The sequence below is a fragment of the Klebsiella sp. JN_Kp121 genome, assembly GCF_040062145.1.
GTDB lineage: Bacteria > Pseudomonadota > Gammaproteobacteria > Enterobacterales > Enterobacteriaceae > Klebsiella > Klebsiella aerogenes.
Genome location: NZ_JBEAHX010000008.1, coordinates 1 through 57,671, shown reverse-complemented (window position 1 = coordinate 57,671; position 57,671 = coordinate 1). Strand labels below are relative to the sequence as shown.

General features: G+C 54.4%; 53 protein-coding genes, 2 tRNA genes and 1 other annotated feature (1 of these 56 running past the window's edge). Of the genes, 14 read left to right on the top strand and 41 right to left on the bottom strand.

The window, feature by feature from the left end:
- From ABLU86_RS13375 to ABLU86_RS13350, 6 genes are all read right to left on the bottom strand, one after another.
- On the bottom strand, nt 1-944 hold the start of the coding sequence (locus ABLU86_RS13375; protein WP_164514947.1) for a fimbrial biogenesis usher protein. The gene continues 1,660 nt to the left of window position 1, outside the view; only the first 944 of its 2,604 coding nucleotides appear in the window; the start codon lies at nt 942-944; the stop codon falls past the left edge of the window.
- Nucleotides 945-951: 7 nt separating this feature from the next.
- A complete protein-coding gene (locus tag ABLU86_RS13370; protein ID WP_045379021.1) occupies nt 952-1,638 on the bottom strand; it encodes a fimbria/pilus periplasmic chaperone in 687 nt (228 codons plus the stop codon).
- 71 nt (nt 1,639-1,709) lie between these two features.
- The gene (locus ABLU86_RS13365; protein ID WP_063402422.1) at nt 1,710-2,252 is read right to left on the bottom strand and encodes a fimbrial protein BcfA; all 543 of its coding nucleotides are present in this window, start codon (nt 2,250-2,252) and stop codon (nt 1,710-1,712) included.
- A gap of 315 nt (nt 2,253-2,567) precedes the next feature.
- Complete coding sequence (locus tag ABLU86_RS13360) at nt 2,568-3,260, bottom strand: winged helix-turn-helix transcriptional regulator (RefSeq protein ID WP_015704343.1); 693 nt, start codon at nt 3,258-3,260, stop codon at nt 2,568-2,570.
- 318 nt (nt 3,261-3,578) lie between these two features.
- Entirely contained in the window at nt 3,579-6,650 is a 3,072-nt protein-coding gene (locus ABLU86_RS13355; RefSeq protein WP_348796310.1) for a chitinase, read from the bottom strand.
- A gap of 88 nt (nt 6,651-6,738) precedes the next feature.
- Complete coding sequence (locus ABLU86_RS13350; protein WP_045411727.1) at nt 6,739-8,856, bottom strand: glycosyl hydrolase family 18 protein; 2,118 nt, start codon at nt 8,854-8,856, stop codon at nt 6,739-6,741.
- Nucleotides 8,857-9,247: 391 nt separating this feature from the next.
- Here ABLU86_RS13350 and ABLU86_RS13345 point away from each other — a divergent pair, with 391 nt between their 5' ends.
- Nucleotides 9,248-9,691 carry a transcriptional regulator gene (locus ABLU86_RS13345; RefSeq protein WP_015368346.1) on the top strand — a complete coding sequence of 148 codons (444 nt, stop codon included), beginning with the start codon at nt 9,248-9,250 and terminating at the stop codon, nt 9,689-9,691.
- A 15-nt stretch (nt 9,692-9,706) separates the two neighbouring features.
- Entirely contained in the window at nt 9,707-10,240 is a 534-nt protein-coding gene (locus ABLU86_RS13340) for a glycoside hydrolase family 108 protein (RefSeq protein ID WP_045395844.1), read from the top strand.
- 60 nt (nt 10,241-10,300) lie between these two features.
- Here the strand turns inward: ABLU86_RS13340 and ABLU86_RS13335 are convergent, their stop codons facing one another.
- From ABLU86_RS13335 to dnaK, 4 genes are all read right to left on the bottom strand, one after another.
- A complete protein-coding gene (locus tag ABLU86_RS13335; RefSeq protein ID WP_046883353.1) occupies nt 10,301-10,645 on the bottom strand; it encodes a phage holin family protein in 345 nt (114 codons plus the stop codon).
- Between the two features lie 126 nt (nt 10,646-10,771).
- Nucleotides 10,772-11,716 (bottom strand): LysR family transcriptional regulator, encoded by a 945-nt coding sequence (locus ABLU86_RS13330; RefSeq protein WP_100279214.1) that lies wholly within the window; start codon nt 11,714-11,716, stop codon nt 10,772-10,774.
- A gap of 169 nt (nt 11,717-11,885) precedes the next feature.
- Entirely contained in the window at nt 11,886-13,028 is a 1,143-nt protein-coding gene (dnaJ, locus tag ABLU86_RS13325; protein ID WP_020079653.1) for a molecular chaperone DnaJ, read from the bottom strand.
- 87 nt (nt 13,029-13,115) lie between these two features.
- Nucleotides 13,116-15,032, bottom strand: coding sequence for a molecular chaperone DnaK (dnaK, locus tag ABLU86_RS13320; protein WP_020079654.1), 1,917 nt, complete (start codon nt 15,030-15,032; stop codon nt 13,116-13,118).
- 442 nt (nt 15,033-15,474) lie between these two features.
- On the opposite strand from dnaK, the gene satP reads away from it, so the two are divergent.
- Nucleotides 15,475-16,041, top strand: coding sequence for an acetate uptake transporter (satP, locus tag ABLU86_RS13315; protein ID WP_047041277.1), 567 nt, complete (start codon nt 15,475-15,477; stop codon nt 16,039-16,041).
- Nucleotides 16,042-16,081: 40 nt separating this feature from the next.
- On the opposite strand, the gene ABLU86_RS13310 is transcribed toward satP, so the two are convergent.
- From ABLU86_RS13310 to tal, 3 genes are all read right to left on the bottom strand, one after another.
- Nucleotides 16,082-17,386 (bottom strand): MFS transporter, encoded by a 1,305-nt coding sequence (locus ABLU86_RS13310; RefSeq protein WP_101739377.1) that lies wholly within the window; start codon nt 17,384-17,386, stop codon nt 16,082-16,084.
- A gap of 113 nt (nt 17,387-17,499) precedes the next feature.
- Nucleotides 17,500-18,087, bottom strand: a complete 588-nt coding sequence (gene mog, locus ABLU86_RS13305) for a molybdopterin adenylyltransferase (RefSeq protein WP_015368355.1) — start codon at nt 18,085-18,087, stop codon at nt 17,500-17,502.
- A 110-nt stretch (nt 18,088-18,197) separates the two neighbouring features.
- Nucleotides 18,198-19,151, bottom strand: coding sequence for a transaldolase (tal, locus tag ABLU86_RS13300; protein ID WP_015368356.1), 954 nt, complete (start codon nt 19,149-19,151; stop codon nt 18,198-18,200).
- A gap of 202 nt (nt 19,152-19,353) precedes the next feature.
- On the opposite strand from tal, the gene ABLU86_RS13295 reads away from it, so the two are divergent.
- Both ABLU86_RS13295 and yaaA read left to right on the top strand, forming a co-directional pair.
- Nucleotides 19,354-20,784, top strand: a complete 1,431-nt coding sequence (locus tag ABLU86_RS13295) for a sodium:alanine symporter family protein (RefSeq protein ID WP_015704336.1) — start codon at nt 19,354-19,356, stop codon at nt 20,782-20,784.
- A gap of 77 nt (nt 20,785-20,861) precedes the next feature.
- A complete protein-coding gene (gene yaaA, locus ABLU86_RS13290) occupies nt 20,862-21,635 on the top strand; it encodes a peroxide stress protein YaaA (protein WP_032713284.1) in 774 nt (257 codons plus the stop codon).
- Between the two features lie 50 nt (nt 21,636-21,685).
- On the opposite strand, the gene thrC is transcribed toward yaaA, so the two are convergent.
- The 6 genes from thrC to yjjY form a co-directional block, all read right to left on the bottom strand.
- Complete coding sequence (gene thrC, locus ABLU86_RS13285; protein WP_032715978.1) at nt 21,686-22,966, bottom strand: threonine synthase; 1,281 nt, start codon at nt 22,964-22,966, stop codon at nt 21,686-21,688.
- Between the two features lie 3 nt (nt 22,967-22,969).
- Entirely contained in the window at nt 22,970-23,899 is a 930-nt protein-coding gene (gene thrB, locus ABLU86_RS13280; protein ID WP_042892480.1) for a homoserine kinase, read from the bottom strand.
- A gap of 1 nt (nt 23,900) precedes the next feature.
- A complete protein-coding gene (thrA, locus tag ABLU86_RS13275; protein WP_042892484.1) occupies nt 23,901-26,363 on the bottom strand; it encodes a bifunctional aspartate kinase/homoserine dehydrogenase I in 2,463 nt (820 codons plus the stop codon).
- 25 nt (nt 26,364-26,388) lie between these two features.
- Nucleotides 26,389-26,507: a sequence feature (Thr leader region), on the bottom strand.
- The gene (gene thrL / locus ABLU86_RS13270) at nt 26,446-26,514 is read right to left on the bottom strand and encodes a thr operon leader peptide (protein ID WP_004222578.1); all 69 of its coding nucleotides are present in this window, start codon (nt 26,512-26,514) and stop codon (nt 26,446-26,448) included. (Overlaps the previous feature by 62 nt.)
- A 210-nt stretch (nt 26,515-26,724) precedes the next feature.
- Entirely contained in the window at nt 26,725-27,411 is a 687-nt protein-coding gene (locus tag ABLU86_RS13265) for a tRNA/rRNA methyltransferase (protein WP_032706622.1), read from the bottom strand.
- Nucleotides 27,412-27,807: 396 nt separating this feature from the next.
- Entirely contained in the window at nt 27,808-27,948 is a 141-nt protein-coding gene (gene yjjY / locus ABLU86_RS13260) for a protein YjjY (RefSeq protein WP_001541509.1), read from the bottom strand.
- A gap of 95 nt (nt 27,949-28,043) precedes the next feature.
- Between yjjY and arcA the strand changes: the two genes are divergently transcribed.
- Entirely contained in the window at nt 28,044-28,760 is a 717-nt protein-coding gene (gene arcA, locus ABLU86_RS13255; protein WP_002887843.1) for a two-component system response regulator ArcA, read from the top strand.
- Between the two features lie 65 nt (nt 28,761-28,825).
- Here arcA and creD read toward each other — a convergent pair whose 3' ends face one another.
- From creD to creA, 4 genes are read right to left on the bottom strand one after another with little or no spacing between them, the layout of a single operon-like run.
- On the bottom strand, nt 28,826-30,181 hold the full coding sequence (gene creD, locus ABLU86_RS13250; protein ID WP_164514945.1) for a cell envelope integrity protein CreD: 1,356 nt from the start codon (nt 30,179-30,181) through the stop codon (nt 28,826-28,828).
- Between the two features lie 59 nt (nt 30,182-30,240).
- Complete coding sequence (gene creC / locus ABLU86_RS13245; RefSeq protein ID WP_015704331.1) at nt 30,241-31,665, bottom strand: two-component system sensor histidine kinase CreC; 1,425 nt, start codon at nt 31,663-31,665, stop codon at nt 30,241-30,243.
- Entirely contained in the window at nt 31,665-32,354 is a 690-nt protein-coding gene (gene creB / locus ABLU86_RS13240; RefSeq protein WP_015368366.1) for a two-component system response regulator CreB, read from the bottom strand. The genes creC and creB overlap by 1 nt, the downstream gene beginning before the upstream one ends.
- A 12-nt stretch (nt 32,355-32,366) precedes the next feature.
- Nucleotides 32,367-32,840, bottom strand: coding sequence for a protein CreA (gene creA / locus ABLU86_RS13235; protein WP_020079661.1), 474 nt, complete (start codon nt 32,838-32,840; stop codon nt 32,367-32,369).
- 208 nt (nt 32,841-33,048) lie between these two features.
- On the opposite strand from creA, the gene robA reads away from it, so the two are divergent.
- Nucleotides 33,049-33,918: an MDR efflux pump AcrAB transcriptional activator RobA gene (gene robA, locus ABLU86_RS13230; RefSeq protein WP_015704329.1), complete on the top strand. Its 870-nt coding sequence runs from the start codon at nt 33,049-33,051 to the stop codon at nt 33,916-33,918.
- Here the strand turns inward: robA and gpmB are convergent.
- Nucleotides 33,915-34,562, bottom strand: a complete 648-nt coding sequence (gene gpmB, locus ABLU86_RS13225; RefSeq protein WP_015704328.1) for a 2,3-diphosphoglycerate-dependent phosphoglycerate mutase GpmB — start codon at nt 34,560-34,562, stop codon at nt 33,915-33,917. The two genes, robA and gpmB, sit on opposite strands and share 4 nt — an antisense overlap.
- 113 nt (nt 34,563-34,675) lie before the next feature.
- Here gpmB and yjjX point away from each other — a divergent pair, with 113 nt between their 5' ends.
- Complete coding sequence (gene yjjX, locus ABLU86_RS13220; RefSeq protein WP_015704327.1) at nt 34,676-35,191, top strand: inosine/xanthosine triphosphatase; 516 nt, start codon at nt 34,676-34,678, stop codon at nt 35,189-35,191.
- Here yjjX and trpR read toward each other — a convergent pair.
- Both trpR and sltY read right to left on the bottom strand, forming a co-directional pair.
- Nucleotides 35,178-35,504, bottom strand: coding sequence for a trp operon repressor (trpR, locus tag ABLU86_RS13215; protein ID WP_042892502.1), 327 nt, complete (start codon nt 35,502-35,504; stop codon nt 35,178-35,180). The genes yjjX and trpR overlap by 14 nt on opposite strands.
- An 87-nt stretch (nt 35,505-35,591) precedes the next feature.
- The gene (sltY, locus tag ABLU86_RS13210) at nt 35,592-37,529 is read right to left on the bottom strand and encodes a murein transglycosylase (RefSeq protein ID WP_045365402.1); all 1,938 of its coding nucleotides are present in this window, start codon (nt 37,527-37,529) and stop codon (nt 35,592-35,594) included.
- A 219-nt stretch (nt 37,530-37,748) separates the two neighbouring features.
- Between sltY and ettA the strand changes: the two genes are divergently transcribed.
- Nucleotides 37,749-39,416 carry an energy-dependent translational throttle protein EttA gene (gene ettA / locus ABLU86_RS13205; RefSeq protein WP_348796311.1) on the top strand — a complete coding sequence of 556 codons (1,668 nt, stop codon included), beginning with the start codon at nt 37,749-37,751 and terminating at the stop codon, nt 39,414-39,416.
- 97 nt (nt 39,417-39,513) lie between these two features.
- Here ettA and nadR read toward each other — a convergent pair whose 3' ends face one another.
- The 3 genes from nadR to serB all read right to left on the bottom strand — a co-directional run bounded on the left by nadR (nt 39,514) and on the right by serB (nt 43,177).
- Entirely contained in the window at nt 39,514-40,746 is a 1,233-nt protein-coding gene (nadR, locus tag ABLU86_RS13200) for a multifunctional transcriptional regulator/nicotinamide-nucleotide adenylyltransferase/ribosylnicotinamide kinase NadR (protein WP_020079664.1), read from the bottom strand.
- Between the two features lie 67 nt (nt 40,747-40,813).
- A complete protein-coding gene (radA, locus tag ABLU86_RS13195; RefSeq protein ID WP_015368375.1) occupies nt 40,814-42,196 on the bottom strand; it encodes a DNA repair protein RadA in 1,383 nt (460 codons plus the stop codon).
- A 9-nt stretch (nt 42,197-42,205) separates the two neighbouring features.
- Nucleotides 42,206-43,177: a phosphoserine phosphatase gene (gene serB, locus ABLU86_RS13190; RefSeq protein WP_015368376.1), complete on the bottom strand. Its 972-nt coding sequence runs from the start codon at nt 43,175-43,177 to the stop codon at nt 42,206-42,208.
- A 104-nt stretch (nt 43,178-43,281) separates the two neighbouring features.
- On the opposite strand from serB, the gene ABLU86_RS13185 reads away from it, so the two are divergent.
- Both ABLU86_RS13185 and lplA read left to right on the top strand, forming a co-directional pair.
- Nucleotides 43,282-43,914, top strand: a complete 633-nt coding sequence (locus ABLU86_RS13185; protein ID WP_015368377.1) for a YtjB family periplasmic protein — start codon at nt 43,282-43,284, stop codon at nt 43,912-43,914.
- Between the two features lie 17 nt (nt 43,915-43,931).
- A complete protein-coding gene (gene lplA, locus ABLU86_RS13180; protein ID WP_045365399.1) occupies nt 43,932-44,948 on the top strand; it encodes a lipoate--protein ligase LplA in 1,017 nt (338 codons plus the stop codon).
- Nucleotides 44,949-45,026: 78 nt separating this feature from the next.
- Here lplA and deoD read toward each other — a convergent pair whose 3' ends face one another.
- The 12 genes from deoD to ABLU86_RS13120 form a co-directional block, all read right to left on the bottom strand.
- Nucleotides 45,027-45,746: a purine-nucleoside phosphorylase gene (deoD, locus tag ABLU86_RS13175; RefSeq protein WP_002887789.1), complete on the bottom strand. Its 720-nt coding sequence runs from the start codon at nt 45,744-45,746 to the stop codon at nt 45,027-45,029.
- A gap of 197 nt (nt 45,747-45,943) precedes the next feature.
- Entirely contained in the window at nt 45,944-47,167 is a 1,224-nt protein-coding gene (gene deoB, locus ABLU86_RS13170; protein WP_015368379.1) for a phosphopentomutase, read from the bottom strand.
- 52 nt (nt 47,168-47,219) lie between these two features.
- Nucleotides 47,220-48,542, bottom strand: coding sequence for a thymidine phosphorylase (gene deoA, locus ABLU86_RS13165; protein WP_015368380.1), 1,323 nt, complete (start codon nt 48,540-48,542; stop codon nt 47,220-47,222).
- Nucleotides 48,543-48,655: 113 nt separating this feature from the next.
- Nucleotides 48,656-49,435, bottom strand: a complete 780-nt coding sequence (deoC, locus tag ABLU86_RS13160; protein ID WP_032715973.1) for a deoxyribose-phosphate aldolase — start codon at nt 49,433-49,435, stop codon at nt 48,656-48,658.
- A 408-nt stretch (nt 49,436-49,843) separates the two neighbouring features.
- Nucleotides 49,844-50,629 carry a metal-dependent hydrolase gene (locus ABLU86_RS13155; protein ID WP_047041260.1) on the bottom strand — a complete coding sequence of 262 codons (786 nt, stop codon included), beginning with the start codon at nt 50,627-50,629 and terminating at the stop codon, nt 49,844-49,846.
- Nucleotides 50,626-51,699: a patatin family protein gene (locus ABLU86_RS13150; protein ID WP_015368383.1), complete on the bottom strand. Its 1,074-nt coding sequence runs from the start codon at nt 51,697-51,699 to the stop codon at nt 50,626-50,628. The genes ABLU86_RS13155 and ABLU86_RS13150 overlap by 4 nt, the downstream gene beginning before the upstream one ends.
- A 151-nt stretch (nt 51,700-51,850) precedes the next feature.
- Nucleotides 51,851-52,012 carry a DUF1328 domain-containing protein gene (locus tag ABLU86_RS13145; protein ID WP_015368384.1) on the bottom strand — a complete coding sequence of 54 codons (162 nt, stop codon included), beginning with the start codon at nt 52,010-52,012 and terminating at the stop codon, nt 51,851-51,853.
- Between the two features lie 123 nt (nt 52,013-52,135).
- The gene (gene osmY / locus ABLU86_RS13140) at nt 52,136-52,747 is read right to left on the bottom strand and encodes a molecular chaperone OsmY (protein ID WP_020079668.1); all 612 of its coding nucleotides are present in this window, start codon (nt 52,745-52,747) and stop codon (nt 52,136-52,138) included.
- Between the two features lie 217 nt (nt 52,748-52,964).
- Nucleotides 52,965-54,554 carry a peptide chain release factor 3 gene (gene prfC / locus ABLU86_RS13135; RefSeq protein WP_015704321.1) on the bottom strand — a complete coding sequence of 530 codons (1,590 nt, stop codon included), beginning with the start codon at nt 54,552-54,554 and terminating at the stop codon, nt 52,965-52,967.
- 91 nt (nt 54,555-54,645) lie between these two features.
- Nucleotides 54,646-55,323, bottom strand: a complete 678-nt coding sequence (yjjG, locus tag ABLU86_RS13130) for a pyrimidine 5'-nucleotidase (RefSeq protein ID WP_015368388.1) — start codon at nt 55,321-55,323, stop codon at nt 54,646-54,648.
- 14 nt (nt 55,324-55,337) lie between these two features.
- Complete coding sequence (gene rimI, locus ABLU86_RS13125; protein ID WP_015368389.1) at nt 55,338-55,784, bottom strand: ribosomal protein S18-alanine N-acetyltransferase; 447 nt, start codon at nt 55,782-55,784, stop codon at nt 55,338-55,340.
- Nucleotides 55,753-56,166, bottom strand: a complete 414-nt coding sequence (locus ABLU86_RS13120; protein ID WP_032715969.1) for a DNA polymerase III subunit psi — start codon at nt 56,164-56,166, stop codon at nt 55,753-55,755. Before ABLU86_RS13120 ends, rimI begins: the two co-directional genes overlap by 32 nt.
- 102 nt (nt 56,167-56,268) lie before the next feature.
- On the opposite strand from ABLU86_RS13120, the gene rsmC reads away from it, so the two are divergent.
- The 3 genes from rsmC to ABLU86_RS13105 all read left to right on the top strand — a co-directional run bounded on the left by rsmC (nt 56,269) and on the right by ABLU86_RS13105 (nt 57,670).
- Entirely contained in the window at nt 56,269-57,297 is a 1,029-nt protein-coding gene (gene rsmC, locus ABLU86_RS13115) for a 16S rRNA (guanine(1207)-N(2))-methyltransferase RsmC (protein WP_032715968.1), read from the top strand.
- Between the two features lie 171 nt (nt 57,298-57,468).
- Nucleotides 57,469-57,555: transfer RNA gene (locus ABLU86_RS13110), tRNA-Leu, on the top strand.
- A gap of 28 nt (nt 57,556-57,583) precedes the next feature.
- Nucleotides 57,584-57,670, top strand: a tRNA-Leu gene (locus tag ABLU86_RS13105).
- Nucleotide 57,671: the final 1 nt, after the last annotated feature.

Below are 57,671 nucleotides of genomic sequence, written 5' to 3'. Positions count from 1 at the left end.
TGGTCGATGGTGTAGCCGTTCTGACGTATCGTCACCTGAGCGTTGCTTTTGGCGATGCCGTGGATAGTCGGCGCGAAGCCTTTCATGCTGTCCGGCAGCATATTGTCGTCAGACGCCAGCTGTAGCCCACGAAACGGCAGGCTGTCGAAAACGCCCGCGGGGGTGTAGCTATCGCCCGCCGTCAACTCGCCTTTCAGCGCCGCCACATCACGTTCAACGTAGGTGCTGATGTGCTGCCAGTCGCTTTTCTGTTGCTGATTATCGCTGTTGTAGTTCCATGTCGAGTAATCACGTAAACGCCAGGCGCCAAGATTTACTCCGCTATTGAGGCCGAGGAAATAACTATCGCTATTGCCGCCGCCAACGCTGCGGTCCCGGCTATTCGCGCCGGTAAACGTATAGTTGAGCAACAACGCATTGATACCTTCATCCCAGTTTTGTGGCGGAATATAGCCCCGCGCCTGGTTGTTTAGCGCCGCCTGCGGAATACTGATATTGAGACGCTGCTGGCTAAAGTCAAAAACGCTGGAAGCCGCAGGGATCGCAGCAGCAAGATCGACGCAGTCGCCCGCAGCGGCCTTCGCCAACTGCGGAAATGCGCTGATATTCACATTCATGCCGTTGAGCATCTCAGGTGTCAGGCACGCGCGAAGGCCTGATCCATCGGCAGACTGCTGGTTCGCACGAAAAGCAATATCGCGCGTCGTCAACAATGCGCCATTAAGGTAGACATCGACCCGATAAACCCCTGGTGCCTGGCCATTATCCTCAAAGTGGGAAAGATCGGCGATCTTCGACGGATCGTCAGATAAAAAAGCCGGGTTAAAATAGTTTTCGGCCCAGCTACGCGGCAGCGTGCATAGGCTTGCCGAGATCAGAGCCAGGCTGATAAGCGCCGGAAGTCTACCCACCGTCAACTGGCGAGCGGCGACATCGAGTTTCAACACAATATCAATGACTCAAACAGGTTTGCAGCGGCGTGGTAGCGCCGAAATCGTTAATCGACTGGAAAGTCACCTGCCCTACGCCGCCTTGCAATGTTATCTCGCTTTTCGGCGGGACCATTGAATTGGCTAACTTCTGCCCGCCGACATGAATATCAACCAGCGAGACATAATAGGGAGATGGATTGACGATGGTCAGGCGATCGTCGGCACGCTGACAGCGTAACATTGCCGGAGCATCTACCGAGGCAACCGGTAAGTGTTTGGGGCGAATAAACAGTTTAATGACGCTTTGGGTGGCGATTTGCAGCGAATTCGCCGCCAGCTTGCTTTTATTAACCGAGGGAATGGCTTTACTGTTGAGATAAAAAACGCTTTCGCGATCTGTCGGCAGGGAGGGGCCAACGTACATAATACGCAGCAGATTTTCTTTCCCCGGCTGAATGACGAACAGCGGCGGGGTAACGACAAAATCGGCGCTTCGGTCGCCATCGGCATTCGCCACCCACGATTGGATTAAAAATACATTATTGCTGGAGGAGTTTATTATCGGCAGAGAGACCTGCTTATCACCCTGCGGATAAATAACCCGGGTCGAACCCAGCGCAATACCTCCTGCATAGGCCAACTGAGTTACTCCCAGCGCCGCCAGCAGCAATAACGAAAATAAAATCGGGGTAATTCGCGTACTCATTTTTTTGATAACCACGGAGGAGATGAAATGCATCCCTCCGCTGCCAACAACGGAGGAGATGCGGATACCAATCAGGAATAGACCATGCTGAAGGTCGCGGTCGCTGCGACGTTACCTGCAGTCGCCGCGCCGGTAGCGACATAATCAACGCTCAGCGGTACGGTGTTTTCGCCATTAATCAGAGTGATCGCACCGGAGGTGTCGCCGATGTTCAGAACCTGTCCATCCGGGCCGTAGAGCTGCAGCGCAACGTTAGTCGCCGAGCCTGCGCCTGCGGTATTCGCCAGCGAACCGGCGAGTGAACTGTCCTGCTGACCATTAAAGATAACCGCCGCATTCTGGCTGACGGTGGTATCGCAATCTTCCAGTTTGATTGAGAAATCTTCTTTCTGATTAGCTACCATTCCGGCTGCCGTCAGTTTGCTGGTGCGAACCTGGCTCAGGGTAACGGTTTGATCGATAGAGTCAGCAGAAACGGAGCATGCGGCATTCACAACCTGTCCCGTAAAATTCACCGTACCACCGGAGACCGTCGCGGTATCCGCATTCGCCGCGCAGCTCATACCGCCCGCCGTCATGGCAGTCATGACCATCACTAAAAGATGTTTTTTCATAAATAACCTTTTAAATACACAAGTCGAAAATAGAATTAATAACGAATTTTAGTACCGAGCTCTCTTCACAGAGATCTCTTGCTGGTACCGGGCGCAAAAACGTTAAAGTTTGTAGCGTACAGAAATACTATATTCAATGAATAGCAAACCAGCGCTTATTTATAAGCGCCGATAGATAATTAATTTCTGCCGTTATTTAATTATTATAAATTGACCAGAGAGTTGCAATCGACAAAAACTGTTTTTATAGGACCACCATTAACTGACTGTTTTTACAGTAAATAAATCGTTATGGCTGTTATTTAGATACAGCAACTAGTAAGCCAGTGGCAGTTTTTTAATCCCTAACAGACGTCCACCATCAATATTGATATATCCGCCCTTTCGCAATTCAGAAAGAAGCTTCATGGTACGACTCCGCGATATTCCGGTACGACGTTGAATAAAGTTCAGAACATTAATGCTCTGGCGATATTCGTCGTTGTAGGCGGCAATTTCGATTAATAACGCACGAACCTTAAGATAAGAGTCAACGCCAACCAGCTCCCGGTCGCGAACGTTCATCACCATCAGACGATAAGCGAGAAAACGAGCTACGTCGTGCCAAAGATTGCACTCATCCGTCACCTTAATAAAATCCGCTAACGAGACTGCACGACCACGGCATTCTGTTTCAGCAATCAAAAAATGCTCCGGGCGGGTGGGAACATCGTATGTCACACCGTAGCTATCTATCAGTCCAGCAATTGACGGAGCGAAAACCGATAGCACGTTCAAGCCTCGATCACTGCGGCAAATTGAGAAGATACCGGACTCCAGCAACACAATGCGGCTGCTCTGCTCTGTGTATAGTGAAAATTCTTCACCCGACTGCACGACGAAAGATTTACCAAAGGGCAAGAGCGCTGAAAATAAGGCGTCAATCGCTGCATGCGGTTTAGCCTGCTGAGAGAAAATATATGAGTGCAAGGCATTCTCATTATCATTTTCGAAACCATTTAATTTCATTATATCTTCATTAAATATCCATAATCATATGAGAAATAAAGATATACATACATTAGTTAGCCTGCAATTAATAATAAATAAATATTAAATATAGAATAAATGTATGATGAAAGCACAAATAATCAATCATTTATCAAATAAGATAATCCTCAAACAAATAACCAACAAAGATCTCAAAATGTTATTAATCATTTTTAACATTACACACTATAACAAATGAAATTATTTCTTATGATATAACAAGAAAGAGAAAAGGCAGCGATCCAGTATAGTACCGCCACTGAATCACCGCCTTAACGCTACATGAAATACAGAGAATTAACTAAAGTAGCGGGGCGCCGCGTAGTACTCCACCATTTTCTCCGCCAACCAACCGCCATCTTCACCGTTGGAATGAATAGTGGTGATACTGACGGTCGAACCGCCGCCCCACAGCACGGCAAAAACGTTATAGTCCGGCAGATTTAACGCCTGCATCTGGCTCCAATCGTATCCGCCATCGCGGCGCAGAAAATCACCCACCGTCGCGACGCCATAGGTCGTGCTGTTCACCGCGGTATTTAACAGCGCCGGGGTAATGGTGTCGATATCGCTGCCAATCCGCGAATCCCCCATGAAGAAAGTACCGCCTGACGCAAAATGCGCCGCAGCGATTTTACTGGTCCCTTCCGCAACCGTCGGCATATGGCCGCCGGGGATCTGCCACAACATCGCCGGTTTCTGTAATGCTCTGGCGGTCTCCTTCACCATGCCCAGATAGTTCATCCAGCAGGTAGCGTTCCAGCCGTAGTGGGCTAAGGCATCCGGGCTGAAGCAGTCGCGTTCAAATTTATCAAATGCGATAAAGTCTGGCGCATAGTCGCCGCCGTACACGCCCAGTTCATTAATGAAGTCAGCGATCGCCGCCCCTTGTTCCCGCGGCGCGGCATTGGCGCGCAGCAGCCAATCTGCCGTGCCCGTCGCCCAAACGTTGGTCTGCCAGCCGAAAGCGATGTCCGGCGCGAACTGGCGAACGATATAGTTAATCGCCTGTACGTAGCCGTACAAATCGTTGCTGAAAGTCGGCAGCGTCGGCGCGCTGAACCCTGGCATCGAAGGAAGCGCATTAATCGCCGCCGCCAGTTGGACATTGACCTGTACGCTATTGGCCTTACGCAGCGCGGTATAGCCATAAGGCTCCTGCTGCATGGCGCCAAGGAAGTCTGGATTCAGGACAAAGGTTGCCGGAACCGGATGCTGGTCATCTTTCCAGGATTGCGCCGCCAGACACTGGGTAATGAAGCTACCAAAGTGATTGCGTAGACGCTGTTCGTCCTGCAGGTCCGATACCGCGCTGCCGCCGCTGGCATTGGCGGTATAGACCACCATCACCGGCATCACCGCACGGCCGGCGTCGGCCTCGATCTCGCGAACCAAAGGCACGGTTTTATGGATCGGTAGTGAGGCATAATCAAGGAAGCCATCGCCGTTAGTGTCCACTTCCGCCGCCGGAATCGGATCGCCGCCGCCATCAAAACCATCATATTTAAACAGCGCGCTGAACGGCACGCCACGATAAAGATCGACCGTCTCCGCCGCATTCACCGTCACGCCGCCGTGCGCCAGATAATTCGGCCAACCTTTTACCTGCAACGGAACGCCCTGGATAAACTCAAGCGTGACGTTATTAACGCTTTGCAGCAAACGCAACGGCGCGCTGACATCACAGCGCCACGGCGTACCGGCGATGTATACATCTGCTACCTGCACGCTATATTCCCCGGCAGATAAACGCAGCGGCAGCTTCTGCTGGCGAGTATCACTGGCCAGCACGAAACTGTACTGGTAGCTGCCGCAGCGGAAACGATAGCGTTGAGCTGCCGTACCCTGTGGTAAGCCTAATACCGTCACCGCAACTTCAACAAAGTTATCGCTCGCAACGGGCGTTTTTTGTAGCGCAACGTCTGCCTGAACCGTCGTGCCTACCGTCGGCACGAAGGTCGCAGGCTGCGCAGGCGTTGTCAGCAACTGGTTGTTCATCGTCGTCGGCTGCAGGCAAATAGCATATTGATGATTTGCTAATAGCCGAGTGACGCGCTGCGGTTGATTCGCCATCAGCGTCAGAGTACGTTCGCGCACGCCTGCTTCCGACCACAGCTCAACGACGACTTCCGCGCCTTCCAGTTCATCATCCGCCAGTAGCAGCTCGATCGCGGCAAAGAGCACCGCTGGCTGATAAGCAATCTGGCACCGTTCGACGGCGTTACCGGACGAGAGTGTCAACGCATAGTTTTCAGTAACAGGTGAAATCCTCATTTCATCGTTACACAACTCCAGTACCGTCATACCATAACGACCAGCGCTCAGATCGCCGATGGTTAGCGAAGCGCCCCATTCACCGGCAAAGCGCTGCTGGCGGCCATCCGGATACTGCAGTTCGATCTCCGGCTTCAGCGAGGTGCTCTGCGCCTGCGCTGGGAATTGCACAATGATTTGTCCCTGGCGTCCAGGATCATGGGCCAGCGTCGCCGTCAGATCGCTAAGCGCGACGGGCGTTTGCGTGGCCGAAAGATAAAACTCCAGCACCGCCGATTTACCGGAAGCCAACAGATACTCGCCGTCGTTATTGATTGTGATGGTATTTTTTTCAATCGGCCAACCGCCATCGCTGGCCAGCGTTACCGCCTGATTCCCCAGCATGGTGCCGCTAAATGGGCTGTACGGATCGGGATGCGCTGTCGCGGTGAAACCTAATTTCAACTGATTAATATCGACGGACTGCGAATAGTGATTCGTCAGCGTCAGGGCAATACGTTGGTACCAACTGGACGTTTTCACCTCCCCAGATACCAGGGTCAGTCCCGCGCCGGTAATCGCATCATCGATGGGCGCTTCAGGTTCTGGCTCAATATCATCAGCGGTATCATCCGCCGGTACTTCAGGTTCTGGTTCAACCTCATCAGCGGTGTCATCCGCCGGTACTTCAGGTTCTGGTTCAACCTCATCAGCGGTGTCATCCGCTGGTACTTCAGGTTCTGGCTCAACTTCATCAGCGGTATCGTCAGCCAGAGTTAACGTAAAGGTGGACATTTTTACCGGTACCTGGGTGGCAGCCAGGCTAAAAAACAGGGTACCGCTTTCCCCTGCCTGCAGCAGCAGTTCACTACTGTTGTTAATGATGATTTCATTGAATTCCAGGGTTCCCTGGGCGGTGTCACGCAAAGTTAACGAACGATCTCCTTTTAGCGTGCCTCCCGTATTGCCCCACGGATCCGGATGCCCGGAGGCGGTAAAGCTAATTGTCGCCAGGTTCAGATCTAGCGGGCGGTTACTTTCGTTTGTGAAGGTTAAAGTGACTTTCTGGTACCAGCTATTCACATCAATCTGGCTATTTTTAATTGCAATGGTCATCAACGCGATTCCTCATTCCCTGGTGGAAAAAAGCCCCGGAAAACCGGGGCTTTGTCATGGAGCCCATACCTCGTTAAGCGCAGAAGTATTAGTAAGCGCCTAAGTCAGTCCATGCGCCGCTCTGACCGCAGTTCAGGTCAGGCTGGTCGCCCTGGGACCACCATTTCACCTGGTAGTTGTGACCTTTCCAGCTCACGGTTTCGAAGGTACCCCAGCTTGCGCCGTATACGGTGTTAGCATCCCACAGCGCGTGTGGCGCATCCTGGTCTGCCGCATCATCGGCAGAGGCGTCATCTTCAGCCGGTGTAGTATCTTCGTCTGGAACCGGAATAATGTCGGTTTCATCTTCTTCTTCATCAGCCGGTTCAGGTTCGCCCTGAGATGCTAATGCTGGCACCGCCGTCAGCACAAAACGTTGCTGAGTGGAAGGTTCGTTGTAGCAGTCACGCACAAACAGAGTGAACTGGAAGGCCGTTTTCGCGCTCACTTCAGGCACCACAAACTCAATCACTTCCGCAGTTTTATCCGCGACGGTAATTTCAGACGGTACGCCCCAGCTATAGCTCAGTTCATCCTCATCTTCATCAGAAGAACCCGCGCCTGACAGCTGGACGGTAGAACCGCCGACAACCAGCAGCTCGATAGCGGCTTTTGGCGCATGATTGACATCAGTTGCCTTATCGTCTTCTTCAGATTCATCTTTTTCTACGTTGATGCCTTCGAAGTAGAACGGTTCCATATCGATGACTTCAGATTCAATTTCATAGCCCAGACCTTCACGAGCCGCGTTCAGCAACACGCCATTGTCCTGATCGATAGTCCAGGTAAACATACCACCCAGACCCAGGCTTGCTGCATATTCGCCCTTCGCTTTTACTGAACGTGGAGTATCCAGAGACATGAACAGCTTGGATTCCGGGTTATACAGGTAGTCAGCATTAGCGACCTGGTCGGTGTAGACGTTGAAACCGTTACGGCCTTTCTGGTTTTCCAGATCCAGGTAGTTGTAGATCACGTCATACCATTCATTAGTGCCGGATTCGAAAGTACCGGTGGTATCGCCGTTACCCGGGTTATAGGTGCCTTTCAGCGGAGACAGCGACTCCAGCTCAACGTTACGGCCATTACGGGTATAGCCGGCATAACCAATGTTGATATTTTCAGCAGGGAAACCTTCAGACAGCAGATGTTCCACGATAGTGTTGACGCCCCAACCGCCCTCTTCCAGCGCATTCAGGTTAGTGTGATGAGCAACGCTTTCCGCCCACGGGGTACCGAAGAAGTCATAGGTCATCAGGTTGATGCCGTACAGACCTGCTTTAATCAGCGCTTTCACGTTGGAGTAATCAAAGGTCTTCACGACCGCGGAGCTGGCGATGGAGATTTTCACATTGCTCAGGCTGGCGGAATCCAGTTGCTTACGCAGTTCGCCAATAAGCAACGCATAGTTTTCACCATCTTCCGGGCCGAATGGGTTGCCAGCGCCTTCGGCGTTCGGGTATTCCCAATCGATATCCACTTCGCTGAACATCGGGAACTGTTTGAACAGTTTCACCACGCCTTTGGCGAAGGTTTTACGTGCGGAATCAGACGCTGCGGTTTCATGGAAGCCGTTACTCATGGTCCAGCCGCCGATGCTCATGGACAGCACCAGGTTATGGCCCTGCTGTTTCGCTTTCGCCTGCAGATCGCGCAGACCGCCGAGCAGACCTTTACAATTTTCTTGAGTCACGGTCTTCGGATCAACATCCCAGCCGCTAACGCTATGTCCAACGTTGACGTAAGACTGGAAATCACCCCATGGATCAAGGAAAGTCGGTTCGTACTTAACTTTACCGCACTGTTCCGCGCCTTCAGCCACGACGTCACGATACTGGCCATCATTTTTATGGAAACCGGTCACGCCAACGAAGCCGAAAATAATTTTATCGTAAGCAGTCGGTGAGATATTGGTCAGGTCGTAGCCGCGACCGCGGTTATCTTTAGAATCGTCCCCTTGCAGGCGACCATCATACTGAGACCAGTCGGTATAATAGCCAAATACCTTCGGCTTAGTGGTTGCTGCTTTATATTTGTTATAGACCGGCTTTGCGACACGCGCTGAAGTATAGCTATAGTTGCTAACTTCAGTTGCTGGGTTAAAACCATCAGCGGCGTTGCTGGTTTCGGTAAGAGTATCGCCTTTAATCAGTTTGCTGGTAGCCATTTTAAATTTCCTTTTAAGTTTAAAATTTATCGCAGTTCGTTCTGCGAGACCAATAATCCATGACTCACAAAGAATCGGCTAATCACAAAATCTCATCAATTCATCAGCACTAAAAAATCATTTTAATGATGCCTACTCAGGAAACATCAGCGTGGAATCATTGGGCAAACGAGGTCCGTCTTTCAGCAGGAAAGATAAAAAATAGACAGCATATTAAATATAATTTAGGTAGTAATTAACCATCATTTAATTTGCATGAGATTATGTGACGAAGGTCTCCCCATCAAATGGCAATACAATAAAACCGATGACAAAAAAATGGATTAAGCCATTTCTTGTGCAATATATTCACCAACGACAATCAGGATGTGCAAATCTAAAGGAAGACGTTATGAAAACTTATCTCATCAATAACAACTGCATCTACAATGAACAGAAATATGAACTAAGAACGAGCTCAAACTCGCAAGTTATTAGAATGACAGCAATGCGTTCTAAATGTCTTAGCTTCATTATTGAAAACGCTCATCTGGAGATTATCGAACGCCAGAAAATCACTAATGAGCTATGGGGTAGCAGAAGTCATTTTGTGAATGATGCCAATCTAACGCAGATACTGTATTTAATCAGACGAGACCTGAAGGCGTTGGGCATAAACGATCTCTTCATTACCATCCCGCGCCAGGGATTACAGGTCAATAAGGATATCGCCATTGAGAAAGTCGAGCCAAAAAAACCAAAAGCCAGGAAGCAGTTTTTCCGTAAAACGCTGGCAGCCCTGACCACCGTCTTTTCCGTCACGCTAGGTACAATGATGTACATGCATATTCATTAATTCAGGGAGAAAAAAATGAATCCAATTATTGATGGAATTCTGGGACTGGAAGGCGGTTACAGCACCAACCCGAAAGATAAAGGCGGAGAGACTAACTGGGGTATCACAGAAGCAACGGCGCGAGCGCATGGTTACCAGGGGAAAATGAGTGAACTTTCTCACAATGAAGCCTATGCAATCCTGGAAACGGATTACTGGATCAAACCCGGCTTTGAACAAGTATCGCAACTTTCCTGGGCGGTAGCATTTGAACTCTGCGACGCCGCCGTGAATATTGGTCCCCATCACCCTTGCACGTGGCTACAGCGCTGGCTTAACGTGATGAACCGCGAGCAGCAGTATTATCCGGATATAAAAGCAGATGGCAGCATCGGCCCGCAAACCTTACATGCGCTAAATTCCTATTTATCGCAACGAGGTAAAGAAGGAGAAGCGGTGTTAGTGAAAGCGCTCAACTGTAGCCAGGGCGCTTATTATCTGGATATCTGCGAAAATCGCCGACAAAATGAAGAGTTCATTTACGGCTGGATTAAAAACCGAGTGACATAGTTGAGACAAACAAATCCGTAATAAAAGACTCAAGGATGAGCCTTTTATTACCTGATAATGCTATTTGAGTTTCGAACCGCCAACAGCATTTTTAACTTTTTCTCCGAGGATTTTTAAAATCGGGCCGGCAAATACACCGCCTAAACCAGCGGCTAACAGCACCATATTAAAGCTAAACCCTTTTTCGATAGCAATAGCGCTAAGGAGAAAACTGGTAAAACAAGATATGACTACCTGCGTCAGGCAGGTCATAATTCCCTGATGGGCTTCGCCAGCCTCTTCTTTATTCCTGCGAAGCAGGAAACTAACGAACCCGCCCCAGGCGCCGATAGAAATAATGATCAGAAGTATTTCTACTTCCAGTAATACAACTTCCGTTGTCTCTAAATGATTAGGAATAGACATAATCGCTCCTGAATAACTAAAGTTTAAAAAAGATTCATCAGGAGTGTAAGCGGCGGAATAGTGGAAAGGTAATCAAAGAACATCATGACTAACCACATCATATTAATGACGGTAAGATGAGGAAACTTACCGTCTGAATGAGGACAGCGTATGTAACATGGAAACCGTTTCATTTATCGCTGATATATTTCTACTGTTTTTGTTCCATGAAGCATAAACCTGCACGGATTTAAACATCAACTCAGGGGGCGGTTGGATAAAATTTATATCATATTTACGCTGATTTTTATAAAACAACGCCAGTTTCAAAGGTAACAGTGCAATCAATGCGGTTCTTTCTACCATGCTAACCAGCCCGGTGATAGAATCGCTACAATAGCCCATAGTACGTGAGCCGTTATAATAAACATCATCTTTAAATAATCCGTTATCAGTGATGATGGTGAGTGAAGTAATCCCCGGTTGATACATGGCATGGCGGGAAGAGTAGAATTGATGCAAAGAAAGCTGCGACAGCTCGCTGAATAAATGACCTTTGGCACAAATACAGACAAAGTTTCTGAAGCTATCAATAATTTGATTATCGAGTCCGGGCTCAACCAGCGGTTCAGAACCGATCGATAAATCACATTGAGCGGTCAATAAAAGCTCTTTAGCTTTATCGCAGCTAATGTTGCGGGATGAAAAATGGTTGATAACGCCCTGCTCGAAAAGCGCGCTACCGTACAGTTGGGAAAGGTAATAACTTTCGATGAAATCGCTTCCAAGGATCGTAATCCGGGTGTCATCATCCTTATTTTCCGGCAGAAAAGTATTGTCGACAAGCGACATGGCCTGACGGAAACTTTGGTGTATTTCGAGTGCTTTCGCCGTTGGCAGTAAACCATCTTTGCTTCTGACAAACAGCTCCTGCTGATAGAAGTTTTGCAGACGTCTTAATGCCAAAGAGACCGCGGCGGGAGTGATGGCCAATTTTTTCGCCGCCTTCGCGGCATTTCCTGCCGAAATGACAGCGTCAAGAACCTTGATTAAATTATAATCAAAGCCCTTATTGGCACCTTTCGATCCCATCCACTGTCAGCCTCTTTTATCGAAAAAAGCAATATAGATAATACTCAAAATAAATCAAATCCGGACATGCTAAACAAAGTATAGCGTTTCTATTCAAGGCTGAGGTTAGGGTAGAAAAAAGCCTGAACAGGGATGTTCAGGCTTGTGCTAATAAGGTGATTAAACGCAATTAACGCGTTAAATCATCAAAGAATTTTTTCACGCCATCGAAGAAGCTTTTGGAACGCGGGCTGTTTTTCTCACCCGTCGGACCGCCAAAAGTTTCCTGCAGCTCTTTAAGCAATTGTTTCTGCTTGTCGTTAAGACCCACTGGCGTTTCTACCACCACGCGACACAGCAGATCGCCCTGAGCACCGCCGCGAACGGATTTAACGCCCTTGCCGCGCATGCGGAACAGTTTGCCGGTTTGCGTTTCGCCAGGAACTTTCAGGTTAACGCGGCCATCCAGCGTCGGTACTTCAATCTCGCCGCCAAGCGCAGCCATGGTGAAGTTGATCGGTACTTCGCAGTACAGATTATTCCCCTCACGCTCGAAGATCGCGTGCTGTTTGACCTGAACCTGAACGTACAGATCGCCCGCCGGAGCACCATGCTCGCCCGCTTCGCCTTCGCCAGCCAGACGAATACGGTCGCCGGTATCGACGCCAGCCGGGATTTTCACCGACAAGGTTTTGGTTTTTTCAACGCGACCGTGACCGTGGCATTTATTGCACGGATCTTTAATCAGCGTACCGCGTCCCTGACAGTGTGGACAGGTTTGCTGAACGGCAAAAAAGCCCTGACGCATCTGGACCTGACCGGAACCGTGACAGGTTGGACAGGTCTGCGGCTGAGTTCCGGATTTGGCGCCGCTGCCGTGGCAGACATCGCACTCTTCCAGCGTCGGGATGCGGATTTCCTTGGTGACGCCACGGACCGCTTCTTCCAGCGTCAATTCCATGTTGTAACGCAGATCTGCGCCGCGCGCCGCGCGCTGACGACCACGGCCACCGCCGAAGATATCGCCGAACACATCGCCAAAGATATCGCTGAAATCCGCGCCGCCGCCAAAGCCGCCACCGAAACCGCCGCCGCCCATGCCGCCTTGTTCAAACGCGGCGTGGCCGTACTGATCGTAGGCTGCACGCTTCTGGGCATCAGTCAGGACTTCATACGCTTCTTTGATTTCTTTAAATTTGGCTTCGGCCTCTTTGTCACCCTGGTTACGGTCCGGATGGTATTTCATGGCCAGGCGCTTGTACGCCTTTTTGATTTCACGCTCTTCCGCTGTTTTGGAAACGCCTAAAATCTCGTAATAATCTTGCTTTGCCATTGGTGTTTTTCAGCCCCTTAACATGCGTGCACGGGCGGAGAGGAAACCTCTTCGCCCGTGCCAGTGTTTTACCCGTTCAAAGGGCGATTATTTTTTGTCTTTCACTTCTTCGAACTCAGCGTCGACAACATCGTCATCCTTCGCGCTGCTTTCTTGAGCGTCAGCGCCGCCAGCCTGCTGCTGAGCGTGCTGCTGCTGAGCGATTTCCATCAGCTTCTGGGAAGCCTGGGCCAGCGCCTGCATCTTCGCTTCGATGTCCGCTTTGTCTTCACCTTTCAGAGAAGTTTCCAGTGCGGTCAGCGCAGACTCGATTGCAGTTTTGTCGTCAGCCGGCAGTTTGTCGCCTGCTTCTTCAACCTGCTTACGGGTGCTGTGCAGCAGATGGTCGCCCTGGTTACGGGTCTGAACCAGCTCTTCGAACTTACGGTCAGATTCAGCGTTAGCTTCCGCTTCGCGAACCATTTTCTGAATTTCTTCTTCATTCAGACCGGAAGAAGCCTTGATGGTGATCTTCTGCTCTTTACCGCTGTTTTTATCTTTAGCGGAAACGTGCAGGATACCGTCAGCATCGATATCGAAGGTCACTTCGATCTGCGGCATACCGCGCGGTGCTGGGTTAATACCATCCAGGTTGAACTGACCCAGAGATTTGTTATCGGAAGCGCGTTTACGCTCACCCTGCAGCACATGGATGGTTACCGCGGACTGGTTGTCTTCCGCAGTAGAGAACACCTGGCTGTGCTTGGTCGGGATCGTGGTGTTTTTGCTGATGAGCGCGGTCATCACGCCGCCCATGGTTTCGATACCCAGCGACAGCGGGGTAACGTCCAGCAGCAGAACGTCTTTAACATCACCAGTCAGTACACCACCCTGAACGGCTGCGCCGATAGCTACAGCTTCATCCGGGTTAACGTCTTTACGCGGTTCTTTACCAAAGAACTCAGCAACTTTCTTCTGCACCATCGGCATACGAGTCTGACCACCAACGAGGATCACGTCGTTGATATCGGAAACGGACAGACCGGCATCCTGCAGGGCAACTTTCAGCGGCTCGATGGAACGGTTAACCAGATCTTCAACCAGGCTTTCCAGTTTCGCGCGAGTCACTTTGATGTTCATGTGTTTCGGACCGGTCGCGTCTGCGGTGATATACGGCAGGTTAACGTCGGTCTGTTGAGCGGAAGACAGCTCAATTTTCGCTTTTTCTGCGGCTTCTTTCAGACGCTGCATCGCCAGCGGGTCGTTGCGCAGGTCAATACCCTGCTCTTTCTTAAACTCGTCAACGAGGTAGTTGATCAGACGAGTATCGAAGTCTTCACCACCCAGGTGGGTATCACCGTTGGTTGCCAGAACTTCGAAGGTTTTTTCGCCGTCAACTTCGTCGATTTCGATAATAGAGATATCGAAGGTACCACCACCGAGGTCGTATACCGCGATAGTGCGGTTGCCGACTTCTTTATCCAGACCGTAAGCCAGCGCAGCGGCAGTCGGTTCGTTGATGATACGTTTAACTTCCAGACCTGCGATACGACCGGCATCTTTGGTTGCCTGACGCTGAGCATCGTTGAAGTACGCAGGTACGGTGATAACAGCTTCAGTTACCGGCTCACCCAGATAATCTTCAGCGGTTTTCTTCATTTTTTTCAGCACTTCAGCAGAAATCTGCGGCGGCGCGGTTTTGGTGCCTTTCACATCAAGCCAGGCGTCGCCATTATCTGCAGCAACGATTTTGTACGGCATGATGGAAACGTCACGCTGAACTTCTTCATCCTGGAAGCGGCGACCAATCAGGCGTTTAATCGCAAACAGGGTGTTTTGCGGGTTTGTCACTGCCTGACGTTTAGCCGGCTGACCAACCAGAGTTTCACCATCCTGGGTATAGGCAATAATAGAAGGCGTGGTGCGATCGCCTTCGGCGTTCTCCAGCACGCGAGCGGTAGTGCCATCCATAATCGCTACACAAGAGTTGGTAGTACCCAGGTCGATACCAATAATTTTACCCATCTAAACGTCTCCACTAAAAATTCGATCAACATGTGGTTGTGAACCTGTAATAAGGGCGAAACGTGCGGTTTCAACTGCCCTGACATCATTTTTTTTCAGGTTCTTCACTGCGGTTGACTACAAGATGGGGTCGCCCTGGTTTTCATCAAGGGGCAGGCCAAAAAAAAATTTTCTGGCAAAACGCAGACGCGAGAGCAAACGACACGCCAGACGATAAAAATAGCCGGTATAACCCATACAAAAAATAAATAGTAAATAAGAACATATTCATTGGATATCGCACTCGTTCGCCGAAGAGTTGGCCATTATCGCCGCGAAAGGTAAATTGCTGAAAAATACCCCGCCAGATCATAGACAGCCTCTGCACGCCTCATTATTATGCCGCGCCCCACCGCAAGTGGCGGGGTAATGCTTCCCTTTCTAATCATTATTTTGAGGAATTATGGGCAACACTAAGTTGGCTAATCCGGCACCGCTGGGCCTTATGGGCTTTGGCATGACCACTATTCTGCTTAACCTGGCAAATAGCGGCCTTTTCGCATTCGATGTAGCTATCCTGGCGATGGGCATTTTTTACGGCGGCATTGCGCAAATTTTTGCCGGCCTGCTCGAGTATAAAAAAGGCAACACCTTTGGTTTAACCGCTTTTACGTCCTACGGCTCCTTCTGGCTGACGTTGGTCGCGATCCTTATGATGCCGAAAATGGGCCTGGCTGATGCGCCGAACGCGCACTTCCTGGGCATGTATCTCGGCCTGTGGGGTATCTTTACGTTGTTCATGTTCTTCGGCACGCTGAAAGCCGCGCGCATGCTGCAGTTCGTCTTTCTTAGCCTGACGGTACTGTTCGCGCTGCTGGCGATTGGTCACCTGGTCGATAACGAAGGCATTGTTAAAATTGCCGGTTGGGTCGGTCTGGTATGCGGCGCGAGCGCTATTTACCTGGCGATGGGTGAAGTGTTGAACGAGCAGTTCGGCCGCACCGTTCTGCCGATTGGCGAACCACGCTAATGGCCTGCCGCCGCCCGCAAACCGGGCGGCGGCGTTAAATTTAACGCTGCAGTTCTCCTTGCGGTAAAACCGCCTGCGTCGTCAACCCCTGACGCAGCCAGATACCTAACCCCAGCCCCATCAGCGACAGCGCCAGTACGTACCAGGCCGGCGCCATCGGCGAAACCCCCATCAGCATCGTAACGGCGATCGGCGTCAGACCGCCGAAAATGGCGTACGACAGGTTGTAGGAAAATGAGATGCCGGTAAAACGCACTTCCGCCGGGAAAGCGCGCACCATCACGTAAGGTACCGCCCCCACCACGCCGACGCACAGCCCCACCGTCCCATACAGCAGAAACAGCCGCTGCGGGCTGGCGCCGGAAAGGTGGTAAAAGGCCCAACTGGCGGCCGCCAACAACAGGCTGCCGACGATAAAAGTGCGGCTGGCGCCGAAACGGTCTGCCGCCAGACCGGCGAGTAGACAGCCGATGCACAGCATAATCGTGGCGATGCTATTGGCCTGCAGGGTAATCGCCGGCGCAAAGCCATAATGTTTTTGCAGCCAGACCGGCGACATCAGAATCACCACCACCACGCCGGCGGACAGCAGCCAGGTGAGCAGCATCGAAACGATGACAGCCTTCTGGTGCTTAAGCGCCACCGCCTTCACCGGCAACTCCTGCGCCAGCGCTTTGCGCTTCTGCATCTCCAGAAATATCGGCGTCTCCTGCAGCCAGCGACGCAGATACATCGCCACCAGGCCAAAAACGCCGCCCAGCAGGAAAGGAATACGCCAGCCGCCGTCCTGGATATCTTGCGGCGTCATGCTGGTGTTGATAAGCGTCGCCACCACCGAACCCAACAGGATCCCGACGGTCAATCCCGCGGTCAGGGTGCCGCAGGCGATACCGATGCGTTTTTCCGGGACATGTTCGGCCACGAAGACCCAGGCGCCCGGCACTTCGCCGCCAATCGCCGCCCCTTGCAAAATACGCATGAGCAGTAATAGCAGCGGCGCAACGATGCCCATTGAGGCATAAGTCGGCAGCAGACCGATCGCCAGCGTCGGCAACGCCATGAGCAGAATGCTGAGGGTGAACATTTTTTTGCGACCGACCAGGTCGCCAAAGTGGGCCATGATAATGCCGCCAAGAGGGCGCGCCAGATAACCCGCGGCAAAAATACCGAAGGTCTGTACCTGACGTAGCCATTCCGGAATATCGGCCGGGAAGAACAGTTCGCCGACGACGGCGGCGAAGAAAACAAAGATAATAAAGTCATAAAACTCCAGCGCCCCGCCGAGGGCGGCCAGCGTCAGAGTTTTATAATCCTGTCGATTCAGTGCTCGGGTGTGTTGTGACATAACTGGCGCTTCGTCCGCAGTAATATTACGCAATGTGTAAAGTAAAAAACACTATACCGTAAATAAAACAGCACACCACCGGCGATGCAGGTTATATCAGCAATGCATTAAATTCAGGATAAAGTTTCACGCCGTGCGCTTTTCGGGCGAAAAGCTGCTACAACGCTCGCTTCCGTCTCCACATACGGTCCCTCAAGCAACTGTACACAATAAGGTACACTTGCGAAGACACCATGCACCAGCACCTTACCGTCCGCGTCTTTGACCCCTTCAAGGGTCTCCTGAATCGCTTTCGGCTGGCCAGGCAGGTTGAGGATCAGCGCCTGCTTGCGGATGACGCCAACCTGCCGGGAGAGGATAGCCGTCGGCACAAAGTGTAGGCTAACCTGGCGCATTTGCTCGCCGAAACCGGGCATGACGCGATCGGCAATCGCTAAAGTTGCGTCCGGAGTCACATCACGGCGCGCCGGGCCGGTGCCGCCGGTGGTCAACACCAGATGACAGCCCATCTCGTCAACCAGCTCGCACAGCGTTTGTTCAATGATGGGCTGTTCATCAGGGATCAGGCGAGTCTGCAGTTCAAAGGGCGTTGTCAGCGCACGCGCCAGCCACTCTTCCAACGCAGGAATACCTTTGTCCTGGTAAACGCCGCTGGAGGCGCGGTCAGAAATAGAAACTAAGCCGATGCGTAATTTATTCATATTCATTCCGTTCAAATAGTGCAATTAAGCGGAATGATACACGCTGGAGAGAATTACAGACAGGATTCAAAAGAAGTAGCGTGACCGGTAGCCCGGTCACGCTGGGATGATTACAGCAGGTCGCCGATCATTTTTTCCAGTTTTTCCTGGTCGATGGCAAACTTACGGATACCTTCCGCCAGTTTGTCTACCGCCATCGGATCCTGGTTGTGCTGCCACAGGAACTGGGATTCAGTAATGCGTTCCGGACGCGCTTTCACTTCGCCGCTGAACGCCAGTTTACGTTCGACAGCGCCTTCGCTTTCCGCCAACTCTTTCAGCAGCGCAGGGGCGATGGTCAGACGGTCGCAACCGGCCAGCTCAAGGATTTCGCCAACGTTACGGAAGCTTGCGCCCATCACGACGGTTTCATAGCCGTGCTGCTTGTAGTACTCGTAGATTTCGCTAACGGAAACCACGCCCGGATCTTCTGCCGGCGCGTACTCTTTCTTATCCGTGTTCGCTTTGTACCAGTCGAGGATACGGCCAACGAACGGAGAAATCAGGAAGACGCCCGCTTCGGCGCAAGCGCGAGCCTGAGCGAAGGAGAACAGCAGGGTCAGGTTACAGTTGATGCCTTCTTTTTCCAGCTGCTCGGCGGCGCGAATGCCCTGCCAGGTGGAAGCCAGTTTGATCAGGATACGATCGTTGCCGATACCGGCATCGTTATACAGTTTGATCAGGCGTTTCGCTTTCGCGATAGAGGCGTCGGTGTCGTAGGACAGACGGGCATCAACTTCGGTAGAAATACGGCCCGGGATCAGTTTAAGGATTTCGAGACCGATGTTCACCGCCAGTTTGTCGGAAGCATCGATAATCTGCTGCGCGCGATCGCTGCTCTGGCCGCGAGCCCAGGCAACAGCATCGTCAATCAGCTTACGGTACTCAGGGATCTGAGCCGCGCCGAGGATCAAAGAAGGGTTGGTGGTGGCATCCTGAGGCTGATACAGCTTCATTGCCGCGATATCTCCGGTGTCAGCTACGACAGTGGTGTACTGACGCAGAGAAGTCAATTTATCCGTCATGATAGTGTTTCTCTTAAACAGCAGTTAAGGGGATGTAACCGGTCTGCCAAGATGATAACACGCCATAGGGTCAGCGCAACCGCCGACAATGCAAGAGCGCAGAGTGTGATAAACTCGACATATTAATTATCTGAATGCTAAAGGATTGTCACCGGAGTGGTAGCGCTTACACCGCGCGCCGGCATGGACAAGAGGACGTTTAATGCCTGATTTTCTCTCGTTTATCAATGAAATACTCTGGGGCTCGGTAATGATTTACCTGTTACTGGGCGCCGGTATTTGGTTCACCTGGCGAACGGAGTTTATTCAGTTCCGTTATATTCGCCAATTTGGCAAAAGTCTTAAAAAAAGTCTTCGCCCGCAGCCTGGCGGATTAACGTCTTTTCAGGCGCTGTGCACCAGCCTGGCGGCGCGCGTCGGCAGCGGTAATCTGGCGGGGGTGGCATTAGCGATTGCCGCCGGCGGCCCCGGCGCCGTGTTCTGGATGTGGGTCTCCGCGCTACTCGGCATGGCCAGCAGCTTCGCCGAATGTTCTCTTGCCCAACTGTACAAAGAGCGCGATGGCGAAGGCCAGTTTCGCGGCGGCCCGGCGTGGTATATGGCCCGCGGCCTCGAGATGCGCTGGATGGGCGTGGTCTTCTCGATTCTGCTCCTGCTGGCCTACGGGGTGATTTTTAATACCGTGCAGGCCAACTCGGTGGCGCACGCCATGGCCTATGCCTTCGATTTGCCGATGGTCGCCGTCGGCGCCGCGCTGGCTGCCGCAACACTGTTGATTATCGTCCGCGGTCTACGCGGCGTGGCGCGATTGATGCAGTGGTTTGTGCCGCTTATGGCTCTGATATGGGTGGGCGCCAGTCTGTTGATTGGCCTCTGGCACTTCGCCGCCTTGCCAGCGGTTTTTGAAACCATCTTCCGCTGCGCTTTTGGCTGGCAGGAAGCGGCGGCGGGCGCGGTGGGTTATACCATCAGCCAGGCGCTTACCGGCGGTTTCCAGCGCGGGATGTTTTCCAACGAAGCAGGCATGGGTTCAACGCCAAATGCTGCCGCTGCCGCTGCATCATGGCCTCCGCATCCCGCGGCGCAGGGAATCGTACAGATGATTGGCGTGTTTATCGATACCATCGTTATCTGTACCGCCAGCGCGGTCATTATCATGCTGGCGCCGCGCGAAAACCGCGACAGTGCGGTCAGCGGTATTCAAACCATGCAGCACGCGATGGGCGATCTTATTGGCAGTTGGGGACCGGGATTGGTGGCTGCTGTGCTACTGTTCTTCGCTTTTAGTTCGATTGTCGCCAATTATATTTATGCCGAAAACAATCTGATCTTCCTGCGTCTCAATAAGCCGCTACATATCTGGACGCTCCGGGTTATCACCGTGTTGATGGTACTGACAGGCACCCTGGTGAGTCTTCCGGTGGTCTGGCAACTGGCGGATATTATTATGGCGCTAATGGCGATCACCAACTTAACGGCGATTTTGCTGCTGTCGCCAACGGTTCGGATCCTCGCCAGCGATTATCTGCGCCAGCGCAAACTCGGCGTGCAACCGGTCTTCGACCCCGCTCGCTATCCGGAAATTCAGCAACATCTGGCACCCGGCGCCTGGGATGAGATACCGCGTGAATAGCGCGGTAATCGCAGCAATCGATCCCATCGTACTCTTTTTTTGTTAAAATTCGTCGAAATTCCCTGCAAGGACTGGATATGCTGATTCTGATTTCACCTGCTAAAACGCTCGATTATCAAAGCCCGCTGGCAACGACGCGCTATACCCAGCCCGAACTCCTGGAGCATTCTCAACAGCTTATCGGTATCGCCCGTAAGCTGACAGCGCCGCAAATCGGTAAGCTGATGAGCATCAGCGATAAGCTGGCCGATCTCAACGCCACCCGTTTTCACGACTGGCATCCGGACTTTACCCCGCAGAATGCCCGTCAGGCGATACTGGCGTTCAAAGGCGACGTTTATACCGGTCTGCAGGCCGAAACCTTTAGCGAAGCGGATTTCGATTTTGCCCAGCAGCATCTGCGCATGCTTTCCGGCCTTTACGGCGTATTACGCCCGTTGGATCTGATGCAGCCCTACCGTCTGGAGATGGGTATTAAGCTTGAAAATCCGCAGGGCAAAGATTTGTATCATTTCTGGGGCGATATCATCACCGATAAGCTCAATCAGGCGCTGCAGGCCCAGGGCGACGATATCGTCATCAACCTGGCATCCGATGAGTATTTTAAATCGGTCAAACCGAAAAAATTGCAGGGACGGTTGATTAAGCCAGTATTCCTCGATGAGAAAAACGGTAAATTCAAGGTGATCAGCTTCTATGCCAAAAAAGCGCGCGGTCTGATGAGCCGCTACATCATTGAAAACCGTTTAACCCGTCCGGAACAGCTGCAGGCGTTTAATAGCGAAGGCTATTTCTTTGATGGGGAAGCTTCGGAGAAAGGCGAACTGGTGTTTAAGCGCCACGAGCAGTAAAAACGACGACACCCCTGTCCGGTAAGCGACAGGGGTGTTTTCAGTCTTAATTAGCCCATCATCAGCTTACGCAGCGCGGCGAAATCAGCCGGCAGATTATGCGACAGCAGCGGCAGGTCGGCGCGGTCAGCCAGTTCTTTCGGCAGCGGCAGCGTCTCCTGCAGAATCTCTTCTACGCTCTCTTTGAATTTCGCCGGATGCGCGGTACCGAGGAATAACCCGTACTCGCCCGGTTGCAATTGGTCGCGCAGCGCGCGATAAGCAATCGCCGCATGCGGTTCAGAGGTGTAGCCGATGGATTTCAGTTCACGCATGGTTGCTTTGGTGGTTTCATCATCAACCGCGGCGTATCCCAGCTCATTAAGACGCCAGATTTTGCGGCGGAACAGCTCTTCCACGCGCGGCCAGTTGTTCGGTTGGCTGACGTCCATGGCGTTAGACAGGGTCGCCTGCGTCGCCTTCGGCGCCCAGTTGCCATCCTGCAGGAAGCGCGGCACGGTATCGTTGGCGTTGGTAGCGGCAATAAAACGCTTAATCGGCAGCCCCAGCGATTTCGCCAGCAGGCCGGCGGTGAGATCGCCGAAGTTGCCGCTTGGCACCGACACCACCAGCTGGTTACGGGCCTCCTGCGGCAGCTGCGCGACCGCCTCGAAGTAGTAGCAGATCTGCGCCAGCAGACGACTGATATTAATAGAGTTGGCGGAGTTGAGGCCAATCGCGACCTTCAGCTCTTCATCGTCAAACGCCTGCTTAACCAGCGCCTGACAGGCGTCGAAATCACCGTCAATCGCCACGGTTTCGATGTTGCCGCCCAGGGTGCAGAACAGCTTCTCCTGCAGCGGGCTAATCTTACCGCGCGGATAGAGGATAACTACTTTGACGTTCGGCAGGCCGTAGAAGGCATGCGCCACGGCCGCGCCGGTGTCGCCGGAGGTCGCGGTCAGGATCGTCACCGGCTTATCGCCTGCGATATGCGTCAGCATCTGGGCCATAAAACGGCCGCCAAAATCTTTAAACGCCAGGGTCGGGCCGTGGAACAGCTCCAGGCAGCCGACATCATCCTGTACTTGAGTGACCGGCGCCGGGAAGGCGAACGCCGAAGCTACGCGGGCCTGCAGTTCATTCTGCGGGATCTCATCGCCAATAAAGGCCGACAGGATTTTCGCGCTGCGGGTCACGAAATCCTGCTCCAGCATTTCGTCGATTTCGGTCAGATTGAATTCCGGCAAATCGTGCGGAAAGAACAGCCCCTGTTGTTTGCCAAGCCCTTGCGTCACGGCCTGCGCAAAGCTGACCTGTTCGTTATGATCTTTTAAGTTATACAGTTTCATCACTTATCCCACTACTCGAGCGCCCGCCGTGTCCAGCCGGCAAATATGAACGAAGCCTTCCTGATTTTGCAGATAATGCGCGGCCAGCCAGTCGGCGACGCGCTGCGCGGTGTCCGGTTTATCGCACAACGCGAACAGCGTCGGGCCGGAGCCGGAAATACCACAAGCCTGCGCGCCGATTTCCATCGCCGCCTGACGCGCTTCGCTGAAGCCCGGCAGCAGTTTGGTGCGGTACGGTTCGGCAATAACATCTTTCATTAACTTTGCCGCCAACTGCGGCTGACGGCTATAGCAGGCGTGAATAAAACCTGCCAGATGGCGACCATGGGCGATGCAATCCTGACGGCGATACTGTGCCGGAAGAATCGCGCGCGCTTCGGCGGTAGAGACCTTAATGCCCGGATAGGCCAGCACCCACAACCATTCATCAAAACCCGGGATCTGCTGGCTGATGATGCCTTGCTCTTCAATCATCAACTGCATACCGCCAAGATAGCACGGCGCCACGTTATCATAGTGAACGCTGCCGGAGATGCGCCCTTCCATCTCGCCCATCAACGCCAGCATCCGGTTTTCATTCAGCGGCTTGCCGCAGTGTTCGTTCATCGCCACCAGCGCGGCGACCACCGAACAGGCGCTGGAGCCAAGGCCCGAGCCAATCGGCATATTCTTTTCCAGGGTCATCGCCACCGGAACCGTTTTACCGATCTCGCGGCAAAAGGCTTCCCAGCATTGATAGACGATATTTTCCTGCGGCGCCGACGGTAATTTGCCGGCGAAGCGGCCTACGTTAAGCAGGCTAAACTCCGCCGCCGCCTCTACCGAGACGTTATCCCCCAGCAACGTGCCGTCGACCGGCGTCACCGCGGCCCCCAGCACATCAAACCCGACGCTCATATTGGCACTGGAAGCCGGGGCGTATACTTTGACCATCTTAAACTCCTAACTTCCATGACAGGGTACGCAGCAGGTCGGCGAACACGCCAGCCGCGGTTACGTCGTTACCCGCGCCATAGCCGCGCAGCACCAGCGGCAGCGGCTGATAATAGTGGCTGTAAAACGCCAGCGCGTTCTCGCCGTTCTTCACCTTATACAGCGGATCGTTACCGTCCACTTCGGCGATTTTCACCCGGCAGACGCCATCTTCTTCAATATTGCCAACGTAACGTAAGACTTTACCCTCGTCGCGCGCTTTAGCAACCCGCGCGGCGAATTGATCGTCAAGCGTCGGCAGGCGCGCCATAAAGCTATCGACATCGCCGCTGGCATCAAAATCGGCAGGCAGCGCAGGCTCAACGATAATATCCGAGAGCTCCAGCTCGCGCCCGGTTTCGCGGGCAAGGATCAGCAGCTTGCGCGCCACATCCACGCCGGAAAGATCGTCGCGCGGATCCGGTTCGGTATAGCCCATCTCACGCGCCAGTTTAGTGGCTTCGGAGAGGCTCATCCCTTCATCCAGCTTACCAAAAATGAATGAAAGCGAGCCAGACAGGATCCCGGAGAAGTGCAGCAGTTCATCGCCGGCATTCAGCAGGTTCTGCAGGTTTTCAATGACCGGAAGACCCGCGCCGACGTTGGTGTCGTAGAGGAATTTGCGCCGCGAGCTGCTGGCGGCGTGGCGTAACTGGTGATAGTAATCCAGTGAAGAGGTGTTGGCCTTTTTATTCGGCGTCACCACGTGGAAACCTTCACGCAGGAAGTCAGCGTACTGGTCGGCTACCGCCTGGCTGGAGGTACAGTCAACGATAACCGGGTTCAGCAGGTGATACTCCTTCACCAGGCGGATTAAACGGCCCAGATTAAAGGGTTCTTTCGCTTCCGCGAGTTCGCCACGCCAGTTTTCCAGATTCAAACCATGGACGTTGGTCAGCAGCGCCTGCGAATTGGCGACGCCGCATACGCGCAGATCGATATGCTTGCCCTTCAACCAGCTCTGCTGGCGTTTAATCTGTTCGATTAACGCGCCGCCGACGCCGCCGACGCCAATCACGAAGACTTCAATAACCTGGTCGGTGTTAAACAGCATCTGATGCGTCACGCGCACGCCAGTGGTCGCATCGTCATTGCTGACGACCACCGAAATTGAGCGCTCGGAAGAGCCCTGGGCAATCGCCACGATATTAATATTGGCGCGCGCCAGCGCGGCGAAGAATTTCGCCGAGATACCGCGCAGCGTACGCATCCCATCACCCACGACGGAGATGATCGCCAGCCGCTCCATGATTGACAACGGCTCCAGCAGACCTTCTTTCAATTCGAGATAAAATTCATCTTCCATCACCCGCTTCGCGCGAGCGCAGTCGCTTTGCGGCACGCAGAAGCTGATGCTGTATTCCGAAGAGGATTGGGTAATCAGCACCACAGAGATACCGGCGCGGGACATGGTGGCAAAGACGCGCGCCGCCATGCCAACCATGCCCTTCATTCCTGGCCCGGAAACGTTGAACATCGCCATATTGTTGAGATTCGAGATCCCTTTTACCGGCAGGCCGTCTTCATCAAGGCTGGCGCCGATAAGCGTTCCCGGCGCCTGCGGATTACCGGTATTTTTAATCAGGCATGGGATCTGGAACTGGGCGATGGGCGCGATGGTGCGCGGGTGCAGCACCTTAGCGCCAAAATAGGAAAGCTCCATCGCTTCCTGATAAGACATGGATTTCAACAGGCGCGCATCCGGTACCTGACGCGGATCGCAGGTATAAACGCCATCGACGTCGGTCCAGATTTCGCAGCAGTCAGCGCGCATACAGGCGGCCAGCACGGCTGCGGAATAGTCAGAGCCATTACGCCCCAGCACCACCAGTTCACCCTTTTCATTGCCGGCGGTAAAACCGGCCATCAGCACCATGTGGTCTGCCGGGATTTGGCTGGCGGCGATACGGCGAGTGGATTCAGTAATATCGACAGTGGATTCAAGGTAGTGGCCGACGGCCAGCAGTTTTTCGACCGGGTTAATCACGCTGACTTTATGACCGCGCGCTTCCAGCAACGCCGCCATGATAGCGATAGAGAGCTTTTCACCGCGACAGATCAACGAGGCGTTAACGCCGTCCGGGCACTGGCCCAGCAGACTGATACCGTGCAGGACGTGTTTAATCTGCGCAAATTCCTGATCAACGAAGGTTTTCAGCTGTGCGAGCGGGAAGCCTGGCTGCATGTCGGCCAGTCCCTGCAGCAGGTCGGCAAAGATGCGTTCGGCGTCGGCGATATTGGTCAGAGCGTCCTGGCCGCTGATAGTTTTTTCAATCATCGCGACCAGATGGTTAGTAATTTTCGCCGGGGCAGACAGCACGGTCGCAACCTGCCCCTGCCTGGCATTGCTCTCCAGAATATCGGCAACTCGCAGAAAGCGTTCTGCATTTGCCACTGATGTACCGCCGAACTTCAACACTCGCATGGTTCTTACCCCTTGATCTCTTGTCAAAAAAAAAGCCCGCACTGTTCAGGTGCGGGCTTTTTTCTGTTGTTTCCTGTACGCGTCAGCCCGCACCGTTACCTGTGGTAATGGTGGTGGTGATAATGGTGGTAATCATGCCGATGCGATTCATGGATGTTGTGTACTCTGTATTTTTATCTGTCTTGTGTCCTGCCTATATTGGTTAAAGTATCTGCCTGCTTAAGTCAACGAATTTCTAAATTGGCGACTTTTCAACCAACACCATCATTCCGCCACAGCACCCCGATATTTCCGCCGCATTACCAGACTGTTGCTATTGCAATCAGTACACAAAACTATAAAAAAAACTTATTACGGTATTTTATTCCGGGAGACTTTTTTCAATATCATGCAACAAACGATGCAGCATGGCGGTGTCGCGCTGCTGTAACAGCCCGATTCGCTGTTGTAGCCAGTCGGCCAGTTTCATGTCGTCATCGACCCCCAACCGTCCAAGTAGTGAAAGCGCCCGCTGACGAAGCGCCTGCAATTGTTTTTCGTCGGTTTCAGGCTGCTGAACCGCAGTCTGCTGCTGCAGTGAGCTCAGCTGATAGCAATACACCATCACCGATTGCCCAAGATTCAAGGAGGGATAATCGGCGACCATCGGCACGCCGGTAAGCACATCGGCCAGCGCCAGTTCATCGTTAGTTAATCCGGAATCTTCACGGCCAAAGACCAGCGCCGTATGTTTCATCCATTGTGCTTTTTCTTCCAGCAGCGGTAGCAACTGCTGCGGCGTGGCGTAGTAGTGAAAACGCGCGCGACTGCGGGCGGTAGTGGCGACGGTAAAGTCGACATCGTGCAGGGCCTGCTCAAGCGTCGGGTAGGTTTTTATATTATCTAAAATATCTCCCGAACCATGCGCCACCCAGCGCGCGGCGGGCTGCTGATGCGCTTCGCTATCGACAATCCGCAATTCGCTGAATCCCATGGTTTTCATCGCTCGCGCCGCCGCGCCCACGTTCTCCGCCCTGGCGGGCGCCACCAAAATAATTGATAAACGCATTGTGCTTCTCTTCATCCTCTTACGCAGCGCGACTCTGCGGTCTCCCCCATTTTACGCGGCGAAAATTTACAAATTTGCAACAAAAATCACTAAAAATGGGCTTTCTTACTCTTAAAAAAAACTAAACTGTTCACATTGGACACCAATACGGAGTATGTTAACAGAACGCATTTATCCATATGTTTGGCAATGATATTTCAGTTTTCATTTGCCCACAGGCTTAGGATTCACTGCATTTATTAATTCATAGTTGCAACTAATTGAGCTGTGTAAGAAATGTGACGATAAGTCGCAAATCGATGCAATGATTTCACAAGACTGTTAACGTGCTACAATTGAACTTGATATATGTCAACGAAGCGTAGTTTTATTGGGTGTTCGGCCTCTCTTAGCCTGTTATGTTGCTGTTAAAATGGTTAGGATGACAGCCGTTTTTGACACCGTCGGGTCCAGAGGGAAAGTACCCACGACCAAGCTAATGATGTTGTTGACGTTGATGGAAAGTGCATCAAGAACGCAATTACGTACTTTAGTCATGTTACGCCGGACATGTTAATTTGTGGCATGTACCAGGCAGGTCAGGGACTTTGGTACTTCCTGTTTCGATTTAGTTGGCAATTTAGGTAGCAAACATGCAGACCCCGCACATTCTTATCGTTGAAGACGAGTTGGTAACACGCAACACGTTAAAAAGTATTTTCGAAGCAGAAGGTTATGATGTATTCGAAGCGACCGATGGCGCGGAAATGCATCAGATCCTGTCTGAAAATGATATCAACCTGGTGATCATGGATATCAACCTGCCAGGTAAAAATGGTCTTCTGCTGGCGCGTGAACTGCGTGAGCAGGCTGACGTCGCGCTGATGTTCCTTACCGGCCGCGACAACGAAGTTGATAAAATTCTTGGCCTCGAAATCGGCGCCGATGACTATATCACTAAACCGTTTAACCCGCGTGAACTGACTATCCGCGCGCGTAACCTGCTCTCCCGTACCATGAACCTCGGTACCGTGAGCGAAGAGCGTCGCAGCGTTGAGAGCTACAAGTTCAACGGTTGGGAACTGGATATCAACAGCCGTTCGTTGGTGAGCCCAAACGGCGAGCAGTATAAGCTGCCGCGCAGTGAATTCCGCGCGATGCTGCACTTCTGCGAAAACCCGGGCAAAATCCAGTCGCGCGCAGAGCTGCTGAAGAAAATGACCGGTCGCGAGCTGAAGCCGCATGACCGTACCGTGGACGTGACCATTCGTCGCATTCGTAAGCATTTCGAATCCACGCCGGATACCCCGGAAATCATCGCCACTATTCACGGTGAAGGTTACCGCTTCTGTGGCGATCTGCAGGAATAACTTCGGTTATGCCGCAGCTATAATGCAAAAACAGCGCCTTCTGGCGCTGTTTTTTTATGTCTCTTTTACTTCCAGATACGTAACGTGTCGTCATCCTTACTTTGCGGTTTTTCCGGATTGCTTTGCGGTAGTGACAAGGCGTACCAGTCCACGCGGCGGGTCAGGAACATCAACGCGCACAGCGCCAGCAGTAGCACTCCGGTGCCAAGCAGCAACGCGCTATCCTCAGAACGCAACAGTAACCACATCACGCCATCCAGCAGCAGTAGCGCTGCAACAAATAACAGACTATTACGCCACCCTTTCAGTACCGCCTGTAAATAAACGCCGTTTATCACCGCGCCAATCAGGCTGGCAACGACCCAGGCAGGCGTAAACCCAACATGTTCCGAGAGCGCCAGCAACACCAGGTAGAACATCACCAGCGATAACCCCACCAGCAGATACTGCATTGGATGCAGACGGCGATGCGTCAGGCTCTCGAAAACGAAGAAGGCCATAAAAGTTAACGCGATTAACAGGATGGCGTATTTAGTCGCCCGATCGGTGAGCTGATATTGATCGGCCTGCGACATCACGTCCACGCTGAAGGCGGGTAAACGCGGCCATTCAATATCGGTATCATCGTTGAAATAGCTGCCCATATTGTTGGCGAACCAGCTGCTTTGCCAGTGCGCGCTATAACCCGAGGCGCTCACTTCACGCTTTGTAGGCAGGAAGTTGCCCAGGAATCCCGGATGCGGCCAGTTACTGGTTAGCCGCAGCTCGCTGTTGCGGCCCAACGGTACGACGGAGAAGTCGCCGGTACCATTAAGATCGAGGGTAAAAGCAATCTCCAGCGGTTTGTTGTCTGCGGTTAATACCGGCATCGGCATATGAATGCCCATACCGCCGCCGTTCAATCCCAGCCCCGGTTCAACGACCAGTGCCGTACCGTTAATGACCGGCGCGTTGATGGCGCCGATGCCGCGGGCATCGCTCACGCTGAGAACTAAAAACGGCTTTCCTAACGTGGTATTCGCTTTTTTCAGCTCCGTCAGCCGCGTAGGATCATACTGCGCCTTAATTTGCAGGGTGTTATGCCAGACCTGCCCACTGTAAATGCCGACTTTTCTCGACTCCACATTTTGCGCGCCGCTGACCGCCAGCGATTCCGGTAGCCAGTAGTAGATCCAGCGACGCTGATATTCGACCTCTTTTTGGTTCTCCATTCGGGTCAGCGTCTCGGTTACCGGGATGGCGATCAGCGGCCCGGCCAGCTTTTGTGAACCGCTGGTGCTGTGCTCTATCGCATCCACAACATCGCTACGATAGTCCGCCCGCTCGACAATAAGCGCTCTGACCATCATCAGCGGCACGGACAACAGCAAAATACAGCCCAACAACGTACTAATTTTCCAGAACAACGGTGATTTCATCATAGCCTTCTCCCAATCGTGATGGGCTCACTGTAAGGGGGCTATGTGCAGTGTGTTTGAAGTTATGTGAAGGGACGGTGAAGATGTAGCGTCGCGACCACGCCGCCTTCAGGGCGATTGTGCAAACTAATATCGCCCTGATGTAGACGCGCGACTTCACGAACGAACGCCAGGCCAAGACCACTGCTTTTATGGCCGTCATCCCGCGGCAGCGAGTAAAAGCGTTCAAAGATGCGCTCCAGCGCAAAATCAGGAATTCCGCTACCGTTATCCTTGACGCTCAACCACGCCTCTTCATTACGCATCTCTACCGCCAGGGAAATTTCACCGCCGTACGGGGTAAAGTCAATCGCATTGTCGATAAGATTGCCCAGCGCCTGCCCCAGTAGTTCGCTATCGCCATTCACCGTTACCCCGCTCTCCTGCCAGCGTAAGGTGATGGCCTTCGCCGTCAGCGCAATGTCGCGGTCTTCCGCCAGACGTTGGAAAAGCGCATCAACCGAAACCAACTGCGGCGTTATCTCCAGACGATTTTCCAGCCGCGCCTGCTGCAGCAGTTTTTCCACCAGCAGTTGCATGCGCGTATTCTGCGCAAGAATATTGGCGGTGAAACGCGCGGCGATCTCGGGCGGCGGCGCCTCGCTCAGGATCTCCGCCGCGCCGCGAATGGCCGCCAGAGGGCTTTTGAGTTCATGCGTGAGATCGTAGACATAGTTTTCAATCGCGTTTTTGCCTTCAAGCTTCACGCGCATGCTCTCCAGCGCCTGCGCCAGCTTGCTTAGCTCGCGACTACCGACGTTCGGTAGAGGTAACGGACGCTCGGCGGTCACCGAATCGGCGTAACGAACCAGTTTGCCAATTGAGAAGTTAATCCACCAGACGATCCCGCCGCCGATCAGTAAAGCGATCCCCAACAACGCGCCGCCAGCCCACAGGATCCGCCGCTCGCTGCGTTTAATCACCGGCGTCATGGCCAGATTAGGTTTGCCGACGCTCACCACGCCGATGATACGGCCGTTATCCATTACCGGTGCGGCAATGTACATGACTGAGCTATTATCATCATCAGGATCGCTGCGCGTGCTGCGCGCGCCGTACTGGCCGCGTAGGGTCAGCCAGACGTCGTTCCAGCGCGAATAATCCTGGCCCACCGCCTGCCCGCTGGAGTCAAACACCACCTTTCCCTGAGCATCCGTCAGATAGACGCGATACTCATTGCGCATTTTCCTGATACCGCTGATATTGGCGTTGATGGGCTGCTGATTAAGCGACTGAAACGCCTGCGCCAACCGCCCTTGCTGCGGGTTTGCCGAAAGCAGGTCATCACGAGCCAGCGCCGCCAGTAGCGTTGCGGTATCGTTAAGCGTGCCTTCCGTTGCCCGACGCACGCCCGGTTTGACTTCCTGCACAAATATTGAGAGCACAAACCACGCGGCAATGGCGACAATCAAAAAATAACCCAGCAGCAGGCGCATCCCGATACGCATCAACAGCCTCCCAGGCTATAGCCCAAACCGCGATGCGTATTAATAGGGTTAACATTCGGATTCACCGCCCGCAGCTTGGCGCGCAGGGTCTTGATATGGGTATCGACGGTGCGATCGATACTCTCGTAGGCATCGCTCCACACCAGTTCCATAAGCTGCTGGCGGGAGAATACGCGGCCGGGGGCGTTGATTAGGGTTTTCAGCAGCAGGAATTCGTAACGCGTCAGATTCAACGGTTGGCCAAACCAGCTTATCGCCATCGCCTGCTCATCCAGCAGGAACTCGCCAACGCGCACCACCGGCGAAGGAGCTGAAAATTTCTGTAGCCGACGCAGAACAGTACGCACCCGCGCGCAAACTTCGCGCGGCGAAAATGGTTTGGCGATGTAGTCATCAGCGCCAATTTCCAGTCCCAGCAGCTTATCAACCTCTTCGCTGCGTGCGGTCAGAAACAATAGCGGCAATGCCGGATGGCGCGCCAGCAGTCGTCGGCATAGTTCAAAGCCGCTAATATCGGGCAAACCAACGTCGAGGATCGCTAAATCCGGGATCTGATGCAGCGCCGCATCAAGCGCGGGCAACCCGCGTCCGAAAACGGTCACGTCGAATCCTTCCTGCTGCAGCATGTAAACAAGGGTATCGGCGATACTCTGTTCATCCTCAACTAACCAAATCCGTGGCTGTTGCATTGCGACTCCCGTTTATTTATTCCAGGGCATGATTGGCACGGCGCTGATGGCATTCTTCGGCGAGCCGTCGACCACTTTATCCGAATAGGTCAGATAGACCAGCGCGTTGCGTTTGGCATCATAAAAGCGAACGACCTGCAGTTTTTTGAACACCAGCGAGGTACGTTTCTGGAACACGACATCGCCCTGACTTTTGCCGTTTTTGATCTTGTCCGTCAGCTCAATCGGCCCGACCTGCTGACAGGAGATGGCGGCGTCTGAGGTATCTTCCGCCAGTCCCAACCCGCCTTTAATACCGCCGGTTTTCGCCCGGCTGATATAGCAGGTGACGTTCTGTACATCGGGATCGTCGAAGGCTTCGACCACGATTTTGTGATCCGGCCCCAGCCATTTAAATACCGTATCGACGGAGCCAATTTGCTCGGCGTGCGCCAGTTGGCCCGCCGCCAGTAAGAACAACCCTGCTACTAACTTCTTGTATTTCATATTGTTACCATTTCTTAAAATTCCGCTGCGTGATAATCACAAACGCTGTGGAAAAGGTTTAAAGATCACAGCTTTACAAAATTACTAACGATATCCACCAGATAATCGCATTTAAAAGCAAAAAAAACACTGAATGCTAAAACATCAAAAAATGCTATTATCCGCTACCTTAATATAGGTACCTGAGTTTAAAGGATGGGGACATTTTATGGATCAAGCTGGGATTATTCGCGATCTCCTGAGCTGGCTGGAAGGTCACCTGGATCAGCCCCTCTCGTTGGATAATGTGGCGGCGAAGGCAGGTTATTCCAAGTGGCATTTGCAACGTATGTTTAAAGACGTCACGGGTCAAGCTATCGGTGCCTATATTCGCGCACGTCGCCTGTCAAAATCCGCCGTTGCGCTACGCCTGACCGCACGTCCGATCCTCGACATCGCGCTACAGTACCGCTTCGATTCTCAGCAGACGTTTACCCGCGCCTTTAAAAAACAGTTTAACCTGACCCCCGCGCTCTATCGCCGTTCTGCGGACTGGAGCTCGTTTGGGATGCGTCCGCCGCTGCGCCTCGGTGAATTTACCATGCCGACGCATGAATTCGTGACCCTGAGCACCACGCAACTGGTCGGCGTGACCCAAAGCTATACCTGTAAGCTGGAAGAGATTTCTGAATTCCGTAACCAGATGCGCGTTCAGTTCTGGCGCGAATTCCTCGGTAACGCGCCCAGCATTCCGCCGACGCTGTACGGCCTGCATGAACCGCGTCCAAGCCTGGAAAAAGATGACGAGCAGGAGGTGTTCTACACCACCGCGCTGACGCCAGAGCTGGCGAACGGCCACCTGCATAATTCCCATCCGGTGATTCTGGAAGGCGGCGAGTACGTGATGTTCACCTACGAAGGGTTAGGTACCGGGCTGCAGGAGTTTATCCTGACGGTGTACGGCACCTGTATGCCGATGCTCAACCTCACCCGCCGTAAGGGCCTGGATATTGAACGCTTCTATCCGGAAGATGATAACCGGAACCAGGCCACGCCAATTCAGCTGCGCTGCGAGTACCTGATTCCGATTCGTCGCTAACGCTGCAGTTCGTCCATCGCGGGGGCATCGAGATGCGAAACGTCCCCCGCAGTCTCCACCACCCATCCTGACGCCAGCCACGGGCTCTGCTGGTAATCAACACGTGAAATCGAACAGTTGCGCAGGCGCAAACGACGCTCCGCATAAGCAGGCAGTCCGAGGATCGTGCTCACCAGACAGCCCAGCGCCATCCCATGACTCACCAGCAGCGGCCGGCTCCCTGGCGGTAACTCCAGACAGGATGATAGCGCCGCGCGCATACGCTCGCTCAGCTCCTGCATGGATTCGCCCTGCGGAATGCGGCCATCCGGCGTACCGTTGACCAGCTGACGGCGCCAGCCCTCCTCTTCTTCGCTAAGCGAGTCGATATGTCGCTTCTCCAGCACCCCCATATCCAGTTCGCGCAGGCGTGAATCGGTGACCACGCCGCAACCGCAGGCTTCGGCGATAATTTCTGCCGTGCGGCGGGTACGGCCGAGGTCGCTGGCGATAATATGGGTAATCCCCAGCGTTCTGGCGCGCTCGCCAACCTGCCATGCCTGGCGCTCACCGTGAGCGGTCAGCGGACTATCGGACTGGCCTTGAATACGTCGCTCGGCGTTCCACTGCGTTTCACCGTGGCGAACAAGGTATACCTGTAACATGCTTATTTTCCGTTCTGAACCCTTCATCATTCAACGAGCAGCGCGATCGGCTGCCGCCAGAGTGATTTAGAGTATACTGCGATGACGTTAATTAATTCTGAGTTGTTTTGATTATGCACCATGTTGTCTCAGCTACCACTAATCCCGCCAAAATTCAGGCAATTCTGCAGGCTTTTAACGAGATCTTCGGCGAAGGATCCTGCCATATTGAGTCCGTCGCCGTCGAGAGCGGCGTGCCGGAACAACCCTTCGGCAGCGAGGAAACGCGGGCTGGCGCACGAAATCGCGTCGCTAATGCCCGGATCGCACAGCCGGAAGCCGATTTTTGGGTGGCGATCGAAGCCGGGATCGACGAAGGCAGCACCTTCAGTTGGGTAGTGATTGAGAGCCGGCAGCAGCGTGGCGAAGCGCGCTCGGCGACCCTGCCGCTGCCGGAGGCGATCCTTGCGCAGGTTCGCGCCGGAGAAGCGCTGGGGCCGGTCATGTCGCAACATACCGGGATCGACCAGATAGGCCGCAAAGAGGGCGCTATCGGCGTCTTTACCGCGGGTAAGCTGACGCGCAGCAGCGTCTACCATCAGGCGGTAGTACTGGCGCTCAGCCCATTCCATAACGCTATTTATCGTTAAGCAGCGTCTGTTCCAGCCACTGGCGTAGCTCTACCGGCGCGGATTTCAGGCTATTTGAGCCGCGAGTAATCGTAGCAATACCGGCGCCGAGTTCGTTTTTCAGCTCGCGCTGGCTCATCTCGCCGCGCAGCAGCTCTTCAATAATACGCACCCGGGTGCCCAGCGCTTCGCGCTCGTCGGGCGTCAGCATCAGCTGCAGTAACGGCAGGTGAAGATCCTCGTCGTAGGCCTGCTGCAGTAGCGCCACAAAGCGCAGCCACTCCTGATGACGTTGTTCGGCCACGGCCGCTGAATAGGGAGATTGTTGGGTCATGTTACGTCGCCATGTTGAGACGGGCAGCCAGGCTGCCCGTCGAATGTACTCATCAACGAGTACAAAGAATAACATACTTACGGACGATCAGTAACGCTGTTGCCATTCGGCGTCGCTCAGCAAGTTATCCTGCTTGCCCATAAAGTAGCGGTAATAGGCATCGTAAGAGAGGACGTTTTTTACGTACCCGCGGGTTTCCGAGAACGGAATACTCTCGACAAATGCCACCGCATCGATGCGCCCGGCGCTATTGCCCTGCCAGGTGCGTACGCGTCCTGGCCCGGCGTTATAGGCGGCGGAAGCGTAAATGCGGTTATTGCCGAACTGCTGGTAGACGTACTGCAGGTAGCTGGTACCAATGTTGATATTGGTTTCCGGATCCAGCAGCTGAGACGGGCCGCTATAACCAGGAATGCTGAACATGCTGACGGTATGCGTCGCCGTGCCCGGCATAATCTGCATCAAGCCGCTGGCGCCGACCGGTGAACGCACTTTCGGGTTCCAGGCGCTTTCCTGACGCGCAATCGCCATCGCGTAGCTCTGCGGAATATCTTTGCCGCTAATGTAACGTGCGAACAGATCGTTGTACGCCAGCGGGAAGCGCTCTTCCAGTTGATCCCACAATTTACCCGCGATCGTCGCCTGCACGCTGAGATCCCACCAGTGTTGATCAAACGCGTAACGCGCCAGCTGCGCCTGCTGCGATTTGGTCCGGCTGCTCACCAGGTTCGCCCATTCGCTGCGCGCGGTGTTGTCCATGTTCCAGTACATCAGCTCGCGAACGCGCGCCATCTCCGGGCCAGAGGCCAGCGCCGGGTCAATAGTGCCGGAGGCTTTATCAATGCGGAAGGTGTACTCTTCGCCCAGACGTTGAGCGGCAACCATCGGATAGAAGCCGCGCTGCTGCATCAGCGAATGCAGGATCGTCTTCGCTTCGTCATCGCGCCCGCGCTCCAGCAGCAGATCCGCCTGCCAGTAGCGCCACTCGTCTTTTTCTTTCGCCTCCATCGGCAGACGCGCCAGCCAGGTGTTCAGCCCATGACGATCGCCGTTGCCGAGCGCCATACGTACCCGGCGTTCCACCAGCGAGGTTGATTGCGAACGCATGATGGCGTCATCGCGCCACTCCGCCTGCGCTTCGGTCACATCGGTGCCCATCAGGCGCCAGGCGACAATATCGCGCAGCTCCTGGGTTTGATCCTCATTCAACTGCTGCGCCTGCACCAGCGACGGGATCATCAGACGAGCGTTTTCTACATCCTGACGCGCGACGCTGGCAAAAGCGACCGCCGCCATCTGGCGGGTAAAGTCAGTGGCCCCGGTGGTGCGGGCAAAGGTCATCACGCTATTGGGATCGTTGGCTAACGCCACCACCGCCGAAGCGATGCTCTGATAGTTTGACGGCATCTGTTGAGCAAGCACGCGGACCAGACTGGTATTGCCCGCCTTCATCGCCAGACGAATTCGTTCGAGATAGGCCAGCGGATCCTGCTGCCCGGAATCGCGCCACGCGCTGAACAGCGGATCGCAGGCATTTGGCTGGCTCTTGCCGGTTAGCCACAGCTCTTTCGCCCCGCTCCAGGCTTCCTGCGATTGGCCGACGCTGAGTTTGGCGTAGTAGTAGTTACACTGCGCTTCGGTTGTCGCCGGTTTATCCGGGCTGAACGCCAGTAAGCCGCGCCAGTCGGTGCGCCGCGCCAGCTCATTAACAAAGCGTGATTTCAGCGAACGCGCCGCCGGTAGGGTCGGGTTCGCCGCAATGAAATTAGTGACCACCAGCGGCGGCTGGTTCATCAGGTCATCGGTAATTTGTCGATATTGCAGGTAGGGATACAGCGGATAGCTGCTGAGCGTGGGCATCAACTGGTTGACGACATCCATCTGGCGGTTGTCCCACGCCTGTTTAATTTGAGCATAGCGGCTGCGCTGTTCATCCAGTGAATCCGCATGCGCCAGCTGGCTTAGCGTCAGCAGACTCACGCCGGCAGCCAGAAGACGCCATGCCGTAGTTTTGGCTTTTTCCACAAGCTCTTCCTCTAGTTTGGTGCATCACCGCGGCATCGTGCCGCTTCAAAAAATTCAGGTATTGCTTAGTTATGCTAATCAGACAACTGAAAACATGCCATGTCCTGAACATTTTTTTACGCTTCTGTGAATCCTGTCGCCTCGCTGGGATTACCGCGCGAAAAAGGCTACACTTCGCCTTTGAACTATCTATCAGAATAGAAAGAGGCGAAGTCCAACGTGGCTCAATTCGTTTATACCATGCATCGTGTCGGCAAAGTGGTTCCGCCGAAACGTCATATTTTGAAAAATATCTCCCTCAGTTTCTTCCCTGGCGCGAAAATCGGTGTTCTCGGTCTGAACGGCGCCGGTAAATCTACCCTGCTGCGCATCATGGCCGGTATCGACACCGAGATCGAAGGTGAAGCGCGCCCGCAGCCCGGCATCAAAATCGGCTATCTGCCGCAGGAGCCGCAGCTGAATCCGGAGCACACCGTGCGCGAATCCGTTGAAGAAGCGGTCGCCGAAGTGGTTAACGCGCTGAAAGGCCTGGACGAAGTTTATGCCAAATACGCCGAGCCGGATGCCGACTTCGATAAGCTTGCCGCGCAACAGGGCAAGTTCGAAGAGATCATCCAGGCGCACGACGGCCATAACCTGAACGTACAGCTGGAGCGTGCGGCTGATGCCCTGCGCCTGCCGGACTGGGATGCGAAAATCGCCAATCTTTCCGGTGGTGAACGCCGCCGCGTCGCGCTGTGCCGTCTGCTGCTGGAAAAACCAGACATGCTGCTGCTCGACGAACCGACTAACCACCTCGACGCCGAATCCGTCGCCTGGCTGGAACGCTTCCTGCACGATTTCGAAGGCACCGTGGTAGCGATTACCCACGACCGTTACTTCCTCGATAACGTCGCCGGTTGGATCCTCGAACTTGACCGCGGCGAAGGTATTCCGTGGGAAGGCAACTACTCCTCCTGGCTGGAGCAGAAAGATCAGCGTCTGGCGCAGGAAGCTTCTCAGGAAGCTGCACGCCGCAAATCTATCGAGAAAGAACTCGAGTGGGTTCGCCAGGGCGCGAAAGGCCGTCAGTCTAAGGGTAAAGCCCGTCTGGCGCGCTTTGAAGAGCTTAACAACGTCGAATACCAGAAACGTAACGAGACCAACGAACTGTTCATTCCGCCAGGAGCGCGTCTGGGCGATAAAGTTCTGGAAGCCAGCAATCTGCGCAAATCTTACGGCGACCGCGTACTGATTGACGATCTGAGCTTCTCCGTACCGAAAGGCGCTATCGTCGGTATCATCGGTCCGAACGGCGCGGGTAAATCCACCCTGTTCCGCATGATGTCCGGCCAGGAACAGCCTGATTCCGGCACCATCACGCTGGGTGAAACCGTTAAACTGGCTTCCGTCGATCAGTTCCGCGACGCGATGGACAACAGCAAAACCGTTTGGGAAGAAGTGTCCGGCGGCCTGGATATCATGAAGATCGGCAACACCGAGATGCCGAGCCGCGCCTACGTTGGCCGCTTTAACTTCAAAGGCGTCGACCAGGGCAAACGCGTTGGCGAACTGTCCGGCGGTGAGCGTGGTCGTCTGCACCTGGCGAAGCTGTTGCAGGTCGGCGGTAACGTCCTGCTGCTCGATGAACCAACCAACGACCTGGATATCGAAACCCTGCGCGCACTGGAAAACGCCCTGCTGGAGTTCCCGGGTTGCGCCATGGTTATCTCGCACGACCGCTGGTTCCTTGACCGTATCGCGACCCACATTCTGGATTACCAGGATGAAGGTAAAGTTGAGTTCTTCGAAGGTAACTTTACCGAGTACGAAGAGTACAAGAAACGCACCCTCGGCGCCGATGCGCTGGAGCCGAAGCGTATCAAGTACAAACGCATTGCCAAGTAATCTGTAAGTGCCGGATGGCGCTACGCTTATCCGGCCTACTAGGCGTGTAGCACTTGTAGGCCGGATAAGGCGTTCACGCCGCCATCCGGCAAAAAGCCTACCCCTGCTCGCCCATCAACTGCTTCACCAGCTCAACGCAGCGCAGGAACCGGGCGTCGTAGTCCGACTCTTCCACGTGGACAAATTCGATGTCGTTTTCTTTCAGCAGCGACACCAGCAGCGTCTGAAACTCTTTGCGGTCTACCGAACTACCGAGGCTACGCAGCCCATCGGCTACCCACGGCGTGTTGTTTTCCAGCAGGATCACCAGATCAAAGCGATATTCATCGATTAACGCCTGCACGAACGGATGTTCGCGGCCCTCGTACTTCAGACAGAAGGCCTGAGTGCTGACGAAGTCGGTATCGATAAACGCCACCTTATTGGCGTATTTCACCGCGAAATCAATGTACTGTGCGTGCCCCAGCGCGATTTTATCGTAATCGGAATACTGCAACGCCATTTCATCGCCGCCGAGGTGTGAAAAGACGTAATCGCGGCCATATTCCCAGGCGCTGGTAGTATTGAAGATATTGGCGAGCTTATTCACCAGCGTCGATTTACCGCTCGACTCGCCGCCGAGGATCGCCACCGTACGCACAAAAAACGGTTTTACCTCAGTCGGAATATATTCCCAATAGCGGAACGGATTTTCGCGGATCTGGCCGCCGCTGATACTCATGAAGGTTCGCTTCGGATCGATAAGCACGGTTTCGATCCCCAGATGCTCCAGATACTGCGGCGCATCGGCCTCTTCCGAGGTATAAATCCAGTTTGGCTCGATTCCCTTTTCACTCATGAAGGCGCGGATCCCACGGCTCCAGACATCCCAGCCGTGCGGGTACGGCTCCATCCCCTCTTCATTGAAGGCATGGATGCGAATGTTTTTTTGATATTTAAAGGTTTGCAGCAGCCAGCGCAGACGATCGGGAACCGTCGGCTGTTGCGACATGGCACTCTCCTCGAACAGCTCGCGGTCACGAGTGTCGTCATAGCCCATGATGATATGAAGCTCATCGACTTGGCTACAGGCGCGCTGAATCAGGTAAATATGCCCGGTATGCAGCGGATAAAATTTACCAAAAACCACCCCGACGCTTTTTTGTTTGCGCGGGAATTCAAGGCCGAGAAAGCGGTGTAACGCTTCGAGTTTCTGGGCGCTCGGGCTTTTGATTTTCGCGTTTAATAGCTGACTGAGATAACCTTTGGTCATCCCGCTGGCTTCCGCCACCTGCTGCAGCGTACAACCCTTTTGCTTAATGGCGTTTTTCAGATAGTCGAATGACGACATAGTTTATGCGTGCCTCCTGCAAACTCGGGTTTGCTACCCGTCATACCCTAAAGTATGACGGGTATCATTATAAGTCGTCAAAAACGCTCAGCGCATCGGCCAGTTTTTTCACGCCAAAGATTTGCATCCCTTCCGGCGCTTTTTTGGGCACATTGGCCGCTGGTACGATGGCGCGACGGAACCCATGTTTCGCCGCCTCGGAAATGCGCTCCTGGCCGCTTGGCACCGGGCGAATTTCACCGGCTAATCCGACTTCGCCAAAAACCACCAGATCCTGCGGCAACGGACGATCGCGCAGGCTCGAGACCATCGCCAGCAGCAGCGCCAGGTCGGCGCTGGTTTCAGTGACTTTGACCCCGCCAACCACGTTGACGAAGACGTCCTGATCGGCCATCTGCAGGCCGCCATGACGGTGCAGCACCGCCAGAAGGATCGCCAGACGGTTCTGTTCCAGGCCTACCGCTACGCGACGCGGATTAGACATCATCGAGTGATCGACCAGCGCCTGAATCTCAACCAGCAGCGGGCGGGTGCCTTCCCATACCACCATGACCGAGCTGCCGGAGGTGACTTCATCGCCGCGGCTGAGGAAGATGGCGGAGGGGTTGCTGACTTCGCGCAGGCCCTGCTCGGTCATCGCAAAGACGCCAAGTTCGTTGACCGCGCCAAAGCGGTTTTTATGGCTGCGCAACGTGCGGAAACGGGAATCGGCATCGCCGTCCAGCAGCACCGAGCAGTCAATACAGTGTTCCAGTACTTTCGGACCGGCCAGCGAGCCATCTTTGGTGACGTGGCCGACCATCACAATCGCCACGCCGCGAGTTTTGGCAAAGCGCGTCAAATAGGCCGCAGTTTCACGTACCTGGGCCACGCTCCCCGGCGACGACTGGACATCAGCCATATGCATCACCTGGATGGAGTCGATGACCATCAGCTGCGGCTTTTCTTCATCGGCAATCTGGCAAATTTGCTCGATGCTGGTCTCCGAGAGCATATTCAGATTCGCCGTCGGCAGCCCGAGACGATGCGCGCGCATCGCTACCTGCTGCAGGGATTCTTCCCCGGTGACGTACAGCGTTTTCATCCCTTCGGCCAGCTTACAAAGAGTTTGCAGCAGCAGCGTCGATTTCCCGGCGCCGGGGTTACCGCCGATCAGAATGGCGCTGCCCGGCACGACGCCGCCGCCGAGTACGCGGTCGAACTCTTTAAATCCGGTGGAGAAACGCGGCAGCGCCTCCAGGCTTATCTCCGACAGCTTCTGTACCTTCGACACGCCGGCATTCCCGGCGTAGCCTGACAGACGCTCGTTTCTCGCCACCTGCGGCGAGGCGGCGATGCGCATCTCGGTGATGGTGTTCCAGGCATGGCAGGCGCTGCACTGCCCCTGCCAGCGCGGATAATCCGCACCACATTCATTACAGACAAATGCGCGTTTTGGAGCTTTCGCCACGTTAACCTCTTACTTTTGATTCATGCTGCCGGAGAGAATACAGAATACCCCCATCAGGTCAGCGTGGCGGATGGTGACTTCCGCCTGTTCATTGACTTTTGGTTTCGCATGATAGGCAATGCCGAGACCTGCCGCCTTGATCATCGGCAGGTCGTTGGCGCCATCGCCAATCGCCACGGTTTGCGCCGACGGAATTTCATATTTTTCCGCCAGTTTACGCAGAGTATTGGCTTTATATTTGGCGTCGACGATGTCGCCGATCACGTTGCCGGTGAGCTTGCCGTCCATAATTTCCAGCTCGTTGGCGAATACCGCGTCGAGATGCAGCTTATCGCGCAGATATTCGGCAAAGAAGGTAAAGCCGCCGGAGGCGATGGCCACCTTCCAGCCCAGCGTTTCCAGCTTCAGCACCAGTTGGGTCAGCCCCGGCATCAGCGGCAGCGCTTCCCGCACCTGCAGCAGAATGTTCGCGTCGGCGTCTTTCAGAGTGGCGACGCGCTGGCGCAGGCTGGCGGTGAAGTCGAGCTCGCCGCGCATCGCGCGCTCGGTCACTTCCGAGACCAGTTCGCCGGTGCCGGCAAGCTTAGCGATTTCATCGATACATTCGATCTGAATCGCCGTGGAATCCATATCCATCACCAGCAGGCCCGGCGTGCGCAGATGTGGGATTTTGCCCAGCGGCGCGACGTCCAGCCCGGCCTCGTGGGCCAGGCGCGTGGCGCGCTGCGTCAGCGAACCCGCCAGGCGAATCACCTGATAGTCTTCCACGACCCAGGAAGAGACGATAACCAGCGCCGCGCCGAGCTCGCGCTGCCACGCCGTCAGCCGACGTTTATCGAGACCGCGACCATACAGCAGCCAGCCGCTGCGCCCGGCGTGATAATCCAGCGGCATGACCTCGTCGCCGCTCAGGGAAAGCGGCAACCCAGGCCACAAGGAAACATCTTCGGGCAGGTCGCACCAGGTCAAACTGTTAGGCATTACGGCTCCACATCTCTTCATTCAGGCGAGGAAAATAACGCATGAGGCTACCTTGTAACCAGCGCTTCTGGCAACATTAAGCTGCAAATTTTCAAAGGTGGAATATGGTACGAGCAAAACTGAAATTCCGACTGCATCGCGCCGTCATTGTTCTGATCTGTCTCGCGCTTCTCGTCGCGCTGATGCAGGGCGCCTCGTGGTTCAGTCAGAATAGCCAAAAGCAGCGTAATCCGCAGTTGGAAGAGCTGGCGCGAACGCTGGCGCAGCAGGTTACGCTGAACCTGGCGCCGCTGATGCGCAGCGAAACGCCCGACGAAAAGCGCATTACCCGCCTGCTAGAACAGCTGACGGACAAAAGCCGGGTGCTCGATGCCGGAGTATATGATGAACAAGGCGATTTGGTGGCCCGCTCCGGCGAAAGCGTCGATGTGCGCGACCGCCTGGCGCTGGATGGTAAAAAAGCCGGCGGCTACTTTAACCAGCAAATCGTCGAGCCGATCCTCGGCAAAAACGGTCCGGTCGGCTATCTGCGCCTGACGCTGGATACCCACACGTTGGCCACCGAGGCGAAACAGGTGGATAATACCACCAATATCTTACGCCTGATGCTGCTGTTGTCGCTGGCCATCGGCGTGGTGCTGACCCGTACGTTGCTGCAGGGCAAACGTACCCGCTGGCAGCAATCGCCCTTCCTGCTCACCGCCAATAAGCCCGTCCAGGACGAAGATAAAGATTAATCAGACAAGGATATCCTATGCCGACGCTCCGCCTGTTGCTCTCCGACTCCTACGACCCCTGGTTTAACCTCGCGGTCGAGGAGTGTATTTTCCGCCAGATGCCAGCCACCCAACGAGTGCTGTTTCTGTGGCGCAACGCTGACACCGTGGTGATTGGCCGCGCGCAGAACCCGTGGAAGGAGTGCAATACCCGGCGCATGGAAGAAGATAACGTACGGCTGGCCCGGCGCAGCAGCGGCGGCGGCGCGGTATTCCACGACCTCGGCAATACCTGCTTTACCTTTATGGCGGGCAAACCGGAATACGACAAAACCGTTTCTACCGCTATCGTGCTGGCGGCGTTGAATTCGCTTGGCGTGACCGCCGAGGCTTCCGGGCGCAACGATCTGGTCGTGAAAACCGACAATGGCGACCGCAAGGTGTCTGGCTCCGCCTATCGCGAAACGATGGACCGCGGTTTTCATCACGGCACTCTGCTGCTAAACGCCGACTTAAGCCGTCTCGCCAACTATCTTAATCCGGACAAAAAAAAGCTGCAGGCCAAGGGCATTACCTCGGTACGCGGGCGCGTAGCGAACCTGGTTGAACTCCTGCCGGGCATTACCCATCAGCAGATTTGCGAAGCCATTCAGGAGGCATTTTTCAGCCATTACGGCGAACGGGTAGAGGCGGAAGTCATTTCGCCGGACAACACGCCGGATCTGCCGAATTTTGCCGAGACCTTCGCCCGCCAGAGCAGCTGGGAGTGGAACTTTGGCCAGGCGCCCGCGTTCTCCCATCTGCTGGATGAGCGCTTTCGCTGGGGCGGCGTCGAGCTGCATTTTGACGTCGAGAAGGGCCATATCACCCGCGCCCAGGCTTTTACCGATAGCCTGAACCCGGCGCCGCTGGAGGCGCTGGCGGCACGCTTAGTGGGTTGTCAGTATCGGGCGGAAGTCCTGCAGCAGCAATGTGAGGCGTTGATTAGAGATTACCCTGAGCAGGAAGCGGAACTGAAAGAACTGTCGGCGTGGCTGGCCGGCGCGGTGCGCTAATAAAAAAGCCCGCTGCGCTTAGCGGGCCTGGAAACCGTAGGCCGGGTCAGGCGAAGCCGCCACCCGGCACAACAGGTCTTACTCTTTATCACCCAGCAGTACGGATTCCAGCGCGATTTTGATCATATCGTTGAAGGTGGTCTGACGCTCAGCGGCAGTGGTCTGCTCGTGAGTGCGGATATGATCGGAAACGGTGCAGATGGTCAGCGCTTTCGCACCGAACTCAGCCGCTACGCCATAAATGCCGGCCGCTTCCATTTCCACGCCCAGGATGCCGTATTTTTCCATCACGTCGAACATAGACGGATCCGGCGTATAGAACAGATCAGCGGAGAAGATGTTGCCAACGCGCGCGTCAACGCCCAGCGCCTTCGCCGCGTCTACCGCGTTACGCACCATGCCGAAATCGGCAATCGCCGCGAAGTCGTGGTCTTTGAAGCGCAGACGGTTGACTTTAGAGTCGGTGCACGCGCCCATGCCGATAACCACATCACGCAGTTTGACATCTTCACGTACCGCACCGCAGGAGCCGACGCGGATGATTTTCTTCACGCCGAAATCGGTGATCAGCTCTTTAGTGTAGATAGAGCAGGATGGGATCCCCATACCGTGGCCCATCACGGAGATTTTGCGGCCTTTGTAGGTACCGGTGAAGCCCAGCATGCCGCGCACGTTGTTCACTTCACGCACGTCTTCGAGGAAGGTTTCTGCAATGTGCTTCGCGCGCAGCGGGTCGCCCGGCATCAAAACTACGTCAGCAAAATCGCCCATTTCTGCGTTAATGTGTGGGGTGGCCATCGTTTTATCCTTATATAAATTGTTCGGGCCTGATGGCGGCTACGCCTTGTCAGGCCTACAAAACGTATTCAAATACCCTAAGGATTTCGCGTTGTAGGAAGGCGACGAATTCGTGAATCCCCGGGAGCATAGATTAACTATGTGACCGGGGTGAGCGAATGAAGTCAACGCATCTACAGCGCGAAAGACAACGGGTATCACAGCATGTTTTTACCGTATTCCATTGGCGACGTACCAAAGTATGTCGCCAGCGTCTGGCCGATATCGGCGAAAGTTTCGCGGTGGCCTAACGAACCCGGCTTCACTTTCGGGCCGTACACCAGCACCGGAATGTGTTCGCGGGTGTGGTCGGTACCGGTCCAGGTCGGGTCGCAGCCGTGGTCGGCGGTGAGGATCAGAATGTCGTCTTCCCCAACCAGCTCCATCAGCTCCGGCAGACGACGGTCGAACAGCTCCAGACCCGCCGCGTAGCCAGCGACGTCGCGACGGTGGCCCCAGGAGGAGTCAAAATCGACGAAGTTAGTGAAGACGATAGTCTCGTCGCCCGCTTCCTTCATCTCTTTGATGGTCGCGTCGAACAACGCGTCCAGCCCGGTGGCTTTCACTTTCTTAGTGATGCCGCAGTTGGCGTAGATGTCGGCGATTTTACCCACGGAAACCACGTGGCCGTTTTTCTCGTCGACCAGCTTCTGCAGCACGGTCGGCGCCGGCGGTTCGACCGCCAGATCGTGACGGTTACCGGTACGCTGGAAGTTACCGGCTTTGTCGCCAACAAACGGACGAGCAATCACGCGGCCAATGTTATACCCGCCTTCGGTCAGCTCTTCACGGGCGATTTCGCACAGCTCATAGAGCTTGTCGAGGCCGAAAGTCTCTTCGTGACAGGCGATCTGGAACACCGAGTCAGCAGAGGTATAGAAAATCGGTTTCCCGGTTTTCATATGCTCTTCACCCAGTTGGTCCAGAATCACGGTACCGGAAGAGTGGCAATTGCCGAGATAGCCCGGCAGGTTCGCGCGCTTAACCAGTTTATCCAGCAGTTCCTGCGGGAAGCTGTTCTCGTGATCGCTGAAGTAGCCCCAGTCAAACAGCACCGGCACGCCGGCGATTTCCCAGTGGCCAGACGGCGTATCTTTACCAGAAGAGAGTTCATGCGCCCAGGCATAGGCGCCAACGACTTCGGCATTACCGTCCATACCGGCGGCAATTTTACCGGTAGAACCTTCATGCGCTTTCACCAGACCCAGACGGGTCAGGTTAGGTAAATTCAACGGGCCTTTACGACCATTGTCAGCTTCACCTTTGGCGCAGGCTTCTGCAATGTGGCCCAGGGTATCGGCGCCAACATCGCCAAAGCGGTCAGCGTCTTCCGTTGCGCCAATCCCAAAGGAGTCCAGCACCATAATAAATGCACGTTTCATCTTGTTCTCCATACATCATGCGCTGCAAAAAAGCGATCAGATCAGTATATCGCTACTTGGTGATACGGCGATAGACCGTCGGTGTAATTTCTGGGGCGTGGGCGTCCAGTTTTATTGCCGCTTTCACGGCTTTGGCCGCTTCCTGCCAGCTCGATTCATCTTTCGCATGAATCACCGCCAGCGGACGTTCGCCATCAACTTTATCGCCAAGGCGCGCCATATCGGTAAAGCCAACGCTGTAGTCAATAGTATCGGAAGCCTGGCGACGACCGCCGCCCATCGACACCACCGCCATCCCCAGCGCACGGGTATCCATTTCAGAGACAAATCCGGCGCCTTCAGCATAGACCGCTTTGCTCAGCATTGCCGTCGGCAGGTATTTCGCATAGTTTTCGACAAAGTCGCTCGGCCCCTTCTGCGCCGCCACCATGCGGCCAAAGACTTCCGCCGCTTTACCGTTATCCAGCACCGCCTGCAATTTCGCGCGCGCCTCGGCGTCATCCGCCGCCAGCTTGCCGGAAATCAGCATTTCCACGCACAGCGCCATGGTGACGTCGTACAGGCGCGGGTTGCGGTATTCGCCGGTCAGGAACTGTACCGCTTCGCGAACTTCAACGGCGTTACCCGCGCTGGAGGCCAGCACCTGGTTCATATCCGTTAACAGTGCGGTCGTGCGCACGCCGGCACCGTTGGAGACGCCAACGATCGCTTCGGCAAGCGCTTCTGAAAGCTCATAAGTCGGCATAAAGGCGCCGCTGCCGACTTTAACGTCCATCACCAGCGCGTCCAGACCTTCCGCCAGTTTCTTGGCCAGAATAGACGCGGTAATCAGCGGGATGGAATCCACCGTCGCGGTAATATCGCGGGTGGCATAGAAACGTTTGTCAGCCGGCGCGAGCGAGCTGGTCTGCCCGATAATCGCCACGCCGACATCTTTAATAATTTCGCGGAAACGCGCGTCGTCCGGGAAAATATCAAAACCCGGGATCGCTTCCAGTTTATCAAGCGTACCGCCGGTATGGCCGAGACCACGCCCGGAGATCATCGGTACGTAACCGCCGCAGGCGGCAACCATTGGCCCCAGCATCAGCGAGGTGACGTCACCCACGCCGCCGGTCGAGTGTTTATCGACAATCGGGCCGTTGAGGTTAAGGCTTTTCCAGTCGAGAACGGTTCCTGAATCCCGCATCGCCATGGTCAGCGAGACACGTTCCGGCATAGACATATCATGGAAGAAGATGGTCATCGCCAGCGCGGCGATCTGTCCTTCAGAGATAGTATTATCGCGGATACCGTTGATGAAAAAGCGAATTTCTTCATCGCTTAATACATGACCATCACGTTTTTTACGAATAATTTCTTGTGCGAGAAACACGGTAACCTCCCAAATAGTATAAATTGCCGGATGGCGGCGCGAGCGCCTTATCCGGCCTACAGGCATCCATTCGTAGGCCGGATAAGCACAGCACCATCCGGCGTATCAAGGGATTAGTAGCTGCTGGCGCTCTTACCGTCGCCGTGACCCAGGACTTTCAGCAGGCTAGCCAACAGGCTGGATGCGCCGAAACGGTAGTGACGGGAATCTGCCCAGTCGGCGCCGAACAGTTCATCAGCAATCGCCAGGAACTGTTGCGCATCTTCCGCGCTGCGCACGCCGCCGGCAGGTTTAAAGCCAACGGTTTTCTCAACGCCCATATCGCGGATCACTTCCATCATGATGCGCGCGCTTTCTGGCGTCGCATTCACCGGCACTTTACCGGTAGAAGTTTTGATGAAATCCGCGCCCGCTTTAATAGAGATTTCAGACGCCTTACGAATCAGCGCTTCTTCTTTCAGTTCGCCGGTTTCGATGATCACTTTCAGCAGCACATTCGCCGCCGCACAGGCTTCTTTACAGGCTTTCACCAGATCAAAACCCACCTGCTCGTTACCCGCGATCAGCGCGCGGTACGGGAAAACCACATCCACTTCATCCGCGCCATAAGCGATTGCCGCGCGGGTTTCCGCCAGCGCGATGTCGATATCGTCATTACCATGCGGGAAGTTAGTCACCGTCGCGATGCGGATATCCGGCGTCCCCTGTTCGTTCAGCGTCTTACGGGCAATCGGGATAAAACGCGGGTAGATGCAGACCGCAGCGGTATTGCCCACCGGCGTTTTCGCCTGATGACACAGGGCGATCACCTTCTCATTGGTGTCGTCATCGTTCAGGGTGGTCAGATCCATCAGTTTCAACGCGCGCAGGCTGCTTGCTTTCAAATCAGTCATTTCATACTCCGACGGCGTATTGCCGGTTCAATAGTTTGTTCACCTTGCGAGCCTGTTACTATTGTAACAACCGCTCGCCATTACACTTCGACATTCATCACAGTTAATGAAAACTAATTACTAATTTGCATTACTGTAACGTGATAAAAATCACAATTAACCAGCAATTCCCGCCAGCCTCACCGTCATCTCCTGTTTAAGCATAATCGGCAAACCGAAGTTCATGGTGATGTTATTATTCTAACATATCAAAACGAGTTATCTCGACGTCATGGCGCACAAATTGTGCAAATCCTGGCCATAAATATACTTTCTGATTGAAACTTAATGGATTTTATATTTATAAAAAATGATGGGATTGTCACACCCGACCAGAACCGGGGACGACGTTGTCCAGTATGTGGGTCGTTAGAGGGTTAGCGCGGTAAAGAGGTTTTTGGTATTCGCCAGTAGTGCCGCTTCAATTTCCTGCGCCGGTTCCGCGCGCAGTTCACAGAGCGAGTCAAAGACGCGGGCCGCCTGTTCCGGGCGGTTCGGCTGTCCCTGAAAACCATTCAGCGGCATATCCGGAGCATCGGTTTCCAGCAGCAGCGAAGAAAGCGGCAGACGCGCCATAACATCGCGAGTTTTGCTGGCGCGGGGATAGGTAATGGTACCGCCAACGCCAATCTTATAGCCCAGCTGTACAAAACGTTCCGCCTGCTGCAGGCTGCCGGCAAAACCATGCACCACCCCGGCGCGCGGCAGGTTATGTTTTTTTAGCAACATCGCCAGCTTATCGTGGGTGCGGCGCGAATGCAGGATCACCGGCAAATCGTAACGCTTTGCCAGCCGCAATTGCGCTTCCAGCAGCGCCTGTTGGCGATCGTATTGCGGATCGTCGCGGTAGAGATCGAGGCCAATCTCCCCGACGGCCACGAGTTTCGGATGACGCTGTGCAAGATAGCTTTCCAGTTGCGCTAACCCACGGTCATCATGCTGTTCGATAACAATGGGATGCATCCCTAACGCGGCATACAGCGGCTCGTGTTGCTCCGCCAGCGCCAGCACGCGAGCAAAGCGCGCGGCGGATATCGACGGCACGATTATGCGCCCAACGCCGGCCTGCGCCGCCCGTGCGATACTCGCCGGTTCATCCTCTGTAAATGGGGGAAAATCGAAATGACAGTGGGTATCAATAAAGCGTAACGTCACGCCAGATCCTCGTTATTAAAGCTGGGGTCATTAGCCTGCGGCGCGGTGATAATCGCCTGTTGCGGCGTTTCGTTAGCTACCGGCAGCGGCGGCACCACCACCGGCGTCGGCATTGCCACACGCGGCGCATGGCGTAACAGCGGCGGTTGCTCGGTCAGCAGTTTCCCTACCGTGGCGAGGAAGTAGCGGCCGCACTGGCGTCCGGTTTTATAATCTTCCAGCAGCGCCGGCAGACGGCTGCCAAGCGCCATACTGCGCAGCGGCCGCTGCGGATAGATTTCGAATATCCGCAGTTTACCCGGCGGTTTTTCAATAAACTGCTGCGTCGCGCGATAGGTGGTTTCGTGGTGCTGTACCAGATTCACAAACGGCTGCAAACTGCTTTCCCCCAGCCAGCGCTCCATCCGTTTAAACCACTGCGGAGTGTAGAACATCTGCGAAGGGACGGTACGGATAACCACGATAGTCTGCGCGCCGCGGCGCGCCGCCTCCTGCACAGGGATCGCGTCGCTGACGCCGCCATCGAGATAATTCACGCCATCCAGCAGGACACCGCTACGGTAAAAACCTGGAATGGCGCTGGAGGCGCGGATCAGATCAAGCCAGGTCTGGCGGGTGGGGGAAAAATAGTTTGCCGTGTAGTCGTCGCCGCGGCAGGCGCACATCCACAACTCTTTACCCAGCGCGAACTGCTCCTCGGCATAGTTCATCGCCAGCGGCATTTGTTGTGCAGTGGAATCGACCAGCCAATCGAGATCGATAAGATTGCCGCCGCGTACGAAGCGCATCGGGTCAAAAAATTGCCGCGAGGTGGTGTAACGCGTAATGACTTTGCGGGCGTAGCCCTGCTGATTACAGATATAAGCGGAGATATTTTGCGCGCCAGCGGAAGTGCCGAGCATCAGGTCGAAAGGGTTAAATCCAGCGCGCATGAATTCGTCCAGAACCCCGGCTGTGAAAATACCTCTCTGACCACCGCCTTCGCACACCAGAGCCAATTTGCCTGGACGGAAGGGTTTTACCGCTAACGGGGCGATATTGCCCAACGTCACGGGAATGCGCTGCCCCACCCTGCTTTCCTGTTTGTCTATTTTCTGTCATTAAAGTAACGCAAATTGTCGTCCCCTGAAACCGCAAAAGCCAGTCACATTGACTGGCTTTATGTAAGACGTTATGTCATCACTGCGCGGTTATTGATTCACGCCTTTCGGCACATCGCCTCTAGGGTCGTTTTCGCCCGGTAAACAGGCTGACCAGGAAAATGATAATACCGACAACAAAGACGATTTTAGCCGCCCACGCCGCGGTACCCGCCAGACCACCAAAACCCAATGCGGCGGCAATTAACGCGATGATCAGAAAAATAATGCCCCATCTAAACATACTGTTCTCCTTACCATATGATTAACGGTCGCTTTTCTGCGCGCTCAGGCCGCGCATACATCAACCCTGCGTACAACTCGCTCAGCGGTCTCGCCGCTGGCGAATATCTTTTAATAAATACCCTTACTGCACTTTAAGATCGTTTTTCACGCTCTTAACACCGGTAACCGCTTTGGCAATGTCTGCCGCGCGATCGACCTGCTTGCTCGATTCCAGGGTTCCGGAGAGGTGTACCACCCCGTTGCTGGTTTCCACCGTCACCTTACGCGACGGAACGATATCGTCCGCGAGCAGTTTGGCTTTGACTTCGCTGGTGATTGCGGTGTCGCCGGCATAGCCCTTCAGGCTCGCGGATTTTTCACCCGCCACGGTCAGCTTGTCGCTTACCGAACTCACCCCTTCGACGCCTTTCGCCGCGCTAACGGCCTGTGATTTTTGCTCAGCGCTCTCCACCGTTCCGCTTAAGGTCACCACTTTGTTTTCCGTTTTCACCGAGATATCGGTGCTACGGATACTTTTGTCATCGATCAGCGCCGCTTTGACACGGGCGGTGATCGTGCTGTCATCCATAAAATCGCCAACCTTGTTGATCGATTTATCGACGCTTTCTCCGGCGCTGGTCGCGGCGGCCTTCGCGCTATCGGTTGCGGTAGTTTCCGCATAGGTCGAGGCGCTTATCAACGCTGAGCCTAAGAAGAGAGGCAGCAATAGCCTGGCGCTCTTTAGTCTGGTCATTGGTATGCCCTCACGATGTCTGCTTTGGTAAAACACATGGCTATTTATTCAGCCAGGTTTCTGAAAAGTGCTTAATAAATATAGTAGATGAGCGGAGATGCGGCGGAGGGTTTGAATAAAAAAGCTACGATTCGCGCAGATTTAAGAACTTTCTATGGTAAGGAGTGTGGCTGGAAAAACAGGCTGGAGCGCAGCATCGCCGCGCTCCAGAGAGATATTAGTGTTCGCGGGTTTTGCGGAACACCACGTCAGGGTAACGCTCTTGCGTCAGGTTCAGGTTCACCATCGTCGGGGCGATATAGGTCAGATTATCGCCGCCATCCAGCGCCAGCTGAACTTCGTTCTTACGCTTAAACTCTTCGAATTTCTTCACGTCTGTCGATTCAACCCAACGCGCGGTGGCCACGTTGACGGATTCGTAAATCGCTTCAACGTTGTATTCGCTTTTAAGACGCGCTACTACCACGTCAAACTGCAGCACGCCGACGGCGCCAACGATCAGATCGTTATTAGCGATAGGGCGGAAGACCTGTACCGCGCCCTCTTCAGACAGCTGTACCAGCCCTTTCAGCAGCTGTTTCTGCTTCAGCGGATCTTTCAGGCGAATACGACGGAACAGTTCCGGCGCGAAGTTCGGAATACCGGTGAACTTCATCATTTCGCCCTGGGTAAAGGTGTCGCCAATCTGAATGGTGCCGTGGTTATGCAGACCGATAATATCGCCAGGGTAGGCTTCTTCAACGTGCGAGCGATCGCCCGCCATAAAGGTCAGCGCGTCGGAAATCACCACGTCTTTGCCGATACGCACCTGACGCAGCTTCATGCCTTTCTCGTATTTGCCGGAAACCACGCGCATAAAGGCCACGCGGTCGCGGTGTTTCGGGTCCATGTTGGCCTGAATCTTAAACACGAAGCCGGTGAATTTCTCTTCTGTAGCCGTCACTTCACGGGTATCAGTGTTACGCGGCATCGGCGCCGGCGCCCACTCCACCAGACCATCCAGCATATGATCCACGCCGAAGTTGCCTAATGCGGTCCCGAAGAACACCGGAGTAATTTCGCCCGCCAGGAACAGTTCTTTATCGAACTCGTTCGAAGCGCCCTGCACCAGTTCCAGTTCATCGCGCAGCTGCTGCGCCAGATCGTCGCCCACCGCGGCATCGAGTTCAGGGTTATTCAACCCCTTAACCACGCGCACTTCCTGAATGGTGTGCCCTTTACCGGTCTGATAGAGGTAAGTTTCATCTTTATAAAGATGATAAACCCCTTTAAACAGCTTGCCGCAGCCGATAGGCCAGGTAATCGGCGCGCAGCCGATTTTCAGCTCATTTTCAACTTCATCCAGCAATTCCATCGGATCGCGGATATCACGGTCGAGTTTGTTCATAAAGGTGAGGATCGGCGTATCGCGCAGACGGGTAACTTCCATCAGCTTGCGGGTACGATCTTCGACGCCTTTCGCCGCATCGATAACCATCAGACAGCAGTCAACCGCCGTCAGGGTACGGTAAGTATCTTCGGAGAAGTCTTCGTGCCCCGGGGTATCCAGCAGGTTAACCAGGCTGTCATGGTACGGGAACTGCATCACCGAGGTGGTAATCGAGATCCCACGCTGCTTTTCCATTTCCATCCAGTCGGATTTAGCATGCTGGCTGGAACCACGGCCCTTCACGGTACCTGCGGTCTGAATCGCCTGTCCGAACAGCAGCACTTTTTCAGTGATGGTGGTCTTACCGGCATCCGGGTGAGAAATAATGGCAAAAGTGCGGCGTTTAGCCACCTCTTGCAGATAAGGAGACAACGTCATAATTCAATCTTCTAAGTAAACGCGGCAATGGGCCGCGCATGTGGAATACGAAAAATTGCGGCTATTTTACCCATCAATGGGGGGGAGGCAATTAGTGTTTACACAGGAGTTGCTCCAGTTCGCTTAAAGAGGTCACCGTCCAGTCTGGCTGCAGGTCTGCCGGCAGCGTTTGCTGGTGCGCATTCAACCAACAGGTGGCAAGCCCGGCATTGACGCCGCCGCGGATATCCGACTCGGCGGTATCGCCAACCATCAATACCCTGTCGCGCGACGGATTACCCGCTTGCGCCAGCGCGTAATCGAAGATACGCGCATCCGGCTTCGCGACGCCGACTTCCTCAGAAATAATCAGCAAATCAAAGTGATCGCGCAGGCCTGTTCGTTCCAGTCGAGTCTGCTGCAACGAGGTAAAACCGTTGGTGATGATGCCCATTTTTACCTTGCCCTGCAGCGCATTCAGCAGCGATACAGCGCCCGGCAGCGGCGCGCAGATTTCCGCCATCGCATTCATGAAAGCGTCGTTCAGTTCGCCCGGAGGGACGTTCAAACGTTCCGCCCAGCTATCAAAACGCTGATGCTGTAATTGTAGCGAGGTGATGGCGCCGTTTTGATAATCCACCCACAGCGGCTTATTAACGGCCTGATAGTCCTGAAAATCTTTGGCGGTAAATGTCACGCTATAGTCGAGAAACATCCGCTGTAAACCGCTGAAAGAGTCAAACGTAAACAACGTTTCATCGGCATCAAAGAAAATCCAGTCCCATTTCATCGTTTCACCTTGTCTTACATACTGATTGGCAGAGCCATGATAATTGCGTCTTCACGCCCGTCGGCCGTAGGGTAGTAATTGCGGCGGATAGTCGCCTCGTTAAAGCCTAAGCTTTCGTAGAGCGCGATGGCGGCGACATTCGATGCCCGCACCTCCAGCCACAGCGTGACGACGCCGAGTTTTTCGACTTCATCAATAACATGTTCCAGCAGTTCCCGTCCCAGGCCGCGGCGCTGGTAGGCGGGGTCGACGGCGATGTTAAAAAGCGTCGCTTCATCAAGGACAATCTGAGTAATGGCAAATGCCGCCATTTCTCCATCCACTGCCAGTTGGTAATTCAGATAACGTTCACCCTGATTGCTGGCAAAGGTTTGTTCGCTCCACGGAAAAGCGTGGGCGCGTTTTTCGATTTGCCAGGCTTTGGATAAATCAGCCGTGCTGAGGGTAGAAATCGTGTTCATGTGCGCAGATTTGTTGCCAGAGCGCGATGCGAGCCGGCACGCTGCTCTGAAGTTCATCAAAAACGGGCGTCGAGACCTGGGCGCCCGCCAGCGACAGCGGCGTCTCGCAGCCCAGTCGCCAGCTGTTGCAGCGGCTATTTTGCGGCAGCATCGCTACCCGGTCCGGCGTAAGCTGCAGTACCTGATCGGCGCGAATCGAGAGCGCGCGCAGAATATCGCTAATGAGCGGTTCAGTCAGCGACGGCGGGGTTTCCGCCACCATCACCAGACGAATATGTTCAGGAAGCGAGATAGCGATTTCGCCCTGCAACGCCCCCGGGCGACGCAGCGACCACTGGGTAATTCCCAGTTGCTGTAATTGCCAGTCTCGTCGGGAAGTCATAGCGAAACACTCCTGTTAAACAAGCGCGCAATATAGCAAATCCGTCGTATCTGCGCCAACAAACTACTATAATCGGCGCCAGTCTTATTGAAGGAGTGTTTCATGTCAGCTTTTACCCCGGCAAGTGAAGTCTTGCTGCGCCACAGTGATGATTTCGAGTCCGCCCGCGTTCTGTTTGCCGGTGACCTGCAGGATGACCTGCCTGCACGTCTGGATACCGCGGCCAGCCGCGCTCACACCCAACAATTCCACCACTGGCAGGTCCTGAATCGCCAGATGGGCGACAACGTTCGTTTTAGCTTAGTGGCCGAGGCCGCCGACGTCGCCGATTGCGATACCCTGATCTACTACTGGCCGAAGAACAAGCCAGAAGCGCAGTTCCAACTGATGAACCTGCTCTCTCTGCTGCCGGTGGGGATCGATATTTTTGTGATCGGCGAAAACCGCAGCGGCGTACGTAGCGCCGAGCAAATGCTCGCCGAATACGCGCCGCTAAATAAAGTGGATAGCGCCCGCCGCTGCGGTCTCTACCACGGCCGTCTGGAAAAACAGCCCTCCTTCAACGCCGAACAGTACTGGAACGAGTACACGCTCGATAATCTGACCATTAAAACGCTGCCGGGCGTGTTCAGCCGCGACGGCCTCGATGTCGGCAGCCAGCTGCTGCTGTCGACCCTGCAACCGCACACCAAAGGTAAAGTGCTCGATGTCGGCTGCGGCGCCGGGGTGCTTGCCACGGTACTGGCCAGCCATTCACCGAAGGTACGCCTGACGCTATGCGACGTCAGCGCTCCGGCGGTCGAAGCCAGCCGCGCGACGCTTGCCGCGAATGGTTTTGAAGGCGAGGTCTTTGCCAGTAACGTCTTCTCTGAAGTCAACGGCCGTTTTGACATGATCATCTCAAATCCGCCATTCCACGACGGCCTGCAGACCAGTCTTGAAGCGGCGCAGGCGCTGATCCGCGGCGCGGTCCGCCATCTGAACAGCGGCGGCGAACTGCGTATCGTTGCTAACGCCTTCCTGCCGTATCCGCAGGTGCTGGATGAGACGTTTGGCTTCCACGAAGTGATCGCCCAAACCGGCCGTTTCAAAGTTTACCGCACGGTGATGACTCGCCAGGCCAGGAAATAATTTTCTTTTCCCATCGGCGGCATGCTCGACGTGCCGCCAGGCCTTCCCTTCGCTCTGAATAGCCCATTTTTGCAGCAATCGAGAAAACCTGCATAATTAACTATTGACGTGTCGCCGAAAACCACTAGAATGCGCCTCCGTGGTAACGATACTTTTTAGTGTCGATGGTATGCGAAGGTGGCGGAATTGGTAGACGCGCTAGCTTCAGGTGTTAGTGTCCTTACGGACGTGGGGGTTCAAGTCCCCCCCCTCGCACCATAATCCACGTTGATATTGCTCGCACTGGGCGAAGGTGGCGGAATTGGTAGACGCGCTAGCTTCAGGTGTTAGTGTCCTTACGGACGTGGGGGTTCAAGTCCCCCCCCTCGCACCAA

What these genes read in the sequence shown, in the direction of transcription:
- ABLU86_RS13370 (WP_045379021.1), bottom strand. Translation starts at nt 1,638, where the DNA reads ATGAGTACGCGAATTACCCCGATTTTATTTTCGTTATTGCTGCTGGCG.
- ABLU86_RS13365 (WP_063402422.1), bottom strand. Translation starts at nt 2,252, where the DNA reads ATGAAAAAACATCTTTTAGTGATGGTCATGACTGCCATGACGGCGGGC.
- ABLU86_RS13360 (WP_015704343.1), bottom strand. Translation starts at nt 3,260, where the DNA reads ATGAAATTAAATGGTTTCGAAAATGATAATGAGAATGCCTTGCACTCA.
- ABLU86_RS13355 (WP_348796310.1), bottom strand. Translation starts at nt 6,650, where the DNA reads ATGACCATTGCAATTAAAAATAGCCAGATTGATGTGAATAGCTGGTAC.
- ABLU86_RS13350 (WP_045411727.1), bottom strand. Translation starts at nt 8,856, where the DNA reads ATGGCTACCAGCAAACTGATTAAAGGCGATACTCTTACCGAAACCAGC.
- ABLU86_RS13345 (WP_015368346.1), top strand. Translation starts at nt 9,248, where the DNA reads ATGAAAACTTATCTCATCAATAACAACTGCATCTACAATGAACAGAAA.
- ABLU86_RS13340 (WP_045395844.1), top strand. Translation starts at nt 9,707, where the DNA reads ATGAATCCAATTATTGATGGAATTCTGGGACTGGAAGGCGGTTACAGC.
- ABLU86_RS13335 (WP_046883353.1), bottom strand. Translation starts at nt 10,645, where the DNA reads ATGTCTATTCCTAATCATTTAGAGACAACGGAAGTTGTATTACTGGAA.
- ABLU86_RS13330 (WP_100279214.1), bottom strand. Translation starts at nt 11,716, where the DNA reads ATGGGATCGAAAGGTGCCAATAAGGGCTTTGATTATAATTTAATCAAG.
- dnaJ (WP_020079653.1), bottom strand. Translation starts at nt 13,028, where the DNA reads ATGGCAAAGCAAGATTATTACGAGATTTTAGGCGTTTCCAAAACAGCG.
- dnaK (WP_020079654.1), bottom strand. Translation starts at nt 15,032, where the DNA reads ATGGGTAAAATTATTGGTATCGACCTGGGTACTACCAACTCTTGTGTA.
- satP (WP_047041277.1), top strand. Translation starts at nt 15,475, where the DNA reads ATGGGCAACACTAAGTTGGCTAATCCGGCACCGCTGGGCCTTATGGGC.
- ABLU86_RS13310 (WP_101739377.1), bottom strand. Translation starts at nt 17,386, where the DNA reads ATGTCACAACACACCCGAGCACTGAATCGACAGGATTATAAAACTCTG.
- mog (WP_015368355.1), bottom strand. Translation starts at nt 18,087, where the DNA reads ATGAATAAATTACGCATCGGCTTAGTTTCTATTTCTGACCGCGCCTCC.
- tal (WP_015368356.1), bottom strand. Translation starts at nt 19,151, where the DNA reads ATGACGGATAAATTGACTTCTCTGCGTCAGTACACCACTGTCGTAGCT.
- ABLU86_RS13295 (WP_015704336.1), top strand. Translation starts at nt 19,354, where the DNA reads ATGCCTGATTTTCTCTCGTTTATCAATGAAATACTCTGGGGCTCGGTA.
- yaaA (WP_032713284.1), top strand. Translation starts at nt 20,862, where the DNA reads ATGCTGATTCTGATTTCACCTGCTAAAACGCTCGATTATCAAAGCCCG.
- thrC (WP_032715978.1), bottom strand. Translation starts at nt 22,966, where the DNA reads ATGAAACTGTATAACTTAAAAGATCATAACGAACAGGTCAGCTTTGCG.
- thrB (WP_042892480.1), bottom strand. Translation starts at nt 23,899, where the DNA reads ATGGTCAAAGTATACGCCCCGGCTTCCAGTGCCAATATGAGCGTCGGG.
- thrA (WP_042892484.1), bottom strand. Translation starts at nt 26,363, where the DNA reads ATGCGAGTGTTGAAGTTCGGCGGTACATCAGTGGCAAATGCAGAACGC.
- ABLU86_RS13265 (WP_032706622.1), bottom strand. Translation starts at nt 27,411, where the DNA reads ATGCGTTTATCAATTATTTTGGTGGCGCCCGCCAGGGCGGAGAACGTG.
- yjjY (WP_001541509.1), bottom strand. Translation starts at nt 27,948, where the DNA reads ATGACTAAAGTACGTAATTGCGTTCTTGATGCACTTTCCATCAACGTC.
- arcA (WP_002887843.1), top strand. Translation starts at nt 28,044, where the DNA reads ATGCAGACCCCGCACATTCTTATCGTTGAAGACGAGTTGGTAACACGC.
- creD (WP_164514945.1), bottom strand. Translation starts at nt 30,181, where the DNA reads ATGATGAAATCACCGTTGTTCTGGAAAATTAGTACGTTGTTGGGCTGT.
- creC (WP_015704331.1), bottom strand. Translation starts at nt 31,665, where the DNA reads ATGCGTATCGGGATGCGCCTGCTGCTGGGTTATTTTTTGATTGTCGCC.
- creB (WP_015368366.1), bottom strand. Translation starts at nt 32,354, where the DNA reads ATGCAACAGCCACGGATTTGGTTAGTTGAGGATGAACAGAGTATCGCC.
- creA (WP_020079661.1), bottom strand. Translation starts at nt 32,840, where the DNA reads ATGAAATACAAGAAGTTAGTAGCAGGGTTGTTCTTACTGGCGGCGGGC.
- robA (WP_015704329.1), top strand. Translation starts at nt 33,049, where the DNA reads ATGGATCAAGCTGGGATTATTCGCGATCTCCTGAGCTGGCTGGAAGGT.
- gpmB (WP_015704328.1), bottom strand. Translation starts at nt 34,562, where the DNA reads ATGTTACAGGTATACCTTGTTCGCCACGGTGAAACGCAGTGGAACGCC.
- yjjX (WP_015704327.1), top strand. Translation starts at nt 34,676, where the DNA reads ATGCACCATGTTGTCTCAGCTACCACTAATCCCGCCAAAATTCAGGCA.
- trpR (WP_042892502.1), bottom strand. Translation starts at nt 35,504, where the DNA reads ATGACCCAACAATCTCCCTATTCAGCGGCCGTGGCCGAACAACGTCAT.
- nadR (WP_020079664.1), bottom strand. Translation starts at nt 40,746, where the DNA reads ATGTCGTCATTCGACTATCTGAAAAACGCCATTAAGCAAAAGGGTTGT.
- serB (WP_015368376.1), bottom strand. Translation starts at nt 43,177, where the DNA reads ATGCCTAACAGTTTGACCTGGTGCGACCTGCCCGAAGATGTTTCCTTG.
- ABLU86_RS13185 (WP_015368377.1), top strand. Translation starts at nt 43,282, where the DNA reads ATGGTACGAGCAAAACTGAAATTCCGACTGCATCGCGCCGTCATTGTT.
- lplA (WP_045365399.1), top strand. Translation starts at nt 43,932, where the DNA reads ATGCCGACGCTCCGCCTGTTGCTCTCCGACTCCTACGACCCCTGGTTT.
- deoD (WP_002887789.1), bottom strand. Translation starts at nt 45,746, where the DNA reads ATGGCCACCCCACACATTAACGCAGAAATGGGCGATTTTGCTGACGTA.
- deoB (WP_015368379.1), bottom strand. Translation starts at nt 47,167, where the DNA reads ATGAAACGTGCATTTATTATGGTGCTGGACTCCTTTGGGATTGGCGCA.
- deoC (WP_032715973.1), bottom strand. Translation starts at nt 49,435, where the DNA reads ATGACTGATTTGAAAGCAAGCAGCCTGCGCGCGTTGAAACTGATGGAT.
- ABLU86_RS13145 (WP_015368384.1), bottom strand. Translation starts at nt 52,012, where the DNA reads ATGTTTAGATGGGGCATTATTTTTCTGATCATCGCGTTAATTGCCGCC.
- osmY (WP_020079668.1), bottom strand. Translation starts at nt 52,747, where the DNA reads ATGACCAGACTAAAGAGCGCCAGGCTATTGCTGCCTCTCTTCTTAGGC.
- prfC (WP_015704321.1), bottom strand. Translation starts at nt 54,554, where the DNA reads ATGACGTTGTCTCCTTATCTGCAAGAGGTGGCTAAACGCCGCACTTTT.
- yjjG (WP_015368388.1), bottom strand. Translation starts at nt 55,323, where the DNA reads ATGAAATGGGACTGGATTTTCTTTGATGCCGATGAAACGTTGTTTACG.
- rimI (WP_015368389.1), bottom strand. Translation starts at nt 55,784, where the DNA reads ATGAACACGATTTCTACCCTCAGCACGGCTGATTTATCCAAAGCCTGG.
- ABLU86_RS13120 (WP_032715969.1), bottom strand. Translation starts at nt 56,166, where the DNA reads ATGACTTCCCGACGAGACTGGCAATTACAGCAACTGGGAATTACCCAG.
- rsmC (WP_032715968.1), top strand. Translation starts at nt 56,269, where the DNA reads ATGTCAGCTTTTACCCCGGCAAGTGAAGTCTTGCTGCGCCACAGTGAT.